Origin of the sequence: Micromonospora inositola, from assembly GCF_900090285.1 — a bacterium.
Classification (GTDB): Bacteria; Actinomycetota; Actinomycetes; order Mycobacteriales; family Micromonosporaceae; genus Micromonospora; species Micromonospora inositola.
This window is the reverse complement of record NZ_LT607754.1, coordinates 4,599,128-4,656,357: the sequence shown is the minus strand read 5'-3', so window position 1 is coordinate 4,656,357 and position 57,230 is coordinate 4,599,128. Positions and strand designations below refer to the sequence as shown.

At 70.6% G+C, this 57,230-nt stretch carries 49 protein-coding genes (2 of these 49 running past the window's edge); 21 read left to right on the top strand and 28 right to left on the bottom strand.

The window, feature by feature from the left end:
- On the bottom strand, positions 1-50 hold the beginning of the coding sequence (locus GA0070613_RS22200; protein WP_231929367.1) for a TIGR03086 family metal-binding protein. It extends 925 nt beyond the left edge of the window; 50 of the gene's 975 nt are visible here — the first part of the coding sequence; the start codon lies at positions 48-50; its stop codon lies beyond the left edge, outside the window.
- Positions 50-370: an ArsR/SmtB family transcription factor gene (locus GA0070613_RS22195; protein ID WP_172875725.1), complete on the bottom strand. Its 321-nt coding sequence runs from the start codon at positions 368-370 to the stop codon at positions 50-52. Before GA0070613_RS22195 ends, GA0070613_RS22200 begins: the two co-directional genes overlap by 1 nt.
- A 79-nt stretch (positions 371-449) precedes the next feature.
- Between GA0070613_RS22195 and smpB the strand changes: the two genes are divergently transcribed.
- Together smpB and GA0070613_RS22185 are read left to right on the top strand one after the other, a co-directional pair.
- A complete protein-coding gene (smpB, locus tag GA0070613_RS22190) occupies positions 450-944 on the top strand; it encodes an SsrA-binding protein SmpB (RefSeq protein WP_089014058.1) in 495 nt (164 codons plus the stop codon).
- 214 nt (positions 945-1,158) lie between these two features.
- Positions 1,159-1,440 (top strand): SHOCT domain-containing protein, encoded by a 282-nt coding sequence (locus tag GA0070613_RS22185; protein ID WP_197698947.1) that lies wholly within the window; start codon positions 1,159-1,161, stop codon positions 1,438-1,440.
- 302 nt (positions 1,441-1,742) lie between these two features.
- Here the strand turns inward: GA0070613_RS22185 and GA0070613_RS22180 are convergent, their stop codons facing one another.
- Positions 1,743-7,547 carry a WD40 domain-containing protein gene (locus GA0070613_RS22180; RefSeq protein WP_089014057.1) on the bottom strand — a complete coding sequence of 1,935 codons (5,805 nt, stop codon included), beginning with the start codon at positions 7,545-7,547 and terminating at the stop codon, positions 1,743-1,745.
- Positions 7,548-7,654: 107 nt separating this feature from the next.
- Here GA0070613_RS22180 and GA0070613_RS22175 point away from each other — a divergent pair, with 107 nt between their 5' ends.
- Complete coding sequence (locus GA0070613_RS22175; protein ID WP_089014056.1) at positions 7,655-8,881, top strand: ArsB/NhaD family transporter; 1,227 nt, start codon at positions 7,655-7,657, stop codon at positions 8,879-8,881.
- A 33-nt stretch (positions 8,882-8,914) separates the two neighbouring features.
- Here the strand turns inward: GA0070613_RS22175 and GA0070613_RS32230 are convergent, their stop codons facing one another.
- Positions 8,915-9,079, bottom strand: coding sequence for a hypothetical protein (locus GA0070613_RS32230; protein WP_197698946.1), 165 nt, complete (start codon positions 9,077-9,079; stop codon positions 8,915-8,917).
- A gap of 277 nt (positions 9,080-9,356) precedes the next feature.
- On the opposite strand from GA0070613_RS32230, the gene GA0070613_RS22170 reads away from it, so the two are divergent.
- The 3 genes from GA0070613_RS22170 to GA0070613_RS22160 all read left to right on the top strand — a co-directional run bounded on the left by GA0070613_RS22170 (position 9,357) and on the right by GA0070613_RS22160 (position 12,599).
- A complete protein-coding gene (locus GA0070613_RS22170; RefSeq protein WP_231929365.1) occupies positions 9,357-10,430 on the top strand; it encodes a Gfo/Idh/MocA family protein in 1,074 nt (357 codons plus the stop codon).
- Positions 10,431-10,497: 67 nt separating this feature from the next.
- Positions 10,498-11,463 (top strand): NAD-dependent epimerase/dehydratase family protein, encoded by a 966-nt coding sequence (locus GA0070613_RS22165; RefSeq protein WP_089014054.1) that lies wholly within the window; start codon positions 10,498-10,500, stop codon positions 11,461-11,463.
- A gap of 20 nt (positions 11,464-11,483) precedes the next feature.
- A complete protein-coding gene (locus tag GA0070613_RS22160; protein ID WP_089016114.1) occupies positions 11,484-12,599 on the top strand; it encodes a DegT/DnrJ/EryC1/StrS family aminotransferase in 1,116 nt (371 codons plus the stop codon).
- A gap of 239 nt (positions 12,600-12,838) precedes the next feature.
- Here the strand turns inward: GA0070613_RS22160 and GA0070613_RS22155 are convergent, their stop codons facing one another.
- Positions 12,839-14,533, bottom strand: coding sequence for a DUF4082 domain-containing protein (locus GA0070613_RS22155; protein ID WP_089014053.1), 1,695 nt, complete (start codon positions 14,531-14,533; stop codon positions 12,839-12,841).
- A gap of 492 nt (positions 14,534-15,025) precedes the next feature.
- Positions 15,026-16,816, bottom strand: coding sequence for an asparagine synthetase B family protein (locus GA0070613_RS22150; RefSeq protein WP_089014052.1), 1,791 nt, complete (start codon positions 16,814-16,816; stop codon positions 15,026-15,028).
- 197 nt (positions 16,817-17,013) lie between these two features.
- Here GA0070613_RS22150 and GA0070613_RS22145 point away from each other — a divergent pair, with 197 nt between their 5' ends.
- Complete coding sequence (locus GA0070613_RS22145) at positions 17,014-18,285, top strand: acyltransferase family protein (protein ID WP_157746438.1); 1,272 nt, start codon at positions 17,014-17,016, stop codon at positions 18,283-18,285.
- Here GA0070613_RS22145 and GA0070613_RS22140 read toward each other — a convergent pair.
- Genes GA0070613_RS22140 through GA0070613_RS22130 form a run of 3 tightly spaced genes read right to left on the bottom strand, consistent with a single transcriptional unit; the run spans position 18,248 to position 21,724 of the window.
- Positions 18,248-19,264: a TolB family protein gene (locus GA0070613_RS22140; RefSeq protein WP_089014050.1), complete on the bottom strand. Its 1,017-nt coding sequence runs from the start codon at positions 19,262-19,264 to the stop codon at positions 18,248-18,250. The two genes, GA0070613_RS22145 and GA0070613_RS22140, sit on opposite strands and share 38 nt — an antisense overlap.
- Positions 19,261-20,592, bottom strand: coding sequence for an MFS transporter (locus GA0070613_RS22135; protein WP_089014049.1), 1,332 nt, complete (start codon positions 20,590-20,592; stop codon positions 19,261-19,263). The genes GA0070613_RS22140 and GA0070613_RS22135 overlap by 4 nt, the downstream gene beginning before the upstream one ends.
- Positions 20,593-20,608: 16 nt before the next feature.
- Positions 20,609-21,724, bottom strand: coding sequence for a DegT/DnrJ/EryC1/StrS family aminotransferase (locus GA0070613_RS22130; RefSeq protein WP_089014048.1), 1,116 nt, complete (start codon positions 21,722-21,724; stop codon positions 20,609-20,611).
- 481 nt (positions 21,725-22,205) lie between these two features.
- On the opposite strand from GA0070613_RS22130, the gene GA0070613_RS22125 reads away from it, so the two are divergent.
- Genes GA0070613_RS22125 through GA0070613_RS22115 form a run of 3 tightly spaced genes read left to right on the top strand, consistent with a single transcriptional unit; the run spans position 22,206 to position 25,343 of the window.
- Complete coding sequence (locus GA0070613_RS22125) at positions 22,206-23,183, top strand: thiamine pyrophosphate-dependent dehydrogenase E1 component subunit alpha (RefSeq protein WP_231929364.1); 978 nt, start codon at positions 22,206-22,208, stop codon at positions 23,181-23,183.
- A complete protein-coding gene (locus GA0070613_RS22120; protein WP_089014046.1) occupies positions 23,180-24,190 on the top strand; it encodes an alpha-ketoacid dehydrogenase subunit beta in 1,011 nt (336 codons plus the stop codon). The genes GA0070613_RS22125 and GA0070613_RS22120 overlap by 4 nt, the downstream gene beginning before the upstream one ends.
- Before the next feature lie 25 nt (positions 24,191-24,215).
- Entirely contained in the window at positions 24,216-25,343 is a 1,128-nt protein-coding gene (locus GA0070613_RS22115; protein WP_089014045.1) for a biotin/lipoyl-containing protein, read from the top strand.
- Positions 25,344-25,367: 24 nt separating this feature from the next.
- Here the strand turns inward: GA0070613_RS22115 and GA0070613_RS22110 are convergent, their stop codons facing one another.
- From GA0070613_RS22110 to GA0070613_RS22080, 7 genes are all read right to left on the bottom strand, one after another.
- Positions 25,368-26,414, bottom strand: coding sequence for a glycosyltransferase family 2 protein (locus GA0070613_RS22110; protein WP_231929362.1), 1,047 nt, complete (start codon positions 26,412-26,414; stop codon positions 25,368-25,370).
- Positions 26,415-26,487: 73 nt separating this feature from the next.
- Positions 26,488-29,481 carry a DUF4082 domain-containing protein gene (locus GA0070613_RS22105; protein ID WP_231929361.1) on the bottom strand — a complete coding sequence of 998 codons (2,994 nt, stop codon included), beginning with the start codon at positions 29,479-29,481 and terminating at the stop codon, positions 26,488-26,490.
- A 398-nt stretch (positions 29,482-29,879) separates the two neighbouring features.
- Entirely contained in the window at positions 29,880-31,091 is a 1,212-nt protein-coding gene (locus tag GA0070613_RS22100; protein WP_157746437.1) for a hypothetical protein, read from the bottom strand.
- Between the two features lie 48 nt (positions 31,092-31,139).
- On the bottom strand, positions 31,140-31,943 hold the full coding sequence (locus GA0070613_RS22095) for a glycosyltransferase family 2 protein (RefSeq protein ID WP_089014041.1): 804 nt from the start codon (positions 31,941-31,943) through the stop codon (positions 31,140-31,142).
- 14 nt (positions 31,944-31,957) lie between these two features.
- Positions 31,958-33,433, bottom strand: a complete 1,476-nt coding sequence (locus GA0070613_RS22090) for an oligosaccharide flippase family protein (RefSeq protein WP_089014040.1) — start codon at positions 33,431-33,433, stop codon at positions 31,958-31,960.
- Positions 33,430-34,701 (bottom strand): O-antigen ligase family protein, encoded by a 1,272-nt coding sequence (locus tag GA0070613_RS22085; RefSeq protein ID WP_089014039.1) that lies wholly within the window; start codon positions 34,699-34,701, stop codon positions 33,430-33,432. Before GA0070613_RS22085 ends, GA0070613_RS22090 begins: the two co-directional genes overlap by 4 nt.
- Positions 34,702-34,762: 61 nt before the next feature.
- Entirely contained in the window at positions 34,763-35,788 is a 1,026-nt protein-coding gene (locus GA0070613_RS22080; RefSeq protein ID WP_157746436.1) for a YveK family protein, read from the bottom strand.
- A 299-nt stretch (positions 35,789-36,087) separates the two neighbouring features.
- On the opposite strand from GA0070613_RS22080, the gene GA0070613_RS22075 reads away from it, so the two are divergent.
- From GA0070613_RS22075 to GA0070613_RS22060, 4 genes are all read left to right on the top strand, one after another.
- Entirely contained in the window at positions 36,088-36,738 is a 651-nt protein-coding gene (locus tag GA0070613_RS22075; RefSeq protein WP_157746435.1) for a hypothetical protein, read from the top strand.
- A 146-nt stretch (positions 36,739-36,884) separates the two neighbouring features.
- Positions 36,885-38,231, top strand: coding sequence for a glycosyltransferase family 4 protein (locus GA0070613_RS22070; RefSeq protein ID WP_331716697.1), 1,347 nt, complete (start codon positions 36,885-36,887; stop codon positions 38,229-38,231).
- On the top strand, positions 38,228-39,094 hold the full coding sequence (locus tag GA0070613_RS22065) for a glycosyltransferase (RefSeq protein ID WP_089014036.1): 867 nt from the start codon (positions 38,228-38,230) through the stop codon (positions 39,092-39,094). The genes GA0070613_RS22070 and GA0070613_RS22065 overlap by 4 nt, the downstream gene beginning before the upstream one ends.
- A gap of 4 nt (positions 39,095-39,098) precedes the next feature.
- Positions 39,099-39,767 (top strand): polysaccharide deacetylase family protein, encoded by a 669-nt coding sequence (locus tag GA0070613_RS22060; RefSeq protein WP_231929360.1) that lies wholly within the window; start codon positions 39,099-39,101, stop codon positions 39,765-39,767.
- Positions 39,768-39,773: 6 nt separating this feature from the next.
- On the opposite strand, the gene GA0070613_RS22055 is transcribed toward GA0070613_RS22060, so the two are convergent.
- The 5 genes from GA0070613_RS22055 to GA0070613_RS22035 all read right to left on the bottom strand — a co-directional run bounded on the left by GA0070613_RS22055 (position 39,774) and on the right by GA0070613_RS22035 (position 45,059).
- Entirely contained in the window at positions 39,774-40,706 is a 933-nt protein-coding gene (locus GA0070613_RS22055; protein ID WP_172875869.1) for a glycosyltransferase, read from the bottom strand.
- 30 nt (positions 40,707-40,736) lie between these two features.
- A complete protein-coding gene (locus GA0070613_RS22050; RefSeq protein WP_157746434.1) occupies positions 40,737-41,813 on the bottom strand; it encodes a GNAT family N-acetyltransferase in 1,077 nt (358 codons plus the stop codon).
- 108 nt (positions 41,814-41,921) lie between these two features.
- Positions 41,922-42,122, bottom strand: a complete 201-nt coding sequence (locus GA0070613_RS22045; RefSeq protein WP_089014032.1) for a sugar transferase — start codon at positions 42,120-42,122, stop codon at positions 41,922-41,924.
- A 5-nt stretch (positions 42,123-42,127) separates the two neighbouring features.
- On the bottom strand, positions 42,128-43,480 hold the full coding sequence (locus GA0070613_RS22040) for a UDP-glucose dehydrogenase family protein (protein WP_089014031.1): 1,353 nt from the start codon (positions 43,478-43,480) through the stop codon (positions 42,128-42,130).
- Positions 43,481-43,550: 70 nt separating this feature from the next.
- The gene (locus GA0070613_RS22035; protein ID WP_231929359.1) at positions 43,551-45,059 is read right to left on the bottom strand and encodes a sugar transferase; all 1,509 of its coding nucleotides are present in this window, start codon (positions 45,057-45,059) and stop codon (positions 43,551-43,553) included.
- Positions 45,060-45,570: 511 nt separating this feature from the next.
- Between GA0070613_RS22035 and rfbB the strand changes: the two genes are divergently transcribed.
- Positions 45,571-46,584, top strand: coding sequence for a dTDP-glucose 4,6-dehydratase (gene rfbB, locus GA0070613_RS22030; RefSeq protein WP_089014029.1), 1,014 nt, complete (start codon positions 45,571-45,573; stop codon positions 46,582-46,584).
- Between the two features lie 55 nt (positions 46,585-46,639).
- Here the strand turns inward: rfbB and lhgO are convergent, their stop codons facing one another.
- The 5 genes from lhgO to GA0070613_RS22005 form a co-directional block, all read right to left on the bottom strand.
- Positions 46,640-47,944 carry an L-2-hydroxyglutarate oxidase gene (gene lhgO / locus GA0070613_RS22025; protein ID WP_231929358.1) on the bottom strand — a complete coding sequence of 435 codons (1,305 nt, stop codon included), beginning with the start codon at positions 47,942-47,944 and terminating at the stop codon, positions 46,640-46,642.
- A 147-nt stretch (positions 47,945-48,091) separates the two neighbouring features.
- On the bottom strand, positions 48,092-48,994 hold the full coding sequence (locus tag GA0070613_RS22020; RefSeq protein ID WP_089014027.1) for an inositol monophosphatase family protein: 903 nt from the start codon (positions 48,992-48,994) through the stop codon (positions 48,092-48,094).
- 15 nt (positions 48,995-49,009) lie between these two features.
- On the bottom strand, positions 49,010-49,663 hold the full coding sequence (locus tag GA0070613_RS22015; protein ID WP_089014026.1) for a hypothetical protein: 654 nt from the start codon (positions 49,661-49,663) through the stop codon (positions 49,010-49,012).
- A complete protein-coding gene (locus tag GA0070613_RS22010) occupies positions 49,660-50,661 on the bottom strand; it encodes a hypothetical protein (RefSeq protein WP_089014025.1) in 1,002 nt (333 codons plus the stop codon). The genes GA0070613_RS22015 and GA0070613_RS22010 overlap by 4 nt, the downstream gene beginning before the upstream one ends.
- Positions 50,662-50,716: 55 nt before the next feature.
- Positions 50,717-51,493: a class I SAM-dependent methyltransferase gene (locus GA0070613_RS22005; RefSeq protein WP_089014024.1), complete on the bottom strand. Its 777-nt coding sequence runs from the start codon at positions 51,491-51,493 to the stop codon at positions 50,717-50,719.
- Positions 51,494-51,825: 332 nt separating this feature from the next.
- On the opposite strand from GA0070613_RS22005, the gene GA0070613_RS22000 reads away from it, so the two are divergent.
- Positions 51,826-52,080: a 2-oxo acid dehydrogenase subunit E2 gene (locus GA0070613_RS22000; protein ID WP_157746433.1), complete on the top strand. Its 255-nt coding sequence runs from the start codon at positions 51,826-51,828 to the stop codon at positions 52,078-52,080.
- A 172-nt stretch (positions 52,081-52,252) separates the two neighbouring features.
- Positions 52,253-52,456: a hypothetical protein gene (locus tag GA0070613_RS21995; RefSeq protein WP_089014022.1), complete on the top strand. Its 204-nt coding sequence runs from the start codon at positions 52,253-52,255 to the stop codon at positions 52,454-52,456.
- A gap of 240 nt (positions 52,457-52,696) precedes the next feature.
- On the opposite strand, the gene GA0070613_RS21990 is transcribed toward GA0070613_RS21995, so the two are convergent.
- Positions 52,697-53,593, bottom strand: coding sequence for an alpha/beta hydrolase (locus GA0070613_RS21990; protein ID WP_089014021.1), 897 nt, complete (start codon positions 53,591-53,593; stop codon positions 52,697-52,699).
- Between the two features lie 22 nt (positions 53,594-53,615).
- Complete coding sequence (locus tag GA0070613_RS21985) at positions 53,616-54,044, bottom strand: NUDIX domain-containing protein (protein WP_089014020.1); 429 nt, start codon at positions 54,042-54,044, stop codon at positions 53,616-53,618.
- A 206-nt stretch (positions 54,045-54,250) separates the two neighbouring features.
- On the opposite strand from GA0070613_RS21985, the gene GA0070613_RS21980 reads away from it, so the two are divergent.
- From GA0070613_RS21980 to GA0070613_RS21965, 4 genes are all read left to right on the top strand, one after another.
- Positions 54,251-54,808 carry an AMIN-like domain-containing (lipo)protein gene (locus GA0070613_RS21980; RefSeq protein WP_089014019.1) on the top strand — a complete coding sequence of 186 codons (558 nt, stop codon included), beginning with the start codon at positions 54,251-54,253 and terminating at the stop codon, positions 54,806-54,808.
- A gap of 89 nt (positions 54,809-54,897) precedes the next feature.
- Positions 54,898-55,578 carry a response regulator transcription factor gene (locus GA0070613_RS21975; RefSeq protein ID WP_089014018.1) on the top strand — a complete coding sequence of 227 codons (681 nt, stop codon included), beginning with the start codon at positions 54,898-54,900 and terminating at the stop codon, positions 55,576-55,578.
- Positions 55,579-55,582: 4 nt separating this feature from the next.
- Positions 55,583-56,971: a sensor histidine kinase gene (locus GA0070613_RS21970; RefSeq protein ID WP_089014017.1), complete on the top strand. Its 1,389-nt coding sequence runs from the start codon at positions 55,583-55,585 to the stop codon at positions 56,969-56,971.
- Positions 56,968-57,230, top strand: partial view of a Gmad2 immunoglobulin-like domain-containing protein gene (locus GA0070613_RS21965; RefSeq protein ID WP_231929357.1) — the beginning only. It continues 634 nt past the right edge of the window; only the first 263 of its 897 coding nucleotides appear in the window; the start codon lies at positions 56,968-56,970; its stop codon lies off the right edge, out of view. The genes GA0070613_RS21970 and GA0070613_RS21965 overlap by 4 nt, the downstream gene beginning before the upstream one ends.

The window sequence follows — 57,230 nt, the reverse complement described above, 5'->3', positions numbered from 1 at the left end:
GCAAATGCCTCGTCGATGCCGACGGGAAGGACGACGGTCTTGGTGAACATCAGCGGCCTCTCTCGATCCGTTGAGACTTCAGGGCATGCGCGTCGGCGACCAGGAGGTCGAGCTCGGCGGTCCAGAACCGGTCGATCTCGGCCTGCAGCTGACGGAGCCCCTCGGGAACGACGCGGTAGATGCGCTCCCGGCCGACCTTCTCGGCCTCCACCAGACCGACCTCCGCCAGCAACAAGAGGTGCTGGGAGATCGCCGACCGGGTGACCGTGAACTCCGCCGCGATGTTGCTCACCGTGCGGGGCTGCGACGCGAGCAACTGCAGGATGCGTCGCCGGGTGGGCTCAGCAGCGGCGGACAGCGCGTCGATCACCAGAAACACGTTAGTGAGCACTAACGCGTTTGTCAACGCGGCGTATCCTGCTCCGGGTCGACGAGCAGGGGGTGATGGTTTGTCCAGGGACACCGAGCGCAAGCTCATCGCCTCCAACAAGAAGGCGCGCCACGACTACACGATCCTCAAGACCTACGAGGCGGGGATCGTGCTGGCCGGCACCGAGGTCAAGTCCCTGCGCGAGGGGCGGGTGTCGCTGGTCGACGCGTTCGCCCAGGAGCGCGACGGCGAGATCATGCTGTACGGCCTGCACATCGCGGAGTACGGCTACGGCACCTGGACCAACCACCAGCCCCGGCGCACCCGCAAGCTGCTGCTGAACCGGGTGGAGATCGCCCGGATCCTGGAGAAGCTGCGCGAGGGCGGCGGCGGGCTGACCCTGGTGCCGCTGTCGATGTACTTCGCCAACGGCTGGGCCAAGGTCGAGCTGGGCCTGGCCCGCGGTCGCAAGTCGTACGACAAGCGACAGGCCATCGCCGAGCGGGACGCCAACCGGGAGATCGCCCGGGAGCTGGGCCGACGCCTCAAGGGGGCCCGCCGGCCCACCCGGTGAGGGTCGGTGCGGGCCGGCGACACGGGACAACGTCGTGCGTCGATCTCGAGGCGTCCCACACTGCCTGGTGTCCGCGGTAGCGCTATGTGGAAGCGACGTACGTTGTGCGGCGTACTCCCGGTGTCGTTGCCTGACCGACGACGGCACCAGTACCGGCGGGCGATGCTCGGGCCGTGGGGCAAGCAGAAGCGAGCCCGATGCCAAGGAGGTTGTGATGTTGGCGGAAGTAATGAGCTATGGGGCGTACGCCCACCCGGGCCCGGGGTGGGCGGATGGGCACGGCCCCTGGGACGGCGGGCCGGGATGGTGGCTGGTCTTTCCTGTCCTGTTCTGGCTGCTCGTGCTGTCGTCCGTTGGTTACCTGATCTACCGCAGGTCGCCGGCCCGGTCAGCGCGGAGCGCGGCAGAGCGCATCCTGGCGGAACTCTACGCTCGCGGTGAGATCAGCGCGGAGGAGCTGAAGCAGCGCCGAGCCGTCCTGCGGAGTAAGTCATAAGGACCGCCCGGGCATGGCCGGCGGGCATCTGAAGGCGTTGCCGCCGCCGGCGACCGGGGCCTGCCGGCGCCGGGGCAACCCTGTCGGGCCGAGATCCGGCCGGCCACCGGATCTCGGCCATCACGGGCAGGCCGGCCGCTCTCCGCCCCACCCGAGTTGCTGGCCGGCGTCGGTCAGGTGCAAGGCGAACCATCCAGCGACGAATCCACACAGGAGCGCTGACCATGCCAACGACCCGCGACGACCCGTTCAAACGCGACCTAGCCTAGTCGCCCGTCGATGTCGTCCGGCTCCGATGGCGGTCAGAACGGGGCGTCCACGGACAGCCGGCGCACCTGCGTCAGGTACGGGTCCAACTCCCCCACCTCGAACCGGCAGGTGCCGATGACGTGCCAGAACTGGCCGCCCGGATCACCGTCCAACTTGTACCGTCCGTCCGGGCTGACCGCCGCCCAGCCGTCCGGCAGCCCGATCAGGGTGGCGCGCAGCTGGGCGTGCTCCGGGTCGGCGACGTCCCACAGCCGGACCGTGCCGTCGTCCCCGGCGCTGGCAAGCAAGCTGTTGTCCGGGCTGAACGCCACCGACCAGACCCGCCGGGTGTGCGCGGCCAGGGTGCCGTGCAGCCGGCCCGTGCCCGGGTCCCACAGCCGGATGGCCAGGTCGTCCCCGGCGGTGGCCAGCAGGTTGCCGTTCGGGCTGAACGCGCAGGACCAGAGCCGGCCGGTGTGCGCCGTGAGCAGGGTGCGCCGCTCGCCGGTCCGCGCGTCCCAGACCACCGCCGTGCCGTCGTTGCTGGCGCTGGCCAGCAGCGTCCCGTCGGCGTTGAAGCTCACCGCGTACACCCGTTCGGTGTGCTGCTCAAGCGTGGCGCGGCAGGTCGCGGTGGCCGCGTCCCAGAGCCGGACCAGATGGTCGTCGCAGCCGGTGGCGATGGTCTCGCCGTCCGGGCTGAACGCCACCGCCCGAACCCGGCCCCGGTGCGGGGTCAGGGTGGCGAAGTGCCGCCCGGTCCGCCGGTACCACAGCCGGACCGTGTCGTCGTCGTTAGCGGTGGCCAGGGCGTCACCGTCCGGGCTGAAAGCGGCCGCCCAGACATGGTCGGTGTCCACGTTGAGCTCCCGCTCGTCCACGCCGGTGTCGGTGTTCCAGAGGTGCACCCCGCCGTCGCCGCTCGGCGCGGCGACCAGCGGCTCCCCGGGGCAGAACACCGCCGAGAGCAACCGGTCCGCCGGGCTGCTGAGCTGCCGGAGCAGCCGACCGGTACGCGGCTCCCACAGCCGCACGACCCCGTCGTTGCCGCAGGTGGCGAGCACCTCGCCGTCGGCGCGGAAGGAGAGCGCGGTGACCCGCCGGCCGTGCCCGCGCAGGGTGTGCTGCAACTGCCCGGTGCGCACGTCCCACATCCGGGTGGTGCCGTCGTTGCTGCTGGTCGCCACCTGCTGCTGATCCGGCCGCCAGGCCACCGGCCAGACGGAGCCGCGGTGCCGGGTCAGCTCGTGCCGTGGCTGGCCGTCGGCGGTGTCCCAGAGCTGGATGGCGCCGTCGCTGGCCGCCGAGGCCAGCAGGGTGCCGTCGCCGTTGAACCGGACGCTGTAGATCGCGCCCCGCTGCCGGCCCAGCACCCGTACCGGCCGGCCGGTGTCCACCTCCCACAGCCGCAGCGCGCCGTGGGTGTCCCCGGTGGCCATCAGCCGGCCGTCGGGGTGCACGTCCAGGGCGTACACGTCGGCCTCGTGGCCGCGCGGCTGACGCAGCAGCTCCCCGTCGACGGCCCGGCGGACCCACACCCGGCCGTGCTGCCCGACGGCGACCAGCGAGCGCCCGTCCGGGGTGTGCACCACCCGGTAGACCACCTCCGGCTCCTGGACCTCGAACGCCAGCGCCCCCGAGGCGACGTCCCAGCCGCGGACCACGCCGGCGCTGTCCACCACCACGACCCGCCGGCCGTCCGGGCTGAACGAGGTGCCCCAGATCGGCGCCGCATGGCCGGGCCACTCGTGCCGCAGTCGGACACTCCGGGTGTCGTAGAGCCGGACCACGCCGGCCGCGTCGCCGACCACCAGCCGGCCCCGCGCCCCGTCGGTGAGCAGCGGCCAGACCCAGCCGGCGAAGACGTCCTCGATGACGTGCCGCACGTCGCCGTGGTCGGCGTCCCAGAGCCGTACGGTCAGGTCGGCCGCGCCGGTGACCAGCTGGTGGGAGGCGGCGTCGAAGCGGACGGCGTAGACCCGCCCCCGGTGGCCCTGCAGGGTGCGCACCGGCAGGCCGGTGAGCGTGTCGCAGATCAGCACCCCACCGTCGTCGCTGCCGACGGCGAGCACCGCCCCGTCCGGGCTGTACGCCACCGGCACCGGCAGCCGGCCCACCTCGAAGCCGTAGGAGACGCCGACCGCCGGCGGGGCCAGCCCGGGCACCACCGGCCGGCCGGGCGCCACCACCGCGCCGCGCAGCTCCGGCGCGCGGAGCAGGGCCGCGTCGGCGGCCACGTCGATCAGGGCGGCGCGTCGCCAGCGGCTCCCGGTGACCCGCGCGCCGCGCAGGTCGGTGCGGAACAGCCGGGCCCCGGCCAGGTCGGCGTCGCGCAGGTCGGCGCCGGCGAGCCGGGCCTGGTCCAGGCGTGCCCCGCGCAGCCGGGCGTGTTCCAGCCGCGCGTCGGTGAGGTTGGTCGCGACGAGGCGGGTGGCGCTGAGGTCGGCCGCGGTCAGGTCGGCCCGCGCCAGCTCCCGGTGGGACAGGTCCTCGCCGCGCAGCGAGGCGCCCCGCAGGTCGGCGCGGTCAGGGAGCCGCAGCCGGGCGCTGAGCCGCAGCGCGTTGGCGCGGACGATCTCCCCGGCGTCCTCGTCGCCGAGCACCCGGGCCGTCCACGCCGTGCAGCGGCGCGGGTCGGCCAGGTCGCCGAGGAACTCCACGGTCAGCGCCGACAGCGGGCGCACCGCCAGCGCGGCCGGCTCCTCGCCCCGGTTGAGCTGCGCGGCGATTCCCTCGGCGACCAGCCACTCCATCACCGAGGTGTGGATGAACCCGAACAGCCCGTCGTCGGTGCGCACCAGCAGGCTGCCCGCGCCCACGGCGTGGATGGCCTGTGGACCGGACAGCCGCGACTCGGCCAGGCCGGCGAGCTGGCCGGCGGCCTCGGCCAGCTCGGCCAGCCGCAGGTACGACTCGCCGCTCTCCCAGAGCTGGAACGCCAGCCGGCTGACCGCGGCCCACACCTCGGGACGGCGCAGGGTCACCGGCGAGCCAGGTACCCCCTGGGTACGCCGCTCCTCGAAGTCCAACCAGGACTCCAGGATCTCCCGGTAGAGCGCCGCGGCGCTGAACGTGCCCCCCGCCCCCGCCACCGCGGCCAGCCGACCCTCGTCGAGGTTGGCGATGAAGCCGAGCATCCTCGGGTTGCGGGAGAGGCCGAGCAGGTCCTTCACCCCGGCCAGCAGCTCCATCCGCTCTCGCGCGGCCTCGGAGTCCCCGTCGTAGCGGTGGCGCAGGAAGGCCTCGATCTGGCCGGGGGTGAAGTCCTCGATGGCCAGCACCCGGCGGTGCGGCAGCAGCCCGACCCGCTCGCCGAGCGCGGTCAGCACCTGCGAGTTGGTCTTGAAGTGCTGGGTCCGGCTGCTCACGACGATCTTGGCGTTGCCCTCGGCCGCCTGGAGCAGCGTCTCCAGGTGGTCCGCCGCCCGGTCGTACGTCACCCGGGCCACCAGCTCGTCGAACCCGTCGAAGAGCAGCACGATGCGGCCCTGCCGGAGCATGTAGCGGAACGCCTTGAGGTCGATCACCTGCTCGCCGTGGTTGGCCAGGTGCGCGGCGACCAGCCCGTCCACCGAGTGCGCCTTGTCCAGCGCGCGCAGCTCCACCAGGATCGGGATCAGGTCGGGCGCGGCGGTGGGCAGCCGGCGGGCCACCTCGCGCAGCGCGAACGTCTTGCCCCGGCCGAAGTCGCCGAGCACCAGCACGAACCGGCCGTCCGGGGCGGAGATCAGCTCCAGCAGCTCGTTCACCACGTCCTCGCGGACCCGCTGGTCGGCGCCGACCAGGTGCCGGTAGCGCTGCGGCACGTACTGTCCGGGCGGATAGAGCCGATCGGCCTGGAGCCGCGCGGTCTGCCCCGCGACGTACTCGCGCAGGTCCAGCAGGCCCTGGAACTCGGTCAGGTGCAGCACCCGCAGCCCGCGCCGCTGCGCCGCCTCGGCCAGCCCCCGGCCGATCCGGTCGCCGTCGTAGACCAGCTCGGAGGCGATGTCGGGATCGGTGGCGTGCACCCGCCGGGCGAAGTCGTCGACGTCGGCGGCGGTCGGCGTCCCGACGTGCGCGCCGACCCGCTGCTGCCGGACCACGCCGTCGGCCCGGTAGGTGACGAACAGGTGCGGCGGGTCGGCGGCCACCCGGCGGACCAGCACCCGGTCGTACCGCGCCTCGCAGACCTCGGCCAGCCGGTCCAGCAGCCGCTCCAGCGGCACCGGCGCGACCACGGCCGGCGGGCCGGCCCGCACGTCGCGCGCCGCGCCGCCCTGGGTCGGCCCCTCGACGGCGGTCGGCAGCCGCGGATCGGGCACCTGCGCCGGGCCGGCCGCCCCGAACGTGGCGTCCGACCGGGGCCAGCTCACCGCCCTCGTCTCCCCCACGTCGTGCCGGTCGTCACGGCCCAGCACCCACCGGGTCATCCCGTCGGCGGCCAGCCGCAGCACCTGGGCCCGGCCGTCGCGCGACGGCAGGGCGACCGGCACGACCGCGTCGACCGGACCGCGCGTCGGGGCCGTGCCGGCGTGCAGCAGGTTGAGCATCGGGGCGACCAGCCGGTGGAAGGACGCCCGGTCGCGCAGCGTCACCGCGTCGTCGACCGGGCCCTCGTCCGCGTACGGGGTGCGCGGGCCCGGGGCGTGCGCCATGGCGCCCAGCCGCAGCCAGCCGGACTGCTGGTAGTGCCGGAGCCGCTGGGCGAACCAGGTGGACTGGGCCTCGCCGAGGAAGCCGTACCGGTCCTCCTCGCGGTGGGTGACCGCGACGGTGGAGTTCAGCCCTGCCACCACGACCCGCAGGTCCGGCACCGGGAACAGCGTCCACGGCTGCTCGCTGTCGAAGATCCGGTCCTCCAGGCCCTGGTAGAGCTCGTCGAAGAGCCGGGCGTAGTGCCGCCACTTCGGCCAGTAGGGCGGCTGCGGGTCGACGTCGTCGGCCTCGCAGGTGGCGAAGTACGCGCGGCTGGCGGCCATCGTGACGTCCCGGGGGCCGGGCACCACGACGAGCCGGTGCGGCTCCAACCCGAGCAGCACCCGCAGCCCGGTGAGGAAGCTCAGCGCGTCGGAGAACTCGCGCGGGCTGCCCGACTCGGTCAGGTTGCCCGCGACCACCAACAGGTCCGGCCGCGGGACGCCGTCGTTCATCAGCAGCGTGAGGTCACCCATCAGGTGTTCCTGCAACTCACCCGGGGTGACCGGGGCGCCGGGCTCGATCACGCCCCGGCCGAAGCGCGGCCCGGCGACCTGGAGCACGGTCACGGTGGCGCGGGTGTCCGGCGCCGCGGCCGCCGCGGGCGGGAACGGCGGCGGGTTGATCGGCGTACGCCGGGCGCGGCGCGGCGCGGGCGCGCCCGCGTTCGTCGCGCTGAGCACCCCGGCCGGCCCGGCCGGGTGGTGCGGGAAGACGGGCTGCAGGACGGGTTTGGCCCGCCCGTCGAGCGCCTCCCGGATCCGGTCCAGCACCCGCCCCCGGGCCTGTGCCGCGTCGGTGACCCCGACCAGGTCGACGTAGGTGATGGTGGCCAGCAGGCCGTCGATCGGGCAGTCCTCCACCCGGACGGTGACCAGCTTGTTGCCGGTGCCGTCGGGGTCGGCGCGCAGCGCGGCCTGCCACTCCAGCTTCCCGTACGTCGAGTGCAGGTAGCGCTCGGAGAGGACGGCCACCACCACCGCCGCCTCGCGGACGCCCCGGTCCATGAAGTCGATGAAGTTGGTGCCGGCGACGAAGTCCCAGGCCTGGAGCAGGGTGCGGTAGCCGGCGGACTCGAACTCCCACGCCAGCCACGTCGCCCAGCGCTCGTCGGCCGGCGAGTAGCTGATGAAGAAGTCGATCGGGCGGTCGGACCGGGTGGGGTGCGCGCCTACGGACACAACATCATTATGGCCACTCATCGTCGATCCGTGGACACCCTCGGCAGCCGCTTCCCGGCCGCGTCGGGTGGTGCCCACGACCCGGCGGTGTGCGAGGATCATCCTCCGTGGAGACCGTCGGCGAGCCGCCGTCCGCCGCGCCGGACCGATCCCGCTGGGGCCGGTTGCACGTGCTGGACTGGATCGCGATCGGGCTCGCCGTCGTCGGGGTGGTCTGCGTCCTCACCGGACTCCTCCCCCGGGCGGACGCCGAGGTCACCGTACGCCGGATCATCCCGATTTTGATCTTCCTCGGCACGGTGGTGGTGCTGGCCGAGCTGACCGCGGTGGCCGGGGTCTTCGACGCCCTCGCCGCCCGGGTGGCGATCACCGCGCGGGGCAGCTACCGGGCGCTGTTCTGGCTCTGTGTCGCCTTCGCGTCGGTCACCACCATCGCGCTCAACCTGGACACCACCGCCGTGCTGCTCACCCCGGTGATGATCGCCCTGGCCCGCAAGCTCGGCGTGCCGCCGACGCCGCTCGCGATGACCACCGTCTGGCTGGCCAACACGGCGAGCCTGCTGCTGCCGGTGTCCAATCTGACAAACATCCTGGCCAGCGACCGGATCGAGCTGGACCCGCTGCCCTGGGCGGCCAGGATGTGGTGGCCGCAGCTGGTCGCGATCGTCATCACCATGCTGCTGCTCTGGTGGTGGTACTGGCGGCCGGTCCGCGCCGGCTCGGACCCGTTCGTCCCGCCGCCCCCGCACGTGCCGCCCGACCCGGTGCTCTACCGCACCGCGCTGGGCGCCTGTCTGCTCTTCGTCGCCGGCATCCTGGCCGGCGTCGAGATCGGACTCGCCTCCGGGGTGGCCGCCGCGATCCTGGTCGCCGGCTTCGCCGTCCGGGCCCGACAGAGCCTGCGTCCGGCGCTGATCCCGTGGCGGCTGCTGGTCTTCGTCACCGGGCTGTTCCTGGTGGTGCAGACCATCGGCCGGCACGGCCTGGACGAGGTGATGGGCGCGCTGATCGGCGGCGATCCGGGCGCGGAAGGGTCACTGCGGGCCGGCGCCGTCGGCGCGCTCTTCGCCAACGTGGTCAACAACCTGCCCGCGTACGTCGCCGGTGAGGCGGTCATCGCCCCGGCCAACCACACCCAGCTGCTGGCCCTGCTGATCGGCACGAACGTCGGCCCCCTCGCGACCCCGTGGGCCTCGCTGGCCACCCTGATCTGGTACGAGCGCTGCCGCGCCGCCGGAGTCGCGGTGCCGCTCGGCCGCTTCGTCGCCACCAGCGCCGCCCTGGCCGCCCTCAGCACCGCCGCCACCGTCGCCGCCCTGCTCCTCACCCCGTAACCAGGCCGGTCGGGCAACGTCCGAAAGGTCAACTCAGCCGAGGCCGGGAGTCAGGGAAGCGGGACAGGAGCGGCGGCCCTCGCGGACCTGCGCGACGTGCCAGACGCGGGTGCCGGAACGGATCGTGGCGCGCTCGTCCACATCGGCCGTCGCGGCGATCTGCGCACCGTCGCGCGATGCCCCGTGGGCGTCCGTCATCGCTCGTTCCTTCCCCGTGCGGCGATCTTTTATGGGGGTGGAAACGGTAGACGCTCGGCAACAAGACCGATGTCAGAAAGCCGACCCAGTGCCCGCAGAAAAGACCATTCGAGGAGGGCGGACAAACCAAACGGACCCGCTGACCCCAGCGGCACCGCCGGAATTCCGTCCCGGTGCTGGCGTACCCGACGACGACCTCGGTAGCTTGCCGAATGGACGTCGCCACCAACTCCCCTTCAGCGAATGCGTCCTGTCCTGTCTAGCGAAACGGATATCCGTGAACTCATCGAACGCTGCCGCCGATGAACCGATCGGCGTGGCCGTCATCGGCGCCGGTTACTGGGGTCCGAATCTCGTTCGTAACTTCCAGGCCTCCGCCGAATTCCGGCTGCGCTGGCTCTGCGACCTCGACGTACGCCGGGCCCGGCGGGCGCTCGGTGACTACTCGACGATCCAGGCCACCGACGACCTCGCCACAGTGCTCGCCGACGATGCGGTCCGGGCGGTGGCCATCGCCACCCCGGCCGGCACCCACCTCGAGGTGGCGATGGCGGCGCTGCGAGCCGGCAAACACGTGCTCGTGGAGAAGCCGCTGGCGGCCAGCGTCGAGCAGGGGCGGGCGCTGGTGGCGGAGGCGGAGCGTCAGGGACTGTCGCTGATGTGCGACCACACCTACTGCTACACGCCGGCGGTGCTGCGCATCCGCGAACTGCTGCACGGCGGGGAACTGGGCGAGCTGCAGTACCTCGATTCCGTGCGGATCAATCTCGGGCTGGTCCAGCGCGACATCGACGTGATGTGGGACCTGGCGCCGCACGACCTGTCGATTCTCGACTTCATCCTCCCGTCCGGCGTGGCGCCGGTCTCCGTGGCCGCGCACGGCGCGGACCGGATCGGCGCGGGCCGGGCCTGCGTCGCCTACCTGACGCTGCAGCTGAACACCGGCGCGATCGCGCACATCCACGTCAACTGGCTCTCGCCCGTGAAGATCCGGACCGCGATCATCGGCGGGTCGAAGCGCACCCTGGTCTGGGACGACCTCAACCCCAGCCAGCGACTCTCGATCTTCGACCGCGGGGTCGACGTGGCCTCGGCGGAGGAACTCGGCGACGAGCAGCGCCGGGACATGCTGGTGTCGTACCGCTCGGGCGACATGGTGGCTCCGGCGCTGACCGAGCGGGAGGCGCTGCGCACCATGGTCGAGGAGTACGCCCGGTCGATCCGCAGCGGCATGCCCGCCCTGACCGACGGTCGGGCCGGCCTGCGGGTGATGGCCATCCTGGAGGCGGCCTCTCGTAGCCTCGCCAACGGCGGAAAAGTGGTCAAGCTCAGCGAATGGACTGAGGCGTGAGCGAGCGAATCATTGGACCTGGTGCGGCGACGCCTCAGCGCGGCACGGAGCGAAGCGGAGTAACGGAATGAGCGCGGTGGAGATCGCCGGGGCACGCGCCCTGGTCACCGGTGGAGCGGGCACGATCGGTTCCCATGTCGTCGACGAGCTGGTCTCCGGCGGTGCGGCCGAGGTGGTCGTCCTCGACAACTTCGTCCGTGGCCGGCGGGACAACCTGGCCCGAGCCCTGCAGCATCGCAGCGTCCGCCTCGTCGAGGGTGACATCCGCGACGTCGCGCTCGTGCACGAGCTGACCCAGGGCAAGGACCTGGTCTTCCACCTCGCCGCCATTCGCATCACCCAGTGCGCGGAGGAGCCCCGGCTCGCCAACGAGGTGCTGGTCGACGGCACCTTCAACGTGCTGGAGGCGGCGGCCGCCGCCCAGGTCCGAAAGGTCATCTTGTCCTCGTCGGCCTCCGTGTACGGGCTCGCCGACGAGTTCCCGACCAACGAGCGGCACCACCCCTACCACAACGACACCTTCTACGGCGCAGCGAAGGCGTTCAACGAGGGCATGCTGCGCAGCTTCCACAGCATGTACGGTCTGGACTACGTCGCCCTGCGTTACTTCAACGTCTACGGTCCCCGGATGGACATCCATGGGCTCTACACAGAAGTCCTGATCCGGTGGATGGAGCGGATCGAGTCGGGGGCTCCGCCGCTGATCCTCGGCGACGGCCTGCAGACGATGGATTTCGTACACGTCGCCGACATCGCCCGGGCCAACATTCTGGCAGCCCGGGCGGACGTCACCGACGAGGTGTTCAACATCGCCAGCGGCACCGAGACCAGCCTCAGGGAGCTGGCCCAGGCGCTCAGCGACGTGATGAAGTCGGACCTCGCCCCCCAGCACGGTCCGGCCCGCACGGTCAACGGGGTGACCCGCCGGCTGGCCGACACCACCGCCGGCGCGCAGAAGCTGGGCTTCCGCGCCGAGCTCGGCCTGCACGAGGGGCTTCAGGGGCTGGTCGACTGGTGGCGGGCCGAGAAGTGACGGCCTCCCGGATCCCGGTCATGATCCCCCGGCTCGGCGAGGAGGAGGCGCAGGCCGCCGCCGACGCGGTCCGGTCGGGCTGGGTGGCCCAGGGGCCGCGGGTGGCCCGGTTCGAGCAGGAGTTCGCCGCGCTGGTGGGTGCCGGCCACGGCGTGGCCGTCAGCTCCTGCACCACCGCGCTGCATCTGGCGCTGGTGGTGCTGGAGATCGGCCCGGGCGACGAGGTGATCGTGCCGTCGTTCTCATTCATCGCCACCGCCAACGCGGTGCGCTACGTCGGAGCCACTCCGATCTTCGCGGATGTCGACCTCAGCACCGGCAATCTGACGGTGGCGACGATCGACGCCGCGCGCACGCCCCGAACCCGGGCGGTGATCGCGGTCCACCAGGGCGGCGTGCCGTTCGACGTCGCCGCGCTGCGGGACGCGGCCGGCCGCTGGGGAGTGCCGCTGATCGAGGACGCGGCCTGCGCCGCCGGATCGACGGCGTACGGGCGGCCGGTCGGCTCCGGCTCGACGATTTCGGCCTGGTCGTTCCATCCCCGGAAGCTGCTGACGACGGGCGAGGGCGGAATGGTCACGGTGGACGATCCGGAGTGGGCCGCCCGACTGCGCCGGTTGCGCGAACACGGGATGAACGTCTCCGCGGCCGACCGTCACGTCAGCGCCCAGCCCGTGCTGGAGGCCTACCTGGAGACCGCCTTCAACTATCGGATGACCGACATCCAGGCGGCGATCGGGCTCGTACAGCTCGGCCGCCTCGCGGAGCTGGTCAGCAACCGGCGCGCGCTAGCGGCGCGCTACCACGAACTGCTCGCGGACATCGAGGGCTTGGTACCGGTCCGCGACCCGGAGTACGGCGAAACCAACTTCCAGTCGTTCTGGGTGCTGGTCAACCGGGAGTACGGAGTGGGCCGCGACGAGGTGCTCGCGGAACTGGCCGCGGCCGGCGTGTCGGCCCGGAGGGGCATCATGGCCGCTCACCTGGAGCCGGCGTACGCGGACGTGACGCCCGCGCCGCTGCCGGTGACCGAGCGGCTCACCCGCGACTCGCTGATCCTGCCGCTGCACCATGCGCTGACCGAGGACGACCAGGACCACATCGTCGCCGTGCTACGCAAGCTGGCCGGCCGCTAGGCGGTGTGTCTTCAACGGGTCACCGGCATTGCTTGAGTCGGCTGAAGCAGCGTACGACGACATTGCGGCGTTTGTAGAGCGGGGTGCCGAACACCAGCAGGCCAACCGCCGCCGACCGAAGCGGCGGCGGTTGGCCTGCTGGTCGGCGCGTTCGGGGGTCCACCGACACCAAACAGGCAACTCGTAGCGACGACTCATGAGCTACATCGTCCGACACCAAGACCCTTTGAAGACACTGCTTAGGCGGGCTTGCGGACCAACTCCTGAGTTGGGCTGCCGTCGATCGTGCCCACAACGTTGTTCGTCCAGTCGGCAAAGGTGACGGAGCATCCGGACCCGCACGGACCCGTGGACCCCCAGTACGTCGGTCCGAACACGTTGTCGCGCAGTCGCAGGCCCTCGCCGTCCTGGGCATACAGCCCGAAGGCCCCGAGCGAGATGAAGCTGTCATGGACCTGGTAATTGCGCAGCGTGGAGCCTCCCGAGCTCTGGGTGAACAGCACGGCGGTGATGGCCTGCCAGTAGTTCGGGACCGCTGCGCCGGTGTAGGCGTTGACCCCTGGCTCGAGCCGGCTGTGGCTGATTTCCAGCGGACCCGTGCCGCCGTAAGGAAAGACACCGCCGGTGTGGGCGCGGGAGGGATCGGCCAGGTGGGCGATGTAGTTGTCGTGGAGCCAACTGTATTCAATGGTGGTGTTCGCCCCGCAGAGGCACATGCCGCCCGTGTTTGCCACGTCTACGCGGCTCAGGTGGATCGTGCAGGTGTCGCAGTCGTTGATCGCATGGTCGGTCAACGGGGCGCTGTTCATACCGAGACCGACCGGCTCCGGCCGGATGGTCGTATTGCTGATATTGAGCGTGAGGCTGCCCGAGGAATTCGCGTTGACCAGGATGGCCCGATTAATGGACCCCGGTGGCGGCGCAATGATGGAGTTCGTGATGTTGACGGTGCCATGACAGTTCGTGCCGATATAGATGAAGGCGTGGAAGTACTTGCGGTCAAGATTGACCGTGCCGTTGCAGTCGTACAGATCCCACTCTTTGCTGGCGTTGTCGTGTGGGAACACTTCCTGAAAGCCGGCCGGCACGGGAAGCCTGGCATCGGACTGGCGGTACTTGCCGACGCCGGGCGCACCTACGGAGAAGCGCTCGGGGTATCTGCCGCCAGCGGTGCTGTCGGGGTTGCCAGTGCCGGTCGGAGTCGGTCCGGGCGTGCTGGAGCTAGGAGTCGGCGCCGCGGTCGGTGTGGCACTGGGGTCCGGTGTGGGGCGGGGGGATGCCGTCGTGGTGGTGGGCCCAGCGGTGGGACTGGACGTAACGGGAGTGCCGGGCTTGAAAACTACGTCGACCCAGTAGTTGGTTGCCTTGTAGCCCTGGTTCGGAAACCCGCCGGCGCCGTATTTGTACACTCCGTTGGAGCCGTGCGATCCGTCGGCCGGCGCGCGCAACGGGCCACGGCTGTGACCGGCGGCGAAGTAATGGTCATCGGCCGAGTACTGCCCGACGGGGGTGTGATATGACACCACGTACAGCACATTGGCCTTGACGGCCACGGGACTCGAGAAATCCGCGTACTGCCACCCGGACCCGGTCTCCTGCGTGAACCGCACGTTGGCCAGCCTGGTGCCGTTGATCGTCCAGAGGCTGCCCGTGTGCTCGCCGGTGTTCGTCTTTGACTTGTAGAATCGGACGCCGATGACGCTGCCGTCTTGAACTGCTTTGAATTTCACCCCCAGTTCCACGGCCTGTCTGTCCGGGTCGGTCACCGTCCTTGGTACCGCTGAACTGCCCCATAGCGAATACGTTCCGGGGCGCGCCGCCAAGGGCTCAGCGCCGCTGGTGTTGGTAAATGTTCGACCCGCCAGCGCCGTTCCGGAGATCGCTACTGCGCCAGCAATGGCCAGTACGATGACAGTTCTTGAATTCCTAACCATGTGGTTCCCTTCTCCACAATTGGTGTCACTCAGAACGGGGCGGGCGAACGCCGGTACGGAAAATTCGGTGTCGAGGACGTCGAACGGCTGTCGGGTCCAACGGGATCAGCCGACAGCTGGGGTAGAACTCCCCGCGTCGTCGGCCCTGGCGACCGGCGGACGCGCCGCCGCGCACAGCGCCTGCAGCGGAGCGACCCCCAACCGAGGCAGGGCTCGCCGGCTCGCCGGAGCGCACGGGGCACACCAACACAACGACGGAAATGCCCTCAAGTCACCGGTATCGAAGCTGGCCCACGGTGAAGTCGGCAAATGGAGTGAGCCTCTGGAACGAACGGCACTGTCAAGCCGTCGAAAGGAGAGAGGGTTCGCGCGGAGGCTCGCCGGGGTGCAGGCCGACGCGGATGCGGCCGGGGACATGATCTTCGTGGTCGATCCAGCTCAGCCGATCGAGGGCGTGATCGGCCTACCGCAACCGTGCCGCGGCAGGTGGCCTCAGGTGACGGGCCGCGATGCGGTGGCGACCAGGAGGTTGGTCAGGAAGGCCACCGTGGCAGGGGCGGACTCCCGCCGTCCCGCAATCAACTCGTCCAGCCATGCCGCCCGGACGATGCCGTTGTTGCGCAGCGGTGCCAGGACTTCCGGCTCGGTACGCCAGTGTTCGACGACGAGCGCCGCCAACTCGGCCGCGCCCAGCTGCGCCCGGCCGGAATGGCGCAGCCGCTGCCGCACCTTGCGGGACAGCTTCCGCGCGGTGACCCTGGCCGCCGTCGCACGGTCGCCGATGCCTCGCTGCCCCAACCGCGCGGGAACAAGCCCCGAATCCAGCGGAACCGCGGCCAGTTCGGGGTCGAGCCGGTGGATGAGCTGCCCGGTCAGCAGGCCGTTCCCCTTCTGGTCGGGTGACATCGAGTGCGCCAGCTGGACGAAGCGCCGGTCGAACATGGGGTTGATGAAGAAGCGGTGGACGGCCGCGACCGATCCGTGGGCGCCCGCCCACCGCTGCATGCGCTGGTAGAGATAGAAGTAGTCGGTCGCCCTGAGCCACTGCTGCGGAGCGCCGTCGAAGGACGCGGTGATCCGTTCGAGCGCGTCGGTGCGGGCGGAGGCCACGAAGCCCGGTTCGAGTGCGCGCGCGTCGACCGCCTCGTTCGCGTAGAGGCGCCAGTTCGCCAGCTGACCGATGAGGTGCGGTGAGGTGGTCGCGTGGCGGGGCTGGCCGAAGTAGTAGAAGCCGCGGCAGGTTTCCCCACCCAGACCGGACAGGCGGTGCCCCTGCTCGAGATGGCCCTCGGCGAGGAGCAACGGTGCCAGGGCCAGCGGGCTCGCCATGCCGTCCAGAGCCGCCGCCGCCTTCAGCGCCATGTGATGGGCGGCGGCCGGCGTGACCGGCGGCTGGTCATCCAGCCAGTGGACATGCAGATCCAGCCCACACATCGCGCTCAACTTCTCGGCAAGCGCGGCGTCGGAGCCGCCCCGCAGGTCCAGGGTGAGCGCGCGGAGCCCGCGGCGAGTCTCCGGGGACAGCGCCGCGAGCAGGACCCGGGTGTCCTGACCACCGGTCAACTGGAGCACCGTCGTGGGATGGTCAGCGACGTACGCCCGGAGGAACTCCCGCAGCATCCCGGCCATCTCGTCGACGACCTCGGGCAGCGACGGTGCCGGGCCGTCCAGGGCGAGCGCCTGCTCCACATAGCGGTGCGTCTCCACCCGGCCCGCGTCCAGCACCGCCAGGCATCCGGCCGGCACCTTTTCGACCTGCGCGAAGACCGTGCCGAACCCCACCTGCCAACCCACCAGACTCTGCAGGCCGAGCGCGGTGTGGTCGAGCCCCGCGCCGGCCAGCGCACCGAGCGCGAGCGCACTCGTTGAGACTGCGGCCACGCCGTCGCCCTGCCACCAGAAGAGCTGCCGGAAGCCGAGCCAGTCGGTGGCCGCCACGATCGGCTCGCCGGGGCCGGAGCGGTCCACCGCGGCGAACGGCGGCACCAGCTCGGCGAGCGCGGCTCCGTCCGCTTTGGCGCCCTTGCGCAGCTGCTCGGCCAACTCTGAGGCGGGGACATCGGCGGTGCGCGTACGGGCCGCCCTCCCCAGCAGCAGCGTAAAGGCCACGCCGGCGTCGTCGATCCGATCGCCCGGATCCTCGCCGTGGAACGCGATCCAGCCGCCATCGCTGCGCAGCACCCGCGCGTCGTCGCCCAGGCAGGCGACGACCTCGGCCCGGGGCGGCGCGCCCCTCATGGCCAGCGTGTCGCGAGCGTACGAGACGGCAAGGAACGACTTCATCTCGGCAGCACCATGGGCAGTGTGGCAGCCTCAACCTGGGCAGACATGGCGGCCAGCGTAATCATCGCCGGCCACCAAGGAAAACAGTCCGTATACGGCAAAGGCGAAATGCCCTGACACATCTCCGGCGCGTCGATGTCGACTTCCCGACTGAGCAAACTACCGACCTTCCGCCCGTGTCGTGGTTGACTTTCGAAGTGCTGGCCGGAGTCCGAGCGAGGCAGACCATCGCCGCTGCCTTCTCTTCGGCGGACAACAGCTTCGGTCTTCTCCGGCTGATGTTCGCCTTTGCCGTACTCGTGTCCCATTCTTTGCCGATCGGCTTCGGCCAGGACGACCCGGGCGGCGGGCTCACGAACGGCCAGACTGGGCTGGGCGACATCGGAATCCTGGGCTTCTTCGTCATCTCCGGCTTTCTGATCACCCGCAGCGGGGCCCGGGTTCCGGTCCTTCGATACCTGTGGCACCGCGGCCTACGGATCCTGCCGGGCCTGTGGGTGTGCCTTGTGGTGACGGCCTTCGTCTTCGCGCCGATCGTGTCCCTTTCGGAGCGCGGCAGTCTCCACGGCCTCTTCTCCGACTCCGACGGGCCTTTCCAGTACATCCTCAGCAACTCGTTCGTCGCGATCTGGCAGTACGGAATCTCTGGCCTGCTGCTGGACACCCCGTACGGGCAGCGCACCGGCACATCGGTCTTCAACGGCTCGCTCTGGAGCCTCATCTATGAAGTACTCTGCTATCTGCTTGTCGCCGGGTTGGCGGCCATCGGTGTTCTGCGCCGGGCCAGGTGGCTGGTGGCGATGCTTGTGCTGGCCGGTGCGGGAGTCATGGTGCACGACCTCCTCCGGGCACCGGAGGTCCCGGGGCCGCAGGGCGTGCACGGTCCGGTTTTCGGCGTCGACGGGCTGGACACCTACTCACTCGTCTACCTGACCTACGTCTTCCTCCTGGGCGCCGCGTGCCAGCTCTACCGAGAGAGGATCGTCCTCAACGACGGTCTCGCCGTCGTCGCCGCCGCCGTCGTGGTCGCCACCACGCAGCTCGGGGCCTTCGCGGTGCTGGGCTATCCGGCCTTCGCCTACCTCGTCCTGTGGCTGGCGGTACGGTTGCCACGCTGGTCGCGCCGGATCGGGCGCCGGCACGACTATTCCTACGGCTTCTACATCTACGCCTTCCCGGTCCAGCAACTCCTGGCTCTGCTGGGCGTGCCGCGGCTCGGCCTGGTTCCCTACATCGCGGTCTGCGCCATCGCCACCCTCGCGCTGGCAGTTCCGTCGTGGCATGTCGTGGAACGGCCGGCGATGTCGCTGAAGGCCTGGTCCCCGCGGCGGGGTGAGGCGACGGCGAGCGTCCCACGGCCGGCAACCGACCGACGAGCGCCGAAGCCCGACGCCGAGAAGGTGCCCGCCGCCGTCGGGGCGGATGAGGCGGCTACCGTACGACCGCCGGCGACCAGGCATCGCGGATGAACAGTTCAGCGTCGCCGCCGCCGTCCGCGCGCGCCGTCCAGAGGTCACTCGTCGACGGGCCCTCCCCGCCGCGCGGCAGGCCGTAGATCACCCGGCTGTCGTCGAGCCACTCGATCTGGTCGTCGACGCTGCGTTGCTCGGCCAGGATCGTCGCCTTGCCGGTGGCGATGTCGTACACCGCGATCCGCCAGTGCCCCGGCGCCTGGCCGGCCCGGGTCTTGAAGGCGATCCGGGTGCCGTCCGGCGAGAGGGAGGGGCACTCCGCGTCGTCCCGAAGCGCGACGAGGCGCTGCCCGCCAAGGCTGCCCCGCACGAGCCAGGTCCTGCCGCCCGACGCCGCCGTCGCATAGAAGCTGTCCCCGTCGGCGAACGTGACACCCCAGAGATTGCGGTCCGCGCTTGTCACGCGCTCGCCGCCGACGATCAACTGGAAGGGCTCGACGTTGGTGGAATGCCCGTCGGCAAGCCTGGTCACGAGGGTCTCGGTGGAGAACCGGCCGGGCGTCGTGTAGCTGTGTCCCGCGACGAAGGTCGTCGTCGCCACGAGCGACCCGTCGCGCGACAGCCGGGTACGGCTCGGCACGCCGGAGAGGGGCAGCTCGCGGGTGACACTCCAGTCCGGACCGAGGACCTGGGCGCGGTACGTCGTGACCATGCCGGGCTTGGCATGCAGGCACACCGCCTCGCTCCGCCGTGCGTAGACCCGGTCGCAGGCGATCGGGGTGAACGCCCGGGGCCCGGCCGGCTCGCTGAGCGGGACGACCGCCACCCGGCCGTAGTCGCCGCCGGCTGCGGTGCTGCGGAAGACGACATGGGGCACGCTCGTCACCGCCGCGAGGTCCGGACGCGTGGGCATCGGCGGCGCCGCTGCCACCGCCTGCGTCTGCTCCCGGCGAACGGAGTAGATGTAGCCGACCGTTCCGAGCAGGGCGACCAGGACGATGGCGGCCAACGTCCAGACCCGCGCGCGGCCGCTCATCGCTGGTTCTCCCCCGCCTCGCCGGCCGCCGCGCCGACGCCGGGCACCTCCGCGACACCGGGCGTGTCGGCACCGGTTGCCGTGGTGCCCACGGACCCGGGGCGGTCCCGACCGGACAGCAGCCGCCCGGCCATCACCACTCCCGCCAGCAGCAGGCCGGCCAGCAGACAGAGGGCCGCCTGGCGGCCAAGGATCTGCCACAGGCTGCCGAAGGCGAGCGCACCGGCGAACCGCGCGATCACGACGACGGTCTGGGCTGCGGCGATACCGCTCCCCCGCGCGTCGCTGGCCACTCTGCGGCTGACCAGCGCGGCGAGCACCCCGTCGGTCGCGGCGTAGAACGTACCCAGGAGGACCAGGGCCACGACGGTCGCCCCCAGGCCGCCCACCGGGGCCGCGGCGACCAGATAGGCGACGAGCAGCGCGAGGTGGCCGCCGACGAAGACGCGCGACCGCCCGACCCGATCGGCGAGACGCCCCAGCGGAATCGCAAAGGTGAGGTAGGCGACGTTGGTGCCCACGAACAGCAGCGGGAAATAGCTCGCGGCGAACTGGTCGCGATCCTGCAACGACAGGTAGACAAATCCATCGCCGATCGTGAACAGCCCCAGCACGCCGGCGGCGACCAGCGGACGCCGGAGCCCCGGACCGGCCAGTTCCCGGAGCACCCGCCGGACCGGCAAGCCCCCGGTCGCCCTGCTGCGCCGGTCCGGCACGAAGAGGACCATGACGGCGACGCCCAGCACGGCGAAGGCGAACGACGCGACGAAGACCGCCGAATAGCCTCCGGGCACGAACCACAGCAGCGAGAACGCCACCAGCGGGCCGGCCGCGGCGCCGATGGTGTCCAAGGTCCGATGGGCCCCGAATGAGCGGCCCAGCGTGCGCGGATCCGACGCATCCGCGATGAGCGCGTCCCGTGGCGCCGTCCGCAGTCCCTTGCCCAGCCGGTCCGCTGTCACCACCGCGGTGACAGCGGCGAACCCGTGCGCGGGCAGCATGGCCAGCCGGCTCGCCGCCGAGAGGGAATAACCGGCGGCGGCGACCCACTTCGGCCGGTTGGACCGGTCGCCCAGATACCCCCCGAAGATCCTCACCAGAGCGCTGGCGCCCTGGTAGAGCCCGTCGACAACGCCGTACGCCAGCAGACCGAGCCCGAGCTCGGCGGTGAGATACACCGGCAGCACCGCGGCGACCATCTCCGAGGAGACGTCGGTCAGCAGGCTGACGATGCCGAGCAGCACCACCGTCGCGCCGACCCGTGGCAGTCCGCTGCCGGGCTCGACGGCCGGATCCGCGCCGGGGCGGCCCCGGACCGATACGTACATCGCTGCCTTCGTCGAGCTACGCCGCTGACCGCAGCGCGGCCGCGAGCACGCGCGCGACGGTTGCCTGCTGGTCGGCCGTGATCTGCGGGAACAGCGGCAGTGACAGGATCTCCGTGGCGGCCCGCTCGGCGTGCGGGAAGCTGCCCGGGCGGTACGGGAGGTCCGCGAACGCCGGCGTCAGATGTATGGGAAAGGGGTAGTGGATGCCGGCGCCGACGCCGGCCTCGTTCAGCCGCCGCAGCACGTCGTCCCGGCGACCGGCGCCACCGGGGATCCGCACCACGTAGAGGTGCCACACGTGCTCGTTGCCGGCCAGCACGACCGGACGGGTCACCTCAAGTGGCGCCAGCAGTTCGTCGTAGCGGGCGGCAGCGGCGCGGCGGGCGTCGTTCCACGCGGCCAGGCGGGTCAGCTTGGCCCGCAGCACCACCGCCTGCAACCCGTCGAGCCGGCTGTTGACCCCGATCAGTTCGTGGACGTACTTCACCAGACCACCGTGGCTACCCAGCGTGCGTACCGCCATGGCGAGGCCGGGGTCGTCCGTCAGCACGGCCCCGGCATCGCCGTACGCCCCCAGGTTCTTGCCCGGGTAGAAACTGGTGGCGGCGACGCCGCCGGTGCCGGCGCCGACACCGTTGCGGGTGGCGCCCTGGCACTGCGCGGCGTCCTCGACGATCGCGAGACCGCGGCCGGCGAGGCCGGCGCGTAGCCGCTCCACCGGGGCAAGCTGCCCATAGAGGTGGACGGGAACCACCGCTCGCGTGGCAGGGCCGACGGCGGCCAGGGCGGCGTCGACGTCGATGAGGTAGGTGGCCGGATCCATGTCGACGAGGACGACCCGCGCGCCGATCCGGGCTACGGCCTCGGCGGTCGCGACGAACGTGTTGGCCGGGAGCACCACCTCGTGGCCGGGCCCCACCCCGGCCGCGCGCAGCGCGAGCTCGACCGCGTCCGTGCCGTTGGCGACACCGACGCAGTGCTGGACGCCGGAGAACGCAGCGAACTCCCGCTCGAACGCCGCGACCTCCTCGCCTCCGACGAACGCGGTGTTCTCGATGACCCGCTTGAACCCGGTGCTGACATCCTCGGCCACTTCGGCATGAGCGGCCCGCAGGTCGACGAGTGGAATCATGTGGCGCTACTCCATCTGCCGCGATTGCGGCGAGCAGGGTCAATCAGCGACCGGGCCGCATGCAACGGCGGCCGGACAGCCAAGAGCGTCGATCGGCGAACGATCGGTCCGGGCGGCGATCGGTGCGCGCGGTGGTGTCGGCACCCAACCTGGCACGCAAAGGTACCAAGGTGGGTATTTGACGAAAGGACTGTGACGGGTATCCGGCAGAACTGTTCTCGTCACGCCCCACGCCGTACTGACTGGGCTAGTGTGCCAGCGACGGCAACGCGGCGGAGCCGCCGCACGGCCACGGGGACCCGTCCATTCAGTCGGTTTCCCACGATCCACGTCGACGCGGGATGGATGAAGGTTTCTCCTTTCCGAAGGACGATGCCCGGTAACGTGACCGCGGCAGGCCGGGTCATTGAGGACCATGGCACCGTGCGTGCAGTGCTGGAAAGAAAGGCAGACAGTGTCGACGGCAACCACATGGCGCGGCGTGGACCTGGCCGAGCCTGGTCTCTGGCCGGCGGCTGGTGCTGATCACACCGCCTCCCGGTACGTCCCGGCGCCCACCGACGAACGGCTCACCGGATTGCCCGGCGAATCCGACGAGCGCCGGCTCTACCGGCGCATGCGCTTCATCCGCCGTTTCGAGGAAACACTGCTCTCGCTCTTTGAGGAGGGCGTGCTGAATGGCACAACGCACGCGTGTATCGGTCAGGAGGCCGACGCAGTCGCGGTGATGGAGCACCTGGCCGATGAGGACCACGTGTTCAGCAACCATCGGTGCCACGGTCACTACCTCGCCCGCACCGGCGACGCCCTGGGGCTGCTCGCCGAAATCATGGGCAAGGAAGCCGGTGTCTGTCGGGGCATCGGCGGTAGCCAGCACATCTGCGCCCCCGGATTCAAGTCCAACGGCGTCCAAGGCGGCATCGTGCCGGCCGCCGCCGGGATCGCCCTCGCCGGCCAGCTGGACGGCGCGCGCCGGGTGAGCGTCGTGTTCATCGGCGACGGAACCCTGGGCGAGGGGCTGCTCTACGAGACGTTGAACATCGCGGCGCTCTGGCGACTGCCGCTCCTGGTGGTCTGCGAGGACAACCGGTGGGCGCAGAGCACGCCGATCGGGGCCAACCTGGCGGGCAGCATGCCGGGCAGGTTCGAGGCCTTCGGCATCCCGGTACGTGAAGTCGACAGCACCGACGTGATGGAGCTACGCGAGGCCGCCGGGGCGGAAGTCGATGCGGTACGCGGCGGAGCTGGTCCCCGGGTCCTGCTGATCCACACGTACCGGCTGTGTCATCACTCCAAGAGCGACGACGAACGCCCCGCCGAGGAGATCGCGGCCCGATGGGCCGTCGAGCCGTTGCTGGTCCACGGCCGCCGGCTGAGCAATGACGAGCGACGGATCATCGACGGCGACGTGGAGGCCGCGCTGGCGCAGGTGGTCGAGACGGCGAGGGCACTGCCGTGATCTTCGCCAAGGAGCTGAATGAGACGCTACGCACCTGCCTCACCGCTGACCCCCGGGTGCTCGTGCTCGGCGAGGACATCGCTGACCCGTACGGCGGAGCGTTCAAGGTGACCCGAGGGCTCTCCACCGCCTTCCCCGACCGGGTCCGCACCATGCCGATCAGCGAGGGAGCCATCGCCGGAATCTCCGCGGGACTCGCTCTGGCCGGGTATCGGCCAATCGCCGAGATCATGTTCGGTGACTTCCTCACCCTCGTCTTCGATCAGGTCGTCAACCACATCGCCAAGTACCAGGCGATGTACGCCGGCCAGGCGACCTGCCCGGTCATCGTGCGCGCCCCCTCCGGCGGCCACCGCGGATACGGTCCGACGCACAGCCAGAGCCTGGAAAAGCACTTCCTCGGCGTGCCACATCTGCGGGTGGTCGCCGCGTCGCTGGTTCACGATCCCCGGGCGGTCTTCGAGGAGCTCCTCGCCCAGGACAGCCCGGTCCTCTACGTCGAGCACAAGCTGCTCTACCCACAGCACCTGACCGTGCCCGAGAACGGCCGGTCGGGAGACCTGCTCGCGGCGCAGGACGCCAGCCCTGGCATGCTGCCGACAGTGTGCCTCTCCGCCGTGCCCCGTGAGGAGTGTGCGGTGACCGTCCTGGCCTACGGATACCAGGCCATGCTCGCCGCGAAGGTGGTCGAACGGCTCGCCGTCGAGGAGGAGATCTTCGTCGAGCTGTTGGTGCCGGCTCAGCTCGCCCCGATGGACTGGGCACCGGTCGAGCGCTCCGTCGGCGTCACCGGACGGCTCGTCACCGTGGAAGAGGGCAGCGGCGGTTGGTCGTGGGGCACCGAGGCGGCCGCCACAATTTCACGCCGGCTGTTCCGGGAGCTGCGTTCCCCCGTTGACGTCGTGGCCAGCGAGCCCACCGTTATCCCGTCATCCAGGACCAAGGAGAGCCGGATCCTGGTCGGCGAGGGGCAGATCGAGGCGGCTCTGCGCGCTGCGGCCGCCTGAGCCGAAGGTCCGTGAAGGAGAGAGCGTGAAGCCGGTAATCGTACCGACCAGCGATGTCAACAGCGAGCACGGCGTGCTCGTGGCATGGTTCGTCGACGACGGAGCCAAGGTGGAAGCGGACACCCTGCTCGCCGAAATCGAGACCAGCAAGGCGGTGCTCGAGGTCGTCGCTCCCGAGGCCGGCATCGTCCTGCACCTGGCCGAGCGACTCCAGGAGGTCCCCCTTTCCGAGCCGATCGCCATGCTCTTCGAGACGTCGGCCGACCTCACCGAGTACGTGCGGGAGCGCGAGACGCGGGCGGCGGCTGAGGCTGAGACGCCGGCACCCGTACGAGCGAGCGCCAAGGCCGTGCGACGGGGCGAGGAGCTCGGCGTCGACCTGTCGACCCTCCAGCTCGGACGGCTGATCACCGTCAAGGACGTGGAGGCGGCCTTCCGCGAGACCAGGGTCGACCAAGACGCCCTCCCGGCGCCGCTGACGGCCCAGCCCGGCGTCCAGCGCATCCTGCTCATCGGCGGGGCGCTGGGAGCCACTCAGGTGATCGACATCCTGGCCGGTTCCGCGACGCAACGGGCCGTCGCCATCGTGGACGACGACCCGCAGCGGTGGGGTGGCGACGTGCACGGCGTGCCGATCGTCGGCGGAACGGACCGGCTGGCCGCGCTCTTCGACGAGGGTGCGTACGACGCCGCGATCATCGCGATCGGAACGTCGGTGGAGACCCGGCGCCGCTTCCGCGAGAAGTGCGCGGAGGCCGGCATCCCGTTGGCGAACGCCATCGACCCCACCGCCAAGATCGCCACCGACGTGGTCCTCGGGCACGGGAACATCATTTGCGCCTTCTCGCATCTCGCCACCGGCGTCCGGATGGGAGACAACAACTTCCTCTCCGCCTACAACTCGTTCGACCACCACAGTCGAATCGGCTCCGACAACGCCACCGGCCCGTCGTGCGTCTCGTCCGGCAAGGTGACGGTGGGCGACCGGGTGCGGCTCGGCACCGGCATCTTCATCGAGCCGAACGTCGTCCTGGGTGACGGCGTGGTGGTCGCCTCCGGCGCGGTCATCGTCCGATCGGTCCCGGCCGAGCACGCCGTCAAGACGAAGGTCGTCACGACGACGGTGGTGCCGCCGCGGCGGCCCGGACGGTAACCCCGCCCGGGCCGCGGTGGTCCCTCAGATGCCGCGCCGCTTCCAGGACTGCCACCAGAGCCACTCGCGGCCCTTGGCGGCGACCGCGGTGAGCACCAGCGGCTGAAGATACGGCATCACCTTCGGCCCGATCCGCTTCCGAATGCGCAGGCCCCGGTACTCCGGCAGCTCGCGGTACTCCGGCCAGCACTCCGCGGCGAACGCGATCAGATCGCCCTCGGGCACGCTCGCGGTGCGCCCCCGGTCGTAGGCCCGCACCGCGCGCCGCAGCGCGTAGCGGGCGAGGCGCCGGCGCACCATCGCGTCGAGCCGGTCAGCGTCGGGCAGCAGATCGCCGCAGCGCCGCAACACCGCCTCGTACGCGGATTTGCGCTGGCGCAGGTCGTCCAGCTGGCCGGCGTAGTCCGTCTGTGACATGTTCCCGCCGTGCAGGCGGTAGTACGCCTGGTCCGCCCCGCGCACGTAGCCGACGTCCGCGTGCGCGGCCAGCCGCATCCACATCTCGATGTCGCCGGCGTGCGGCAGCTCGGGATCGTAGCCTCCCACCTTGCGCTGCAGATCCGTGCGCACCACCACTTCCGGTGAGGTGATGCAGCCGGTGCCCTCGCGGAACCGCCGATCCAGCCACCAGTGCCCGGGCCAGACGCTGTGCCCCAGGTCTCTCATGCGGGCCGGCGGCGGCGGACCGGGGTGGGTGAAGTGCACCGGGTGCCCGTAGGCGAAGCCGACGTTCGGGTTCGCGTCCAGTACGGATGCCGCCCGGGTCAGGGCTCCCGGCGTCAGGAGGTCGTCGGCGGAGAGCAAAACGGTGTAGTCGCCGTCCGCCCACTCCAGCAGGCCCTCGTTGTAGGTGGCGATGTGGCCACGGTTGGTCTCGTGGACCCGGACCTCGACCCGTGGGTCCGCCTCTGCGATGGCATGCGCCTTCGCCGCTGAGTCGTCCGGCGAGGCGTCGTCGATGATGAGCACGCGTACGTTGACGTTGGGCTGGTTGTCGAGCACGCTGCTCACGCATGCCTGGAGATAGTCCCCGTACTTGTAGCACGGAATGACCACGCTGACCGTACTCACTGACACCCTTTCCGTTGGCTCGTCCGCGCCCAGTGCCGCGGGCCCGCACCGGTTCGATGGGGCCCGCGGCCGTTCACGGAGTCGTCGTGAAAATCGCATCAACCCAGTAGTTGGCCGAATTCCAGGTGGAGGTCGGGAAGGCGACACCTGGACCGGATTGGAACAGGCCGTTCCCGCCATTCGGTGTGTCGGCCACCGCCGTCAGCGGGTAGGACACCGTCGGTTGGGTGAAATGGTTGCCGGTGTAAGCGTAATGACCCGTGTTCGTGTGGTACGACACCACGTACGGTGTGTTGGCGGTGATCGGGACCGGCTCGTCGAACATCAGCGTCTGCCAGCCGCTGCTGCTCTCGTTCGTGAAGGTTCCGGTGGCGAGCTGCGTGCCGGTGTTCGACCAGAGGGTACCGGTGTGCGTGCCGGTGTTGGTGCTGCCCTTGTAGAACCGCACGCCCGTCACGTAGCCGCCGAGCGCAGAGGTGAACCGCATGCCCAGCTCCAGGGAACTCGCCTCGGAGGCGCTGGGAATGGCCGGCACCACCGAGTCGTTCCAGACCGAGCAGGGGCAGCTGACCGACGTGCCGGTGGTGAAGGTCCAGGTGTACGGCGCCGCCATCGCGTTGCCCCAGGCGTCGGTCGCCCGCACCGAGGCGGTGTAGGTGGTCGAGGGGGTCAGGGCGTTCTGCGGCTGGACGGTCACCTTGCGCGAGGTGTTGTCGTAGCGGAAACCGGCCGGGACGGATCCGCCGCTCGAGGTGAGCGAGTACTCGATCGACTGCGGGTCGACATCGTGGCTGAAGGTCGCGGTCAGTGTGGCGTTGAGCGCGACATCTGACGCGTCCGCTGCGGGAGTCTTCGCGGTGATCGTCGGTGGCTCGGTCTCCGCCCCCACCGTGTCGACGACGGCGTCGACCCAGTAGTTCGTGTTGTTCCAGCTGAGGTTCGGGAAGCCCCCGCCCGAGCCGTACCGGTAGACGCCGTTCGTGCCGTCCACACCCGACTGCAGCAGCCGTACGGCCGTCAGCCCCGCGCCCTTTGTGGCGAAGTAGTTGCTGGTGTACGAGTAGTGCCCGGTAGGCGTGTAGTACGACGCCACATAGGTGGTGTTGGCGGCGACCGGCACGGGATTGGCGAAGGTCAGCGTCTGCCAGCCGCTCGCGGTTTCGTCGGTGAACGTACCGGATGCGAGCAGCTGTCCGGTCGAGGTCCACAGCTTCCCGACGTGCGTGCCGGTATTGGTGCTGGCCTTGTAGAACTTGACGCCCTTGACCACACTGGGCGCGCCGACCCGGAACTTCACCCCGAGTTCGTTGGACGAGGGGTCGAACGAGTCGATGTTGGTCGGCGTCGCGGTCGGAGGGTAGGCGGTGCAGGGACACTGCTGGGGTCCGACCGTCACGCTCCTGGTGGTGACCGCCCCGATGTTGAGGCTGTCGTCGGAGGCCCGCACCTTGATCTGTACGGGGCCCTGCGTGCTCGGGGTCCAGGTGTAGGACCAGTTCCCCTGCCCGTGGGCCGCTTCCCAGGTGTCGCCGCCGTCTGTGGAGACCTCCACGCGGCCCAGCTGTCCTCCGCCGACCTCCGTCGCCGTCCCGGTGACGGTCACCGGCGTGAGGACCGGCAGGGTGGTGCCGGCCTCCGGCGCGGTCAGGGTCGCCGTCGGTCCCGTGGTGTCGGTGGACTTGGTGGCGGCGACCAGGTTGGCCTGCCGGGTCAGCGGCTGGGCGTCCATGTCGGCGAGGAGGTTGACGGTCGCCTGCTGCATGCGCTGGTCCTCGGTGCTGGGCAGCATCGTGTGCAGGCTGCTGAGCCCCCACGACCACTGCACGGTGCCGGCGCCGAAGACCAGCGCCCCCGAGGACTGGTCGCGGTAGGCCACCAGGCTGTGTGTTGCCGTGCCGTTGCCGTAGTTGTTCCCGTCGTCCAGCAGCAGGTTGCCATCCGTGATGGCCAGCGTCGTCGACGAGAAAGCCACCGCGCCCGGCGGGCGGACGGAGTTCTCGACGTCGGAGTCCCACTCGTAGCCGAGCGTGCCGACGGGGAATGTGGCTACCTGCCCGGATGCCAGGTTGTTGATGGAGGGGATGTTCCGCCACAGGCGGAGGTTCCGGTACTCGGCCGGGACTGTGACCGCGTCGTTGCGGTAGCCGTTGACGGTGAAGATGGTTCCGGTGAGCTGGTTGGGCGGCGTGGCGCCGCCGGAGCCGGCGCCCACCGAGTCGACCCAGGTGCCGGTCCATTGCCCGCTCGGGTCCGCGATCCCGTTCGGCGGGTTCTGCCGCATCTTGGTCATCTTGTAGCAGACCAGCGTGCGGTTGTCGCCGCCGCCGCTGGCGACAGAGGGCTCCAGCCGGGTGCGCCAAAAGATCTCGTTGCCGCTGAAGAACGCCAGGTTGACGCCAGCCTCGCGGGTGGCGACCACGTTGTTCCACTGGGCCTGGTTCCAGTACTCGTCATGCCCTGAGGACATGAAGACCTTATGGTCGAGCAGGATCGACGGCTTGGTGCTCACGTCGATGCTCGAGGCGTAACTGACGTCGTACCCGTTGCGCTCCAGCCAGTAGATCATCGGGTACTCGGCCGAGAGAATGCCGTTGTCACCGGCGATCCGCATGGGACGGTTGTAGCTCACCTTGTAGGCCCGGCCGTCGTACGCTGGCCCGCCCCCGCCGTAGAGGTCCTGGCCGCCCCAGTCGTTGTACGCCTGCCAGGTCTGGTCCGAGGTCTGCACCAGGATGTCGGAGTGGTTCGACGCATCCGCGACGACGAACGGCACGTGGGCGAAGCCCGCGCCGTTCGGCTGGTCGAGCGTCGCGAGATAGACCCCGGAGACCGCGTCGGACGGCACCGTCCAGGTCACGTTGGTCGTCCAGTTGCCGCAGTCCACCAGTCCGGTGCCTGCGTCATGCAGGCACGCCGGCTGGGTCCGGGCGGGGAAGCTGCTCGTCGGTGAGGCCGGCATCCGCCGAGCACCGTCACCGCCGTAATAGCCGAGCCGGTAGATGTCGACGTCGAACGTGGTCGGGGACTGCACCTTCAACTGGAGCGTCTCGCCTGGCTGCACGCTCATCCGGGTGGCGAATCCCTCGATATCGCCCCAGGCACTTTCGCCGTACCAGTCCTCACGCGGCGTGCCCTGTTTGGAGTTTTCGCAGACAATGGGGCTGGAGCCGGTGCCACACGGATCGGACACGGCGGAACTCGCTGACGCGGGAATAAGCACCAATGCTGCTCCCGTGGCCGCCGCTACCGCGGCCCGAAAAACCCGAGACCTCATACGGATCGCCTGCTTCTGAGAGGATGGCCGCCGGACCATAGTGAGAGTACGTAAGCGCATGGGAGATACCAGATCTGCAGGTGTTGGCTGCAACACCGATCGGACATTATCGTGCCGAGCGCCGGCCGACGATCGTTCCCCACCGCGCAGCCATTCGGCTTACCACGCGCCGCCGACTGGGCGGAATCTGATCAGGACGGTCGCGGCACCGCCTTACCAGAGGGCGTGCCATCGATCGAACCCACGACATTGTTGGACCACTCTGCATAGGTGGCCTTGCAGTCCGAGCCGCAGCCGCTGGTGCGCCCCCAGTGCGTCGGACCGAAGACATTGTCGCGCAGCCGCAGGCCGGTCCCGTCCTGCGCGTACAGGCCGAAGGCGCCGAGCGAGATGAAGCTGTCACGCACCAGATAATTGCGCAACGTGGAGCCGCCCTGACTCTGCGTGAACAAAACCGCGGTTATCGCCTTCCAATAACCGGGCACCTCTTTCCCGGTGAAGGCGTTGACCCCCGGCTCGAGCCGGCTGTTGCTGATGGTCACCGGCCCGCTGCCCCCATACGGAAAAACGCCTCCGGTGTGCGCCTGGGACGGGTCGGCGAGGTGGGCGATGTAGTTGTCGTGGAGCCAACTCCGCTCGATGGTGACGTTGGCTCCACACAGGCACATGCCGCCAGTGTTCGCCACGTCCACGCCGCTGATGCGGATGGTGCAGGTGGGACAGTCGTTGATCGCGTGATCGGTCAGCGCGGCGTTCTGCTGCCCGCTACCGACCGGCTCCGGCCGGATGGTCGTGTTCCTGATGTTCAGGGTGAGGCGGCCGGCCGAGTTGGCGTTGACCAGGATGGCCCGGTTTGCCGAGCCCGGCGGAGGAGCGATTATCGAGTTCGTGATGTTGACCGTGCCGTGGCAGTCCGTGCCGATGTAGATGAAGGCGCGGAAGTAGATCCGGTCGAGATTGACAGAGCCCTTGCAGTTGTACAGGTCCCATTCTTTGCTGGCCTGGTTGTGCGGCTCATACACCCGGTAGCCGCGCGGCACGGGCAGTTGGGTGTCCGACTGCCGGTAGCGCCCGACGCCCGGTGCGCCGACCGAGAAGCGGGCGGGATAACGGCCACCACCGGTGGGGTCGGCGGCCCGCGCCGCGGCGGAGGCACCTGCGGAGTCCGCCGCATCAGCGGTCGGCACGGGAGTCGCCTGGGCGGTCGTGGTCGGCGCGGGAGCCGCCCCGGCGGCAGCGGTCACCGCGTGGCACTCCTCGGGGGTTGCACAACCGGTCGGGCCGGCCGCGCCACGATCCAGCGCCACTACCGTCACGGCGGCACTGACCACTAAAGTGCCGGCCGCGGCCAGGATCGGCCAACGCTTGAGGCGGCCAAAGGTGCTACGCCATTTTTCGGGCATCGACTCTTGACTTCCTTCCGGGCCCCGGCGGTGCTGCGGCGAACCGAACTACGTAAGTTCCCAGGCCGTCCAGTAGCTGTTCGGGTTGATCACGTAGTCCACCGTCGGCTCGGGAATGTGCTCCACCCGGTGCCGCCGGCTGAACCGGTAGATCAACTCCCAGTCCTCCTTCGGCGCCACCTTGGAACTGCGGCGCAGCCGGCTGAACACCAGGTCGGACGACCGCCGCGCCACGAAGGGGTTGGAATCCAGGAAGCACCTTTCCCAGGCGAGCTTACGGCCGAACGGCACGGAGAGGACGTCGCGTTGCAGCCCGTCCGGCGTCACCCGGCGCATCGCGGTGTAGACCCCGTCCGGCTGCGGCCGCGACGAGTCGTCGCTCTGCAGCCGCGCGAGCGCGGTCTGCAGGTGATGCGGACGCCAGACGTTGTCGTCGTCGAGGAATGCCACGAACCCGGAATCCGTCAGACCCATCCCGATGTTGCGGCTGATCCCCAGCACGTTGATGTTGCGGCGCAGGCTGACCACGTGCAGTCGGGGGTCGGCCGGCAGCTCGGGGATCTGGCCGCCGCCGTCGTCGACGACGACGACGACGTTGTCGGTCACGGTCTGCGCCAGCACCGACTCGACCGCCCGCCGCAATCCGTCCGGCCGCTTGTACGTCAACACGATCGTCGCCACCAGGGCACGAGGCTTGACGCCGCCGGGCAGCGTGGCCAGTAGCCGGGCGATCTCGGACCGTTCGAACCGGTAGAGCCCGACCGCGGTGTGACCGAGCAGTACCTTGTTGCGCAGCTCCTCGAGGGGAAGCCAGCCAAAGGTGGCGCGCAGGCGCCGCTTCACCCAACCCATCTACAAGTCTCCACTCAACTCTGTGCGACCGCCGCCAGCGACTTCTCACCGTCACGGGCCGCCTCGCGACCGGGTTGCGACCGGCCCGCCCAACTGCTCCGCAGCAGAGGCAGGACGAAGGGCAGATACACCGCCAGGGCGGCCAACCCGATGACCGCCAGCGGGAGGAAGCCGCCACCGAGGACGAGGTGCATCCCCCAGGCCAGGGCACCCATCATCACCCCGCCGAGCACCGGCCGGACGCAGGCGCGCAGCATCAGCGCGGGTCGGATGCCCAACCGGGACAGGACCACGACGAAAACCGGCGCGACGAGCAGACCGGCAACCACCACCTGCCCGGCGGCCACGCCCGCGATTCCGAACCGGTGGGCGAACAGCAGGAGCACCGGAGTGAGGCTGAACAGCCACCAGGCCTGCATCACCATCAGGCTCTTGCGCACGCGGGTGGCCAGGCAGTCGTACGCCAGGTCCACGACGACCCGGATCAGTCCGAGCGCCACGAGGAACTGCAGCGACAGCGCCGCCCCGGCCCACTGGTCGCCGTACACGAGCCGGATGATCGGGTCGGCGAGCACCGCCAGCAACACGCAGAACGGCACCGCGGCGGCCAGCACCACGGCCAGCGCCCGGTGGAAGCCGGCCGCGAACGCCTGCGGAGAGTCCGCGAGGCGGGAGAAACCGGCGTACGACACCCGGCGCGCGGTGTCCGACACGATCCGGACCGGCCAGCTCGACATGTTGAAGGCCATCGCGTACAGACCGAGCGCGGCCGGGCCGAGGACCCCGCTGACCACGACGGAGTCAACGTTGACGATGCCGAGGGTGAGCAGGCTGGCGGAGGCCAGGGGAAGCCCGAACCGCAGCAGGTGCACCGCCTGCGCCCGGTCCCAGCCGAATCTCAGCATCTCCGGAGCACAGAGGCCGAACCCGACCAGCGCAACGATGTTGCCCGCGAGCGAGCCCCACGCAAAGGCCATGACGCCCATTCCGGTGGCGGCCAGACCGATCGTGACAGCCGTGTTGACGAGGAAGTTGGCGACATCGACAACGGTGCGCTGGAACTGCTGGAACTCCCGGTTGAGCTTGCCGATCGGTACGCAGGCGATGCCGTCGATGATCACGGTGAGGCAGAGCAACCGCAGCATCGTCGTCGCCTCGGGCGACCCGAGCAGACGTGCCACCGTCGGCGCCGTGACGAAGAGCAGGAGATAGAAGGCGCTGCTGGAGAGGGTCGACAACGTCAAAACGGTCGGCGCGAACCGTTTGATGTCGCCGTCCCACCGCACGAGGGCCAGGCTGACGCCCATCTCGTTCAACGAGAGCAGCATCGCGAGGACCAGCAGCCCGATCGCGTACAGCCCCCACTCGTACGGCCCGAAGAACAGCCGCGCCAGCACGACGCCCGTCGCAAACGTGCCAACTCGGCGCACAACGGTGTTGATCATGCTCCATCGGGCCGCCGCAGCGACCTTCTGGTTCAAATCCGTCACGGAGCCGGATCTCCCCTCTGGAGCTCCTCTGTGCGGGCGATGCCCAGGTACGCGCCCGAGAGACCGAGAAACAGGAAGGTGGTCCCGGCCACCATCGGGAAGCTAAGCGTGTCGAAGGTGAACGTCACTACGAGCATCACAAATCCGACAGCTACGAAGGCCTGCCCGGTCTCCCGGCGGGCCGGATCGGTGAACCGCCGTCGACCGGCGCCGCCGCAGTGCAGCATGGTGACGTAGATGAGGACGATGCTCACCACGCCGACCACGCCCATCTCCAACAGGCCAAGCAGGTACTGGTTGTCGGTGTAGCGGTACATCAGCGGCAGGAATGTGCCGAATCCCCGGCCGGTCCAGGGCCGCTCGGCGATGTAGGCGTTGACGCTCGCGCTCGTCGCGGTGCGGGACTGGGTGCTGTTGTCGCCGCCGTTGAGCATTGCGGTGAAGAGGCCGATGATCGTGACAGCGAGGCCGGGCAACGCCAGTCTGACCACGGCCAGCGACGGCAGCACGACGGCGAACGTCCACCCGACCCGCCGTAGGTTCCAGGTCGGCAGCAGCACGAGCATCACCACGACCAGACCCACGACGGAGGTCCGGGAGACGGTCGTGATGGCGCCCGCGGCGATGAGCATGACCGGCAGCCAGCGCCGCAGCGCCCCCCGCTCCCCGCCGTGGAAGGCCTGCTGGAGGGCGAACGGCAGCGCCAGAGCCATGACGGTGGCGAGTTCGAGGGTGTTCGCGGCGGTCGCGGTGGGCCGGACGAAGGCACCCCTGACGACCAGTTCCTGGGCGCCGCTCGACATCCCCGGGATCTGGATCCAGGCGGTCAGGCTCGCCCCCAGCACGAACTCGCCCACGGCGACGACCGCGATGACGGTGCAGCACCGCACGAAGACCCGCAACAGCCGGTCGAGGTGATCGTAGTTCCGGATCGACGTGGCCAGGAGCACGATGGACGCCCACACCAGGAGCTGTATCAGTCCCCGATCGGCTGCGCTCACCTCCAGCGGCTCCGCGTCCCGTCGAGCGGCGGCGATGTAGCTGAGCAACACGGCCACCGCGACCCCGAAGAGAGCGAGACGGGGCGCCCGGGTGAACGGCGCCGGCCGGATCCGCCTCATCAGCCAGCTGGCAAGGAACCAGACCAGGCCGACGAGGATGAACATGTTCGCCACGGTCCCGGTCGCCCCGATGCCAGGGAACACCAACCGGGACGGAACGAGCATCAACAGCAGGACGTAGAAGGTGAGCAGCGACTGTGGCCCCAAGCTGGCAATACGCTGCTGTGACAGATAGACGCGGCTGGCTCGCTGGGGCGCAGGGTGGTGCCTAGCTTCCGTTAAGCCGGTCGACACTCTGGCCTCTAGGGTGGGACCTTTCGGAAGATTGGTACGTGGTCGACGCTGCGCCCGGTGCCGCGCCGATCGTCCGCGCTGCGCCCTCCGGCCTCGGGGCCGGGCCGGACCCCGGTCGCAGGTTGAGGATTATCGTCTCCTCGGATCCGCCAGGGTCGCCGCGCTGCTCGACGCCGATGTTGGCCCCAGCGGGCCTCTCCGGGGCGGACCCCGGCCGCAGGTTGATGATTATCGTCTCCTCGGATCCGCCAGGGTCGCCGCGCTGCTCGACGCCAACGTTGACCCCAGCGGGCCTGTCCGGGGCGGCACGCTCGTTCCGCACGAGGTTCGGCGGCTGCTGCAGGGGCCGTGCCGGTGACGGGCGGCCCGGCACGCTCGCGGAGCCCCCGGCGACAACTGCGGAGGGCGTGGTGGCGGCGGTCTCCAGCTCCTGACGTCGCCGGCGGGACCGCGCCACGCTCTCCACCACGAACGTCAGCAGCAGGGCGAGCGCGGTGGTGCCGCCGCCGGCCGCGATCACCATCTTGAGTTTGTCCTTGAGCTGCGGTTCCGGCTTCTGCGGCGGGATGATCTCCGTCATTCGGATCATGTCCTGCGGCTTCACCCCGTTATCCGCCTGGATCTTCGTCAGCTTGGTCTCGGCGTACCGCGCGATGGTCGCGGTCGAGGCGAGGACGTGAGCCTGGTCCGTGCCCGTGACGGTGAAGGTCAGGAATGGTCCCTGCGCCCCCTCGGCCAGCGCGACCTCGAAGTCCTCGGTGACCCCCATCGTGAGCAGCTCCGCTTGAGCGTCGTTGGACTGGACGCTGCGACCGAGGAAGTCGGCGGTGGCGACGAGGGAACCGTTGAAGTTGAGGAACGGGTTGTCGTTGTTCTCGCCCTGGGTGGCGGCGGCGGTCGCGGCCGGCGAGTTGAGCAGGCTGACGGTGGTGGTCGACTGGTACGAGGTCGGCACCATCACGAAGGTACCCACGCCGAGCCCCACCGCCAGGAGCATCATCGGCAGGAGGATGTACCAGCGGGTGCGAACCACCGAGAGAATCTCGCCTAGGTCCACGACGCCCCTCCAGCTCTTTCTAGGACGTCAGTCGTCGCTAACCAAATGAGCTATCCACGACACCGCGGACGATCGGCGTCAGGGTCTAAGCCAAGCTATACAGACCGGGCGCACGACGGCTACCGCCGATCCGGTCGAGTTCTCTGCTGCATTCGTCCATACCGCGTGGCATCCTCCACGCCTGAGGTACCGCGCAGCATGAGCGGCGCCGAGTTGCTGCCGACCAGAAAGGACCCGAAGGCATGTTTTTGCCCGATCTTTTCGCGACGCTGCGCCGACGCTGGTATCTCGTCGTGGCGGGCATGGTGGTGACCGCGGTGGCCGGCCTGGCTGCCACGCAGGTACCCCCTCGCTACTACGCCTCCGAGGTCGTCGTCATGCAGCCGCCGGTGTCGCCGTACGCGCCCAATCCGATGACGGGACTCTACCCATCGATGGCGATCACCGGAGCGGCCGTGGCGAAGCGGCTGAGCACGCCCGACGCGAAGGCACGGTTCCGGGCGGCGGGTGTGACCGGATCCTACGATTTCCAGCCCCGCAACACCGGCACCAACCAGGAGCCCCGGTACGTGATCGGCTCGATGACCGTGGAGACCGTCGCCTCCGACGAGGACAGCGGACTGCGGTCGCTGGCCATCCTCACCGGTGCCTTCGAGCAGGAACTCGAGAGCTTGCAGGACCGGTGGAAGGTGGCTCGGCAACTGCGCATCACCACTGCCGTCCTCGTCCCGCCGAGCGCGACGTTGCAGCCGCACTCACCGTCACGCGCCCTGGTCGGCGCCGGGCTGCTCGGCACCATCACGACCGTCGCGGTGACGCTGTGGACCGATGAGGTTCTCCGACGCCGCGGGGAGCGCCGGCAGCGTCGAGCCCCAGCCCTCGCGGTCCGGTAGTAGCCACCCTTCCCGGACCCGCGTGCGCAATGTCTCGACAGCTCGGTTGTAAAAAACCCGACATGCCGGACGACCCAACGGTTGATTGTTTCACCCTCCGTCGCGGGGGAGGGTACGCAGGGAATCAGCTCGCGACGTGAACCGAGGTGACCCCGAACGTGAAGAATTCCCGGCCTCAGATCACCATCCTTGTGGCCAACCTTCCCGCCGAGCGTGATCGTCGCGTTATCAGGGAATGCCTGAGCCTGGAGGCGAACGGCTTTGACGTCACCGTCATCGCACCGCGCGGTGACAAGGCCCTGCGCGTTCTGCCGGGCAGTCGAGGCACTCGGCTACGGCCGTACCCGATCTTTGTGTACGGTCACGGGCTGATCTCGTACGCCGTCGAGTTCGCCTGGTCCTTTCTGTGCATCGCCGTGCGGCTGCTGGGCGAGGTGCTCAGTGGACGCGCCCACGCCGTTCAGGTGTGCAACCCACCCGACGTCTACTGGCCGTTGGCGCTCCTGCTGCGGGCACTGGGCCGCCCGTGGGTCTTTGACCACCACGACCTCTGCCCCGAGGTCTACGCGTCCCGGGTCGGCACTCCGAACAAGTGGGCTTTCCGGGTCCTCACCGCCTTCGAGTGGCTGACCTTGCGCACGGCCACCGAGGTCGTGGCGACCAACGAGTCGTTCAAGGACAACGCCGTACGCCGCGGCGTTACGCCGGAACGGGTGACGGTGGTCCGCAACGGTCCGACCCGGGGGGAGATAGCCGAGCCCGGCGGTGCGCCCGACCAGCCGAATTCCGGAGGGGCCGATCACCGGGTGGTGTACCTCGGCGTCTTCGGTCCGCAGGACAACGTGGAGGGAGCCGTGCTGGCCGCCGAGGAGTTGATCCGTCGGCGCGGGCGTACCGGGTGGCGCATGGTGCTCGCCGGCGACGGTGAGAGCATGCCGGCCCTGACCAGGCTCGCTGTGGACCGCGGGCTGACGGACGTCGTGGAGTTCACCGGGTGGCTCGATGGTGCGGCCGTCGACGAACTGCTTCGTGCCGCCACGGTCGCCATCCAGCCCGACCTGCCGACCCGAATGAACCACCTGTCCACCATGGCCAAGACTGTCGAGTATCTCGGCCGGGGTGTGCCGGTCGTCGCTGTGGACCTCCTTGAGACGCGACGCAGCGTCGGCGAGGCCGGCGCCTACATCCCCACCGGCGCGCCGGAGGAATTCGCCGCGGTCATCGACGAACTGCTGGACGATCCCGCCCGGCGGGCGCAGATGCGGACTGTCGGGCTTGCCCGCTTCCGGGAGAGCCTCGCCTGGGAACACCAGGCCGACGCCTACGTCGCGGTGTGGCACCGGCTCCTCGCCAAACGACTGCCCGACGGCGTTTCCGCGCCGGCCTCCCCCACCGGTGAGACGGCCGACGTGGCCAGCCCTCGAGAGGGCGGCGACGCGCTGGTTCAGCGCCCCCCGTCGGCGGAGACCGAGGTCCGGGCGACGGCGCGGTGACCAGCATCATTATCGCCGCCCACAACGAGGGCGCCGTCATCGGCCGCTGCCTCGACGCCCTGCTGGCCGACGCCGCACCTGGCGAGTTCGATGTCACTGTCGTCGCCAACGGCTGCACCGACCGGACCGCGGCCATCGCCGCCGCGCGGCCGGGGGTGCGGGTCATTGAACTCGCCGAGGCAGGCAAGCCGGCCGCCCTCAACACGGGAGACGAGGCTGCGCAGGGATTCCCACGGATCTATCTCGACGCCGACGTCGTGCTCTCCACCCAGGGGGTACGGGCGACCTGCGCGGCGCTTGACGGACCACACCTGGCCGCAACGGTCCACCGGGAACTCGACCTGGCCGGCCGGCCAGTGCTGGTGCGCGCCTATTTTGGCATCCACCGCCACCTACCGGTCTTTCGCGACGGCCTCTTCGGGCGCGGCGTGATCGGACTTTCCGAAGCCGGGCGAGGCCGGTTTGATCGGTTCCCGGCGCTCGTGGCCGACGACCTCTTCCTCGATTCATTGTTCGGGGCGGCCGAGAAGTGGCAGGTCGAATCGGTGAGTTCGCGGGTGGCGACCCCGCGGCGCACCCGGGACCTGGTGCGCCGGCTGAGCCGGGTCCGGGGGGGCAACGCGGCCATGCGTGCCGCTGCCGACCGGGGCCAGGTCGGCGCGACCGTCCGCCGCGCGGCCCGCCTCTCCTGGCTCCGCGACGTCGTCCTTCCCCGGCCCTGGCTCGCCCCGGCTGCGCTCTGCTATGTGGCGATCACGGTCCTCGCAGCGCTGTCCGCCCGGGGCGACCGCAACGGCGCCGCCGGTTGGGCGCGCGACGACTCATCCCGACAGGAAGACCCGCATGCCCGAGTCGAACGGTAAGCCCGTGGAAGCCGGTAACACCATCAATATCTGTTTCCACGGCATCGGCGAGCCGCGCCGGGAACTCGAGCCCGGCGAGGAGCGCTACTGGATCCAACGGGACCAGTTCCACGCCATGCTGGACGAGCTGGCCGCCTGGCCGTCGGTACGGGTCAGCTTCGACGACGGCAACCTCTCCGACGTGCGGATCGGTCTGCCCGGCCTCACCGCACGCGGCCTGTCCGCCGAGTTCTTCGTCCTGGCGGGGCGGCTCGGGACGGCCGGCAGCCTCGACGAGGACGACGTACGGGAGCTGCAGGGTCACGGCATGACGATCGGTACGCACGGGATGCACCACCGCTCATGGCGCGGGATGGACAAACAGACGACGTACGAGGAGTTCGTGGCGGCCCGCGACCGCCTCGTCGAGGTGATCCAGCAGGACATCGCGACGGCCGCCTGCCCGCTCGGGCAGTACGACCGGCGGGCGCTGGGCGAGCTTCGGCGGCTCGGCTACTCCGCGGTCTTCACCAGTGATCGCCGGCCGGCCAGGCGGGAGGCGTGGCTGCAGCCGAGGTTCAGCGTCCGCCGCGACGACACGCCCGCCTCGCTGCGGGAAACCGTACGGGCCAGCCATGGCTGGCCCGTACGGATCCGCACGGAGGTCGTGGGCTTGGCGAAGCGCTGGAGATAGCAGGCGTCACCCGGCTGAGTGCACCGTCGCGGGTCCCGGCACCTCACGTATCTTCGCGGGCCTCAGCAGGTCGCGCACGGCTGCCTTGCTGGTCTGCCTGCCGAGGAGGGCGCGGCTGACCTCACGACCCAGGAGCACGAGCCAGTAGACGGCGGTGGTCGCCAGGCCGTGTCTGCGGCGATAGAGGCGCACGCGATTCAGGGTGAGCAGCGCCCACAGCTTCGGTGAGTGCCGGGAGTCACCCTCCAGGTGGACGGCACGGGCGTCGGGCACGAAGCGCGTGACAAAGCCCGCATCTCGAGCCCGCAGGGCGAAGTCGGTCTCCTCCGAGTACAGGAAGAAGGATTCGTCCCACGGTCCACACCGCTGCCAGCACTCTCGGCTGATCAGAACCGTGGAACCCTCGGCCCAGTCGGTGACCGTCTCGTGGGCATACCTGCGTTCGTCGGTCACCACCTCGCCGAGGATGGCGTAACGGCCGGCTTTCCGCGCACCGAGAACGGCGTCCCCGAGGGCGCGGAGGATGGTGGGCTCGCGCCGCTGCGTCGGAATGAGTGCGCCCGCACCATCCACGATGTGCGGCACGGCGATGCCCGTGCCGCTGGTACCGACGACGGCCGTCAGTGTCTCGACGCAGCCCGGCTTGAGCCGGACGTCGGGGTTGAGCACGAGGATCGCGGTGTGCGGCGGCGCGGCGGCTACCGCCGCGTTGATTCCGGCGGCGTAGCCCGCGTTACGCCCCATCTCGACCACGGTCGCTTCGGGGGCCAGGCGGCGTAGGGTGGCAACGGTGCCGTCGGCGGACGCGTTGTCGGCGACCGTCAAGTGCCAGGACAGCCCGGCCAGGCCCGGCCCCAGTGCGGTGAGGAGATCCGGCAGCAGCTCCTCGCTGTTGTACGTGACCACAACGACGGCGACCGTCACCTCGGAAATGCTCATCAGATGCTCCCAGCCGTGAAATGCCGCCTGTCACCGCTCGTGCCGTCGTGCGCGTAGACCGCGAAGGAGTCGGCCTGTCCGGCCGGCGCGGAGTCGATCACCGACGGCGCCTGTCCGCACGGAGCGCGCCAGCGCGGATTGTGCCCGCCGGGCGCTCGCCACCGCCGGCGACCGCCCGACGCACCCCTCGGCCACCGGCAACTCGTCATTCGTCAGCCGGTTCTTGTACAGCGCCTCGGACTTGCCAAGATCGATGTGCTCGATGCCATCGGCCGCGCCGGCTTCCGCCATACGCAGGCAGAGCAGAATGCCGGCCGAGTGCCGCGCGAGGTCCACGTCGTACGACGGGAACCAGTAGGCGAGTACCGACCGGCTCCGCAGGCCCAGGTGGGCAGCCACGGGCTGGTCTCCCGCGTAGATCGTGGAGACCACGGCGCGGCAGTCGGCCGCGGACGAGTCGCGCAACTCCTCCAGCACCGCCTGGATCCACGGCGTCCGAAACCGGTCGTACTGCTGCGTCCGGCGATACTGGGCCGACTTCCAGCGCCGGAGCGCGAGCATCGCGCCCTCAGTACGGTCCTCCCACTCGAACCGCTCCTCCCCGAGTTCGCGCACCATGCGGCGCTGCTTGCGTAGCGCCTGCCGGATCAGGTTCCCGTCGCTCATCTGGTCGTCGACGTAGCTCTGGTAGCCCTTGGACAGCTCGATGATGGGAGATTTAGCCACGTAGGAGTGGTACGGCGCGAAGGGAGACTGGTCAGCCATCAGATGATCAAACTCCCATACGGCAAGACCGCATTCCTTCAACAGCCGGATCGGATCCCAGTCCAGGCCGGGACGGTGCACCAGGCCCTGAGAGTCGGATATGCCGAAGCCGATCGGCACTCCGATGACACGATGCCTCACCTCATACGGGAAGAAGCCGACAATCTCCGGGCCGTCCTCCAGCACCGCCACCCGGGCGGTGGGGCGGCTACGACCCACCGCGAGGGTGAATTCGGGGGCGAGGAAGGGATTGTGAAGCCTCGGCTGTGACTCCTGCATCTGCCGCCACTCGGCGACCTCGGCCGGGCCGAGCTCACTCGGACGGACAACGGAGATCTGCATCAGTCGACTCTCCACCGGGGATAGCGCCATTCGCCGCGTTCATCCTGCCTTCTTCAGAGGCGAAGCTGAACCGCGGTCGGTGTCGGCTAGCCGTCTCGATTTCTGGACCTATGGCGGGTCCATGGCACTGTTCGGATGACAGGGCACAGCCGCCAGTACGCGCCGGAGCCCGGTCAGACCCGGCTTGACCACCAGGCGCCGGCGCAGGTCCGACGGACAATCGGCAACCTCACGGGGCGGCGGCGGCCGAGGTCCGACCAGCGACAGGTCGCCCTTGAGCACATTGACAATGCTGCGGGAGCTTCGCATCCGCCTCACGGACGGCCAAGGGCCCGGTACTCCCAGCCCGCCGCACGCCAATGCGCCGGGTCCAGGGCGTGCCGGCCGTCAACGATACGCCGCCGCGCCACCACGGTACGCAACGCCGCCGGATCGATCTCCCGGAATTGCGACCACTCGGTCAGCAGCACCACGACGTCCGCACCCGTCGCCACATCGAAGGTGCTCTGACCGTATTCGAGTGCAGGATACGCCCGGCGGGCATTGTCCAGGGCAACCGGATCGAAGACTCGCACCCGTGCCCCCAACTGGTGCAGGCTGCTCGCGACATCGAGAGCGGGCGCGTCCCGGATGTCGTCGGAGTCTGGCTTGAACGCAGCACCGAGCGCCGCCACTCGGACCCCGCGAAGGTCACCGCCAGCGAGTTCGCGTACCAGATCCACCGTGCGCGCGCGGCGGCGCTGGTTGATCCCGTCAACTTCCCGGAGGAACGCCACCGCCTGGCCCACACCCAGTTCTTCGGCGCGGTGCATGAATGCGCGGATGTCCTTGGGCAGGCAGCCGCCGCCGAAACCCAGTCCGGGCCGAAGGAAGCGGCTGCCTATCCGCTCGTCGAGGCCGAGCGCCAAGGCCAGGTCATGGACGTCCGCTCCGATCGCCTCACAGACCTCGGCCATGGCGTTGATGTACGAGATCTTCGTGGCGAGGAACGAGTTGGCCGCCACCTTCACCAGCTCGGCGGTCTGCGGATCCGTCACCATCACCGGGCTGCCCTGGCCGATCACGGGCGCGAACACCTCGCGCAACCGCTGCTCAGCCCACGGCGACGAGACGCCGAACACCAGCCGATCCGGGCGCATGGTGTCGTCGATGGCGAAACCCTCGCGGAGGAACTCCGGATTCCAGGCCAACTCCACGCTGCCGCCGGCCGGCGCCACCGTCCTGATCAGTTCGGCAAGACGGGCCGCGGTACCCACCGGCACCGTTGACTTGCCCACGACCAGCGCCCGCCGCCGAAGGTGCCCGGCCAGTTCGGTCACTGCGGCGTCAACATAGCTGACGTCAGCCGCAAACGACCCGGCCCGTTGCGGCGTTCCCACGCAGACAAAGTGGATGTCGCCGAAATCTGCCACCTCCTGGAACGAGGTTGTGAAGCGTAACCGCCCCGAGTCCAACGCCTTGATGAGCAGCTCGGGCAGCCCGGGCTCGAAGAACGGCACCTCGCCCGAGGTCAGGCGCGAGATCTTGTCTGCGTCGACATCGACGCCGAGAACCTGGTAGCCCAGGGCCGCCATGCAGACCGCGTGAGTGGCCCCCAGGTAGCCGGTGCCAATGACGGTGATCTTGGGGGCGGTGGCCGCAACGAGTTCGACTGACCCAGTGCCCATGACTTCCTCCAAACGGATCCGGACCGTCCTGACAGCGCCACCTGTCGCAGGTGGCAGGGGGGCTGCACCGTCAGTACGCTCCGGAGCTTCGGATGACTGCGCTCAGCGTGCGGAGCAGGATCGCCAGATCCATGGTCAACGACCAGTTCTCCACGTACGACAGGTCCAGCCGGATGGACTCCTCCCACGACAGGTCGGACCGGCCGGAGACCTGCCACAGCCCGGTCAGACCCGGCTTGACCACCAGGCGCCGGCGCATGTCGGACGGATAGTTGGCAACCTCACGGGGCAGCGGCGGCCGCGGTCCGACCAACGACATGTCGCCCTTGAACACATTGACAAGCTGCGGGATCTCGTCCAGCGACAGCCGGCGCAGCCACCGCCCGACCGGGGTGACTCGGGGGTCGTGACGCATCTTGAACAGCTCGCCGTCGGTCTCGTTGCGGTCGAGCAGCTCCGCCAGGCGATCTTCGGCGTCCACGTACATCGTCCGGAACTTGTAGATGACGAACGGTCGGCCGTTCTTGCCCACCCGCTCCTGGCGGAAGATCGCGGGACCACCGGCGCCCGGGCTCATCCGGATCAGCAGGGCGATCGCCAGCAGCACCGGGGCGGCGAGTATCAGTAGCACGAGCGCCGAGACGCGGTCGAAGACCGTCTTGACGAACCGCCGGCCGCCCTTCAGACGAGGGTGCTCGACGTGCAGCATCGGCAACCCGTCCACCGGGCGGACGGTGGTGCGGTCGCCGGCCACGTCGACGAGATTGCTCGCGACGATGAGGTCGACGTCATCGCGTTCCAGTTGCCACCCCAACCGCCGCAGGGCGGCTCCGGCGATCTCCGGGCAGGAGAGCACGACGACGGTGTCCGCACCCGCCCGCGCGACGGCGGTCGCCACGTCCTCGAACGTGCCGAGGATCGGCGGCAGACCGGCCCGGCGCAGCTCCGCGAACTCGGCCCGGGGTTGCGGCAGGCAGGCTCCAACCACGCCGAGTCCGTGGAAGCGCTCGCGGCGCAGCCTTCTGGTCATCTCTGCGACGGCGAGCTCGTGCCCGATCAGGATCACCCGGTGCAGCCGTTCACCGCGTGCCCACGAGCGATGCAGGTGCTGGCGGACAAGATACCGCATCGCGACGCCGGCGACGATGAGCAGCGGCAGAGCGATGATCACGTAACCTCGGGCGAGCCGGAAATCGAATGCAAAGGAAACAACCGTCAAGGTGGCGGCAAGGGCGACACCGGATCGAAATACCCGAGCGTACTCATCATTTCCGACGAAGAGATGACGTGGTTCATACGCTCGGTTGAGGGTGAGAGCGACCATCCAGGCAAGCGGCAGCGTAATGGTGATCCAGAGATAGCCGCGGTTATACGGCTCGGCCGTCGCCGGGCCGAAGCGAAGGCCCAGGGCGGCGGCCGCCGATGCCAGTCCAACCATGAGGTCGACAAGACACAGGGCGACGACGTACCGGGATTGCCAGCCACTCCGCGTCGTCGCAACCGAACCCGCTGGTGGCGCCGTCGATGGCTTCCGGATGGCCGTGAGGTCGATGACCGGTGCGAGGTCCAGTGTATTCACTCTGCCTCCATTTTCGCCCGTCGGTCAGCCGCCCGCCGTACGGTTTGCCTTCCGGCTCAAGATGGTGCGGCACCCGCGGAAACCCGCGCGGCCACAAGCAAGCCGTCCAGGAATCGCGCGCGAGACCGACTGAGCATGAGGATGCTCAATCCAGACCCGCTCCGCCAGCCTTGTTCCCGGTTTTCCGGCCCGGCGTCCAATTGTCGACAAAGCAAAGGGCGCGCGCCGCCCGACACGCGGACGATTCGGCGTTAGACAATGGTCCGTCCAGTTGCCGCATGCCAGCCGTAGAGGCGGTGGCTCGCCCGACTTTCGGACGTGTCAGAAGCGCGGTGGGGATCCGGACCCGGCGCCCGTCGAGGGTGAACGTGCCGTGATGCCAGCGCACCGGCACCAACCCCGCCGGCGACGCGGGAACCGCGCCGACAGGTCACCGGCCGAGCGGGCAGGCGAGGCTGTTGTCGCCGATGCGACGGGAACCTGAGCAAAGGTCGCGTAGAGTCCCAAACTCGTGAAGGTCCTCGTCACCGGCGGAGCCGGATTCATCGGGTCCGAGTACGTGCGCATGCTGTTGAAGGCAGCAGGAAGCACCGGTCCGACCGACCCGCTCCTTGAGCCGAGCTGGGTCACAGTGCTGGACAAGCTGACCTACTCCGGCAACCTGAACAACCTCGCCCCGGTGCGGGAGGACCCGCGCCTGCGCTTCGTGCAGGGTGATATCTGTGACCAGGCGCTGGTCGATGAGGTCGTGGCCGGTCACGACGTGATCGTGCACTTCGCCGCCGAGTCGCATGTGGACCGCTCCATCAACGGGGCCGCCCCGTTCGTGACCACGAACGTGCTCGGCACCCAGACCCTGCTCGACGCCGCGCTGCGGCACGGCACGCACCGGTTCGTGCACGTCTCCACCGACGAGGTGTACGGCTCCATCGACGAGGGCTCCTGGACGGAGACCTGGCCGCTGTCGCCCAACTCCCCGTACTCGGCCTCCAAGGCCGGCTCCGACCTGCTGGCGCTGGCCTACCACCGCACCCACGGCATGGACGTGGTGGTCACCCGCTGCTCCAACAACTACGGGCCCTACCAGTTCCCGGAGAAGGTCATCCCCCTGTTCGTCACCAACCTGCTCGACGGTGGCACCGTGCCGCTCTACGGCGACGGCGGCAACGTCCGGGACTGGCTGCACGTGCACGACCACTGCCGGGGCATCGCGCTGGCCCAGGACAAGGGCCGCGCCGGCGAGGTCTACAACATCGGCGGCGGCACCGAGCTGACCAACAAGGAACTCACCGCCCGGCTGCTGGAGGCCTGCGACGCCGGCTGGGACCGGGTCGTGCCGGTCGCCGACCGCAAGGGCCACGACCGCCGCTACTCGCTGGACATCAGCAAGATCAGCGCCGAACTCGGGTACGCGCCGAGCATCGACCTCGAGCACGGCCTGGCGCAGACCGTGCAGTGGTACCGGGACAACCGGGCCTGGTGGGAGCCGCTGAAGACGGCCGGCGCGTCGACCGCCGCCGCATGAGCCGGCTGCTCGTCACCGGCGCCGGCGGCATGCTGAGGCGGTTGGCGCGCGGTCATCACGCCGGTGCCTTGAGCGCCACATGGCAGATGTGCTCAGCGATGGCGAGCGATGATGTCGCCGCGGGTGACGGGGCGTTGCGGACCAGCGTCACGCGCTGCCGCGTCGTGATGCAGAAGTCGTCCACGAGTGACCCGTCGCGGCGCAGGGCCTGGGCGCGGACCCCGGCGGGCGCGGCCACGAGATCCCGGCGCGCGAGCTCAGGCAGGTAGCGTCTCGCCTGCTCGAGGAAGTACCGCCGGCTCAGGGATCCGAGCATTTCCCGTGCCCCGGTGCGCCAGTGCTGCCGCGCCATACGGCGGAACCCGCTCCAGCCGAGCACCTCGGCGAGATCGCGCAGGGAGGCGTCCGTGCGCCGGTACCCCTGCAGCGCGAAGGCGAGCACCGCGTTGGGGCCGACGTCCACCGACCCGTTGATGCGCCGGGTCAGGTGGATGCCGAGAAACGGGTACCGCGGGTCGGGAACCGGGTACACCAACCCCCGCACCAGCCCGGAGCTTCGCTCGGTGAGACGGTAGTACTCGCCGCGGAACGGCACGATCCTCGGATCGTCGTCGTCGCCGGCGAGCGCGGCCATCCGGCTGGACTGCAGGCCCGCGCACACGATGGCGCGGTCAGCCATGATCTCACCGGACGTCGTTTCCAGAACCACCCCCGACGCGGTCTCCCGCATGGCCGTCACCTCTGACGACAGGCGGACCGTGCCGCCGCGCCGACGCAGGTCGTCCGCGAGCGAACGCGCTACGGCCACGAAGTCCACGACGGCCGTCGACGGCGAGTGCAGCGCGGCGACACCGGCGACGTGCGGCTCGATGTCTCTCATGCCGGCGGGGCCGAGCATCGCCACGTCGGTGATGCCGTTGGCCAGCGCCCGTTCGCGGATGTCGCGCAGCCGCACCAACTCGCGGTCGTCGAGGGCCACCACGAGCTTGCCCAGCCTCGCGTACGGGATGCCCTGCTCGTCGCAGAAGTCCTCCAGCAGCCGGACACCACGCCGGCACAGTCGCGCCTTCAACGATCCGGGCGGGTAGTAGATCCCCGCGTGGATGACGCCGCTGTTGTGGCCGGTCTGGTGCCGCGCGACATCCGGCTCCTTGTCCACCACGACGACGTCCCAGTCGGGTCGTTCAAGGCACAGCTGTCTGGCCACCGCCAGGCCAACTATGCCCGCCCCGATGACCGCGACCCTCATGACCCGACCTTGTCGTCTCCGCCGATCATGTCCCACACCCTCCTCAAATCGTGCAGCTCCGCCCAGGAGCTTGCGATAGCGAGGGTCCGGCCAGGACCAGGCCCGCTGCAACCGCTCCCAAGCTACTGCTCCGGTCAATCCGCCACTGCTGACGCACGCGTGGCGCCGACTCTTCCAGCACCAGGCTTCGTACCCGCAGATCTTCACGAAGGGCGACAACGGGATCGAACCGCTGCCCTCCTCGGCGTGACAGAGGGTTCACCAGCCGACGGTGGTGAGGCTGATCGGGGTGAGATGGCGGACCTGCGGCTCGATCCACTGAGCCGCGGTGACCAGCTTGACCAGCCGGTCGACGCTCTCCGGCGGCCCGGCGACGAAGCTGCGCCGCTCGGCCGGACACCCGTACCGGTCGTCGAAACACCCACCGTCGAGGGCTCGCACGATCATCCCGGCCTCGGCGGCGAGGAGCATCCCGGCGGGCAGGTCCACCGCCTCGGGACGGTAGCCGACGATGCCGTCGATGTCGCCGCGGGCCAGCATCACCCAGGACAGCAGCGGCGCCCAGAGTTGCAGCACGCGGCGGGCGGTGGAGTCCAGCACCACCTTCAACGCCCGGGCGGTGCTGTCGTCCCGGCGTACCTCATGGCCCTGGGTCCAGGCCAGGACCGGCGCGGACGGCACCGGCCGGTGCGGCGCCCGTAGTGGGCGGCCGGACGGCCCGGCGGCGTGCACGAACGCGCCCTGCCCGCGCACCGCGGACCAGGTGCGGCCGGCGACCGGGTCGTGCACCACGCCGAGCACCGGCGACCCGCGCTCGCAGAGCGCGATGCCGACCACGTAGGCGGGCAGCCCGATGGCCACGTTGTTGGTGCCGTCGAGCGGGTCCACCAGCCACGCCCAGGCCTCGTCGGGAGCGTACTCGCCGCCCTCCTCGGCGATCACGCCGTGCTCCGGCCAGCGGGCCCGGATCCGGTCGACGATCAGCCGTTCGGCGGCCAGGTCCAGGTCGGTGACCAGGTCGCCGTTGGCACCCTTGGCGCGGGCGGCCACCCGGCCTTTCGTCCCCTCGCGCAGCAACCTCCCGGCGGCGCGTGCGGCGTCGACCGCGAACCGGTGCGCCTCGCACAGGTCCGGCCCGGTTCCGCCCGGCTTAACGTCCATGGCTCCTCCAGCCAGTCAGCCCCGTGCCACCAGTCGCGCTATCTCCCGCGCCATCCGCGCGGTTTCCGCCGAGTCGCACCGGTCCCGGCGCACCCGGTGGCTGCGCCCGTCCACCGCGCCGAGGCTCAGGTCGCAGCCGTCGGGGGTGGTGCGCCCCAGCGCCACCGTCACCGCCGGCTGTCCGGGGTCCACCTCGGAGGTGTGGAACCCGCCGGCGCGCAGCGCGTACGAGTCACCGGCCTGGTGCGTCTCCACGGTGGCGGTCACCGCGGTCACCAGCCGGTCGGTGGCGGCCATCTCGTCGACGTCCTCGCGGCTGCGCACCTCGTACACCCGCCAGGCCGGTTCGGCTTTCGCGTCGGTCACCTCAATCAGTTCGTTGCGCACCCGACCGTGCAGCACGTGGCTGAGCAGGTCCCAGCTGTGCGAGTGCATGGTGGAGGTGGTGGGCTGGACGGCCGGCGGATCGACCGGCCAGGCGTGCACGCAGATCCCGTCGGGGCCGGTGCGGTCGACCGGCAGGCAGGTGAAGCCGAGCGGGTGGCGTACCGCGCGCAGCCGCCGGCGGCCCTCCGCGATGTCGTCGAGGACGTCCAGCACCCAGCGGCGCAGCAGCTCCGGCCGGGTGCCCCGGTCGATCTCCCGTTCCAGGTCGGCGTAGGTCATCATGCGTACGGGTCCCTCGGCTGGATGGCCTTGCCCACGATGTCGGCGACGTCGCGGTCACCGAAGGATCGGGGCAGCGGCAGGCCGAGCGCGGTGAACAGCCGGCGGACCTGCTCCACGGACGGCTCGTCGTCGAGCTTGACCTGGGCGGCGGCCTCGATCGGCACCCGCCGGCTCTGCTCGCGGCTCGACTGCAGCTCGATGTTGTAGCGGTTGTAGTACAGCTCCTTGCGGTCGATGCGCAGGGCCGGGGTCTGCGGGTTCTCCTGGGTGATGATGACGCAGCTCGACGAGAGGTCGTAGCGGAAGGTGGTCATGCGGGGCGAGAGCCGGACGTCGATGGTGAGCAGGCCGGAGCGTTGCAGGTGCCAGCAGGCGGCCAGCACGGTGGCGAAGGACTCCTTGCGGGTGCGGTCCACGGTCCACCGCTCCCCCGGTGCGTTCGGCGCCAGGCTGCGCCGGAACCGCGCGTACCGCTCGCAGACGCCCTCGTCGGTCGGGTCGATGATCTCGATGGCGAAGCGCAGGGTGGCGTTGCGCCGGCGGGCGTGGTCGAGGCACTCCGGCAGGGTGACCGCCCGGGTGTAGGTGCCGGTGCCGCCCTTGAAGTCCCAGCGGTCGGTGTGCCGGCGGGCCTCGGCGAGCGCCTGCCCCACCTCGGTGCCGTTGAGCACGCGGACCATGGAGACGCTGTCGATGGCCTCGCGGGCCCGGTTCAGCGCGCCCTCCGGGCCGGTGATCTCCCGCATCTGCGGCACCAGCTCGGTGAGCCGGTCCCGGGTGTCGCCGAGCACGTGCCGCACCTGGTGCTCGGCGGTCTCCCGACGCAGCCGGTCCCGCAGCATGGCCTGGGCGAGCAGGGCGAGGATCAGCAGGATGGCGCTGTTGACCACCTCCTGGCTGACGGTGCTGGTCAGCCCCAGGATGGCGACGGTCAAGGCCAGCATCAGCCCGATGAAGGCGTCGAGATTGTTGACGACCCAGGTGAAAATGCGGGCCATGACATCCCCCGGTCCATGACGGTTCCCCCATGATAGCCCTTTGTCAATATCACCATCACGCGCTGTTCGGTTGCCCCGCGACCGTCGGTGACGGGGGCTCGGCAGCCCGCCGGGCCGCGCAGATCAGCGAGCCGCCGAGCCCCGGCGCGAGGTGGGCGAGCAGCCGGGAGGTGACCCAGCGTCCACCGGGGAGCCGCCAGCCGACCTGGTTGGAGCGGATCGCCAGCGGCACGAATCCGGCCCGCCGGAGCACCCGGCGCAGCAGCGACGGGGTGAACGGCCGGATGTGCAGCCAGAGGTAGGGGTGCAGCGGGTCCACCTGGCGCGGGGCGCGGCCGAGGAGGAAGGAGACCCGGTCCTGCACGGTGGCCAGGTTGGGGGTGGTGAGCACCAGCAGCCCACCCGGCGCCAGCACCCGGTGACACTCGCGCAGCAGCGCCACCGGATCGTAGACGTGCTCGATCAGCTCACCGGTGAGCAGCCCGGCGAAGCTGCCCGCCCGGAACGGCAGGCCGCGGGTGGCGTCCAGGCAGACCGGTAGCGCATCCGGCCCGGCGGCCCGCCGGGCGTCGCGCAGCGCCGTCTCCGCCAGGTCCGCCAGCACCAGCGGCGCCGGCAGGTCCGCCGGGTCGAGCATGCCGCGCGGGCCGCAGCCCAGTTCCAGCACCGGCAGCCGCCCGGTGACGCCGTCGGCCACCATTCGGGCCGCGACGGCCCGGCGGATCCGGTGGTACGGGTCGTCGACGTACCCGTTGACCTTGACGCCGTCGTGGTAGCTGCGCCGGTTGGCTCGGCGGCCGTGCGCCTGCGCGCCCGTCGGTGGCTCCGCCATCGCACCCTCCACTGTCGTCGTCGCCCAGCGACCGTCCTGGCGTCCAGCCTCGCATCGGACGGCGTCGGAGGTGCGGTCGGCGCGACGGTGTCGGCAGACGCCGACGCGGCGGCCGGGTGACCCGGTCGTAGAGCGCCACGTCGGGCGGCCGCCGCGCCGGCCGAGGACGGGGACTCCGGCGGGCCGGTGCTCACCGACTCCGCCCGGGAGCTGGCCGCCGCGCACGGCATCGGCGACGCCGAGCTGCGTGGCCTGGGAAAGTCGGTGGTGCGGCGTACCGATGTGGAACGGCGGCTGGCCAGCCGGGCGGCGGCCCCGGCGGCGGCACCATCGTGGTCTCCCTGCACACCGAGCCGGACGTGGTGCTCGCCGGGCCGATCGTCTTCCCCGGCCAGACCTGCGTGTTGGCCATCGGCGGCACCCACGACGAGCTGGCCCTGGACGCCACCGGCCAGGTGGTGGCCCGCAAGTTCGTCAACCTCAGCGCCGTCTACGACCACCGGGTGGTCAACGGCCGGGAGGCGGTCGCCTTCCTCCAAGCGGTGAAGGCGGCCCTGGAGGCGCCGGACCGGCTCACCGAGGAGTGAGGACGCGGGGCGTCGACGGGCTCTCCCGTCGGCGCCCCCACGGCCGCCCGCCGGGGGGCATGATGAGGGGATGTACCGCTGGATCACCGTGGCCGGCTATGAGAACGTGCCGGGCTGCCCCTCCCCGATGGCCGCCCTCCGGGCTTGACTGCGCGACCGGGGCATTGACTGGATGCCGTTCCCGCCGGATGAGATCCGCTTCGACCTGGCCTGCGGCCCGGGCCCGGACGGCCGGTGGCACGGCTGGTACCGGGTGGAGGTCGAGGGTGCGGCGCTCCGGCCGCTCGGCCTGCACCCCGACCAGCCCACCTCGGTCGTGGACGGTCCGTCACCGCCCGGCTGGTGGCACGCCGCCGCCGAACGCCACCTACGGTGACGCTTCCCGTCCACGAAGCCACTCGTTCACCGCGCCAGCCGGCGCGGCGTCGGTCAGCCGAAGGCGTCGTCGCACACCTGCCAGCCGAACTCGGAATCCACGTACAGGTCGACCGTGGTGGTGCGGTCCGCCCGGTCGGTCAGCCGGACCGTGGGACATCGACCATCCCCGGCGTGAAATCCACAGGGGACGGTGTCTGCGGCCCGCCGGGGTGCGGGCGGTCGACGGCCGGCGAGGCGGTCAGCCGGCCAGCGCCGCGCTGATCGCCCGCACCTGCTCGGGGGCGACCGAGGCCCAGTAGTCGTTGTCGTGACAGCCCGTGCCGATCGTCACCACGCCCGGCTCGGGCAGCCGGTCCCACAGCGTCCGGACCGCCGGGGCGAACGGGTCGGCGGCGCCGATCGCGATCCGCACCGGCAGCCCGGCGAACTCCCGGGCCCGGGCCGTCACGTCGTAGCGGGCCCAGTCGTCGGCGCTGTCGAACGCGCCGGCGTTGACGCCGCAGGCGTCGTCGTAGGAGTGGAAGATCGCCGGTGAGGTCGCCACCACCGCCCGGAACCGGTCGCGGTGGGTCAGCGCGGCCAGCAGTGCGCCGTACCCGCCCATCGACCAGCCGGCCACCGCGACCCGGTCGGTACGCAGGCCGCGCGCGGCGAGCAGCGGCAGGAACTCGCCGACCAGCATGCCGAGCGGGTCGTCGTCAGCGTGCGGATGCCAGTACCCGTTGCCGCCGTCCGGCGCGGCGAGGGCGAACGGGGCCACCCCGTCGCGCAGCGCGCCGGCCAGGAACTCCGGGTAGCGGGCGGCGGCGACGGCGGTGCCGGCGTCGGCCGCGTACCCGTGCAGGGCCAGGCAGACGGGGAGCTGCGCGCCAGGGGCGTACCCGGGCGGGTAGGAGATGGCGAAGGCGACCTCCCGGCGGCGCGCCGCGGAGCGGAAGCTGCCGGTGACCGGCGGCTGCGGAGTCCCGCGCGGCGCGTCGGGCGGCGCCGCGTCGCAGCGGCCCAGCGCGTGGTTGAGCACCGACCGGCCGGGCAGCACCTCGGCGTCGACCAGGGCGAGGCCACCCGCGCCGAGCCCGGTGAGGCCGACGGCGGCGCCGAGGGAGCGCAGGAGTCGACGTCGGGTGACCGGCATGCGGTAACGGTAGTCGGCGCGGTCAGGTCAGGTGGTCCGGCAGCAACGCCAGCGTCGGCGGGAGCTGCGAGTGCAGCGGGGTGGGCAGGTCGTCGCGGGTGTACCAGCCGAGCCGGTCGAACTTGTGCGGCTCCCCGATGGCGACGGTCGCCGGGTCGACCCGGACCGCGAAGACCACCGCCACCCAGTGCGACGGCGGGTCGTCGCGCAGCACGTTGCGGACCCCGAGCAGGGTGACCTCCAGCGACGTGGTCGCGTACTCCTCGCGGACCTCGCGGGCGACGGCGGCCTCGAAGGTCTCCCCGTACTCCAGCGCGCCCGCGCCGGTGTCCCAGGTGCCGGGTTCGTCGCGGGCGCCGACGCTGCGCCGGGCCAGCAGCAACCGGCCCGCGCCGTCGTGGCAGACGAAGACGCAGGACACCGAGGGGGTACGCGGGGAGCCGTCGGACATCAGATCATTCTGCGGCACCTCGCCGGTTCGGACGCTGACCGACCCGGCCGCGCTGCCCGCGGCCGGCCGCTGACCCTCGCCGCCTGGGCCTTCCGCACCACCGCGGACTGTTACCTGCCGGTTACCCGGCTGCGAAGCCGCTGTGGCACGGCGCGCCGACCGTCGAGCTGGGACCACCGGTCCCGCCACATGACAGGGAGGACACGATGAGACTGAAGAGAGCGCTGGTGGCGCTGACCGTCGTGCTCGGCGGCCTGCTCGCCGGCACCGGGGGCGCGGCTGCGGCGACCACGCCGTACTGCGGGATCACCTGGGGCAGCACGGCCAAATCGGGCGGCGCGCTGAGCAGCGCTCCGCTGGCGGAGGTCCGGGCCGGCCAGCACGCCTGCTGGGACCGGGTGGTGTTCGAGTTCGCCGGCCCGGCGAACGGTTTCTCCGTCGCATACGGGGAGACGTACACCGAGGGGCAGGGTCTGGCGCTGTCCCCGTACACGGCGGGCGGGGCGCTGCTGCAGGTCTCCCTGCGGGCGCCGGCGTACGACGATGGCCACGTCGCCACCCTGCCGTACCGCACCGGCGACCACGCCGTGAACGCGCTGGGCTACCGGACGCTGCGGGACGTGGTCTTCGGTGGCAGCTTCGAGGGGTACACCACCTTCGCCGTGGGCGTCCGGGCGCGACTGCCGTACCGGGTGTTCGTGCTCAGCGGCCCGGGCACGCACAGCCGGATCGTGCTGGACGTCGCCCACCAGTGGCAGGCATGACCCCTCCGGTGATGAGGGCCGGCCGGCCCTCATCACCGACCGTTGCGCCAGGGTCCCGGACCGTCGTGCCGGGCTACCCTGAGGTCGTCATGGAGGGCCGCGTGCTGGTCGTCGAGGACGATGCCTCCATTCGGGAGGTCACCGCCCTCGGTCTGCGCCGGGCCGGGTTCCGGGTGGACACCGCCGTCGACGGGCCGACCGCCCTCGCCGGCTGGCGGGCCCGGCCGGTCGACCTGATCGTGCTCGACGTGATGCTGCCCGGCCTGGACGGCTTCGAGGTGTGCCGGGAGATCCGCCGGACCAGCCAGGTGCCGATCCTGATGCTGACCGCGCGCACCGACACCATCGATGTGGTGGTCGGGCTGGAATGCGGCGCCGACGACTACCTCCGCAAGCCGTTCGACCTGCCGGAGCTGGTCGCCCGGGTCCGCGCGGTGCTGCGCCGGGCGGTCGCCCCGGTCGAGGAGACCACGGTGACGGCCGGTCCGCTGGAGATCGACCCGGCGCGCTTCGTGGCCCGCAAGGCGGGCCGAGAACTGACCCTGACCGCGACCGAGTTCCGGTTGCTGCTGGAACTGGCCCGCCGACCCGGTCAGGTGTTCACCCGCGAGCTGCTGCTGGACCGGGTGTGGGGGCACGCCTACCTCGGCGACTCGCGGCTGGTGGACGTGGCGGTGCAGCGGCTGCGGGCCAAAGTGGAGGACGACCCCGGCCAACCGGCGCTGATCCGGACGGTCCGCGGCGCCGGCTACAAGCTGTCGACGGGGTGAGCTCATGGCCGGCCGCGTACCCCCGGGGCGCCTGCGGCGCCGGCTCGTCATCGCGTTCGTGCTGGTCGCCGGGGTCTCCGCCGGGGTGCTGGCCGGCGGCTCCTACCTGATGCTGCGGCAGGCCCGGTTCGACGGCTCGCTGCAACGCGCGGCGGCCGACGCCCGCTACCAGCTGGTGCTGGCCGGGCAGTTCCTGCCGCTGACCGACGCCCGCCGGGCGGACCTGCTCGCCAGCTTCGAGGGCAACGGACGGCACGTCCTGCTCGTCGCCGGCGACACCGCGGCGTCGAACCCGCGCTACGCGCCGACACCAGGGCGGGACCTGCGGACCGCCGTCGCCGCCGGGCAGCTCGGCTACCAGCGCTCCCCCGACGGCGCCCGGCCGCACCTGCTCGTGGTGGGTGGCCGGATCCCCGGCTCCACCGCCGAGCTGTACGTGGTGACCGTGGAGGACGACCTGGTCGACGGCCTGCGCCAGCTCCGGACGGCGTTGCTGGTGGGCTGCGCGGCGGTGCTGCTGCTCGCCGCCGGGGTGGGCAACGCCCTGGCCCGGCGGACCCTGGAGCCGGTGGGGCGGGCCAGCCGGGCGGCCCGGGCGGTCGCCGAGGGCCTGCTGGACACCCGGCTGCCGGTGCGCGGTCGGGACGAGTTCAGCGCCTGGGCCGCGTCGTTCAACGAGATGGCCGAGGCACTGGAGACGAAGATCGAGGCGCTGTCCCGGGCCCGGGCCCGGGAGCGGCGGTTCACTGCCGACGTCGCGCACGAGCTGCGTACGCCGGTGACCGCACTGGTGGCGGCGGCATCGCTGCTCGCCGAGCAGTTGGACGCGCTGCCCGCCGACGCCCGCCGGGCCGCCGAGTTGCTCGTCACCGACGTGGTCCGGCTGCGGCGGCTGGTCGAGGAGCTGATGGAGATCTCCCGGCTGGACGCCGGGCGGGAGGCCCTGTCGGTGCGGCCGGTGGACGTCGTCGCGCTGCTGGGCGGCCTGGTCGACGCCCGCGGCTGGACCGGCCGGGTGACCGTGGCCGGGGACGCGACGCCGGTCGACACCGACCCGCGCCGCCTGGAGCGGGTGCTGGCGAACCTGGTCGCCAACGCGGTCGAGCACGGCGGCGGCGCGATCCGGGCCGAGGTACGGCGCGCCGACGGGTCGGTCACCGTCGAGGTCAGCGACCAGGGGCCGGGCATCCCCGCCGCGCATCTGCCGTACGTGTTCGACCGGTTCTACAAGGTCGACCCGTCCCGCACCGGCCCGGGCAGCGGGCTGGGCCTGGCCATCGCCCGGGAGAACGCCCGGCTGCTCGGCGGGCGGCTGGACGTGCGAAGCGAGATCGGCCGGGGCACCCGGTTCCGCCTCGACCTGCCCGTTCGATCTCAGGAGGGCGACCGGTGAGACGCCTGCTCGTTCCGCTCGCGGCGATCCTCGTGCTCGCCGCCGGCTGCGCCCCGGCCCGGACGGGCACGCTCGGGCCGGCGCCGGCCGGCGCACCCCCGACCACCGGCGCCACCCCCGCGCCGCGCGTCACCACACCGGCCACCACCACGCCGCGCCGGCCTCCCCCGCCGGCCTCCCCCACCACGACAGCCCCGATGGTGCCCGACCAGCCGGGCCGTGGCGGGACGATCACCGTGCAGCTCTGGTTCACCCGGGA

What these genes read in the sequence shown, in the direction of transcription:
- GA0070613_RS22185 (WP_197698947.1), top strand. Translation starts at nt 1,159, where the DNA reads ATGTTGGCGGAAGTAATGAGCTATGGGGCGTACGCCCACCCGGGCCCG.
- GA0070613_RS32230 (WP_197698946.1), bottom strand. Translation starts at nt 9,079, where the DNA reads ATGACGGACGCCCACGGGGCATCGCGCGACGGTGCGCAGATCGCCGCG.
- GA0070613_RS22165 (WP_089014054.1), top strand. Translation starts at nt 10,498, where the DNA reads ATGAGCGCGGTGGAGATCGCCGGGGCACGCGCCCTGGTCACCGGTGGA.
- GA0070613_RS22160 (WP_089016114.1), top strand. Translation starts at nt 11,484, where the DNA reads ATGATCCCCCGGCTCGGCGAGGAGGAGGCGCAGGCCGCCGCCGACGCG.
- GA0070613_RS22155 (WP_089014053.1), bottom strand. Translation starts at nt 14,533, where the DNA reads ATGGTTAGGAATTCAAGAACTGTCATCGTACTGGCCATTGCTGGCGCA.
- GA0070613_RS22150 (WP_089014052.1), bottom strand. Translation starts at nt 16,816, where the DNA reads ATGAAGTCGTTCCTTGCCGTCTCGTACGCTCGCGACACGCTGGCCATG.
- GA0070613_RS22140 (WP_089014050.1), bottom strand. Translation starts at nt 19,264, where the DNA reads ATGAGCGGCCGCGCGCGGGTCTGGACGTTGGCCGCCATCGTCCTGGTC.
- GA0070613_RS22135 (WP_089014049.1), bottom strand. Translation starts at nt 20,592, where the DNA reads ATGTACGTATCGGTCCGGGGCCGCCCCGGCGCGGATCCGGCCGTCGAG.
- GA0070613_RS22130 (WP_089014048.1), bottom strand. Translation starts at nt 21,724, where the DNA reads ATGATTCCACTCGTCGACCTGCGGGCCGCTCATGCCGAAGTGGCCGAG.
- GA0070613_RS22105 (WP_231929361.1), bottom strand. Translation starts at nt 29,481, where the DNA reads ATGAGCGTGCAGCCAGGCGAGACGCTCCAGTTGAAGGTGCAGTCCCCG.
- GA0070613_RS22100 (WP_157746437.1), bottom strand. Translation starts at nt 31,091, where the DNA reads ATGCCCGAAAAATGGCGTAGCACCTTTGGCCGCCTCAAGCGTTGGCCG.
- GA0070613_RS22095 (WP_089014041.1), bottom strand. Translation starts at nt 31,943, where the DNA reads ATGGGTTGGGTGAAGCGGCGCCTGCGCGCCACCTTTGGCTGGCTTCCC.
- GA0070613_RS22080 (WP_157746436.1), bottom strand. Translation starts at nt 35,788, where the DNA reads ATGATGCTCCTGGCGGTGGGGCTCGGCGTGGGTACCTTCGTGATGGTG.
- GA0070613_RS22075 (WP_157746435.1), top strand. Translation starts at nt 36,088, where the DNA reads ATGTTTTTGCCCGATCTTTTCGCGACGCTGCGCCGACGCTGGTATCTC.
- GA0070613_RS22055 (WP_172875869.1), bottom strand. Translation starts at nt 40,706, where the DNA reads ATGAGCATTTCCGAGGTGACGGTCGCCGTCGTTGTGGTCACGTACAAC.
- GA0070613_RS22050 (WP_157746434.1), bottom strand. Translation starts at nt 41,813, where the DNA reads ATGCAGATCTCCGTTGTCCGTCCGAGTGAGCTCGGCCCGGCCGAGGTC.
- GA0070613_RS22045 (WP_089014032.1), bottom strand. Translation starts at nt 42,122, where the DNA reads ATGCGAAGCTCCCGCAGCATTGTCAATGTGCTCAAGGGCGACCTGTCG.
- GA0070613_RS22040 (WP_089014031.1), bottom strand. Translation starts at nt 43,480, where the DNA reads ATGGGCACTGGGTCAGTCGAACTCGTTGCGGCCACCGCCCCCAAGATC.
- GA0070613_RS22020 (WP_089014027.1), bottom strand. Translation starts at nt 48,994, where the DNA reads ATGGACGTTAAGCCGGGCGGAACCGGGCCGGACCTGTGCGAGGCGCAC.
- GA0070613_RS22015 (WP_089014026.1), bottom strand. Translation starts at nt 49,663, where the DNA reads ATGATGACCTACGCCGACCTGGAACGGGAGATCGACCGGGGCACCCGG.
- GA0070613_RS22010 (WP_089014025.1), bottom strand. Translation starts at nt 50,661, where the DNA reads ATGGCCCGCATTTTCACCTGGGTCGTCAACAATCTCGACGCCTTCATC.
- GA0070613_RS22005 (WP_089014024.1), bottom strand. Translation starts at nt 51,493, where the DNA reads ATGGCGGAGCCACCGACGGGCGCGCAGGCGCACGGCCGCCGAGCCAAC.
- GA0070613_RS21995 (WP_089014022.1), top strand. Translation starts at nt 52,253, where the DNA reads ATGCCGTTCCCGCCGGATGAGATCCGCTTCGACCTGGCCTGCGGCCCG.
- GA0070613_RS21990 (WP_089014021.1), bottom strand. Translation starts at nt 53,593, where the DNA reads ATGCCGGTCACCCGACGTCGACTCCTGCGCTCCCTCGGCGCCGCCGTC.
- GA0070613_RS21985 (WP_089014020.1), bottom strand. Translation starts at nt 54,044, where the DNA reads ATGTCCGACGGCTCCCCGCGTACCCCCTCGGTGTCCTGCGTCTTCGTC.
- GA0070613_RS21980 (WP_089014019.1), top strand. Translation starts at nt 54,251, where the DNA reads ATGAGACTGAAGAGAGCGCTGGTGGCGCTGACCGTCGTGCTCGGCGGC.
- GA0070613_RS21975 (WP_089014018.1), top strand. Translation starts at nt 54,898, where the DNA reads ATGGAGGGCCGCGTGCTGGTCGTCGAGGACGATGCCTCCATTCGGGAG.
- GA0070613_RS21970 (WP_089014017.1), top strand. Translation starts at nt 55,583, where the DNA reads ATGGCCGGCCGCGTACCCCCGGGGCGCCTGCGGCGCCGGCTCGTCATC.